Source organism: Phenylobacterium sp., assembly GCF_044358365.1.
Classification (GTDB): domain Bacteria; phylum Pseudomonadota; class Alphaproteobacteria; order Caulobacterales; family Caulobacteraceae; genus Phenylobacterium.
The window spans coordinates 1-40,633 of sequence record NZ_JBIKNZ010000028.1 but is presented as its reverse complement, the minus strand read 5'-3'; the positions used below and the strand labels follow the sequence as shown (position 1 = coordinate 40,633).

53 protein-coding genes and 3 tRNA genes are annotated in these 40,633 nt (G+C 64.6%); 48 read left to right on the top strand and 8 right to left on the bottom strand.

The genetic code is table 11. The features are described 5' to 3' along the window. Nucleotides 1-45 precede the first annotated feature (45 nt). Nucleotides 46-121 (bottom strand) — tRNA-Asn (locus tag ACIQ3B_RS09800). Nucleotides 122-379: 258 nt separating this feature from the next. On the opposite strand from ACIQ3B_RS09800, the gene ACIQ3B_RS09795 reads away from it, so the two are divergent. Beyond that, nucleotides 380-1,795: a Mur ligase family protein gene (locus ACIQ3B_RS09795; RefSeq protein WP_397402036.1), complete on the top strand. Its 1,416-nt coding sequence runs from the start codon at nt 380-382 to the stop codon at nt 1,793-1,795. Nucleotides 1,796-1,834: 39 nt separating this feature from the next. On the opposite strand, the gene ACIQ3B_RS09790 is transcribed toward ACIQ3B_RS09795, so the two are convergent. Next, nucleotides 1,835-3,184, bottom strand: a complete 1,350-nt coding sequence (locus ACIQ3B_RS09790; RefSeq protein WP_397402034.1) for an acyl-CoA dehydrogenase family protein — start codon at nt 3,182-3,184, stop codon at nt 1,835-1,837. Nucleotides 3,185-3,295: 111 nt separating this feature from the next. On the opposite strand from ACIQ3B_RS09790, the gene ACIQ3B_RS09785 reads away from it, so the two are divergent. Both ACIQ3B_RS09785 and ACIQ3B_RS09780 read left to right on the top strand, forming a co-directional pair. After that, nucleotides 3,296-4,291 carry a phosphotransferase family protein gene (locus tag ACIQ3B_RS09785; protein ID WP_397402032.1) on the top strand — a complete coding sequence of 332 codons (996 nt, stop codon included), beginning with the start codon at nt 3,296-3,298 and terminating at the stop codon, nt 4,289-4,291. Beyond that, on the top strand, nt 4,288-4,647 hold the full coding sequence (locus tag ACIQ3B_RS09780) for a DUF6285 domain-containing protein (protein WP_397402030.1): 360 nt from the start codon (nt 4,288-4,290) through the stop codon (nt 4,645-4,647). Before ACIQ3B_RS09785 ends, ACIQ3B_RS09780 begins: the two co-directional genes overlap by 4 nt. A 36-nt stretch (nt 4,648-4,683) precedes the next feature. Here ACIQ3B_RS09780 and ACIQ3B_RS09775 read toward each other — a convergent pair whose 3' ends face one another. Both ACIQ3B_RS09775 and rlmB read right to left on the bottom strand, forming a co-directional pair. Beyond that, nucleotides 4,684-5,397 carry a TerC family protein gene (locus ACIQ3B_RS09775; RefSeq protein ID WP_397402029.1) on the bottom strand — a complete coding sequence of 238 codons (714 nt, stop codon included), beginning with the start codon at nt 5,395-5,397 and terminating at the stop codon, nt 4,684-4,686. Between the two features lie 102 nt (nt 5,398-5,499). Next, entirely contained in the window at nt 5,500-6,297 is a 798-nt protein-coding gene (rlmB, locus tag ACIQ3B_RS09770; RefSeq protein WP_397402027.1) for a 23S rRNA (guanosine(2251)-2'-O)-methyltransferase RlmB, read from the bottom strand. 133 nt (nt 6,298-6,430) lie between these two features. Here rlmB and ACIQ3B_RS09765 point away from each other — a divergent pair. From ACIQ3B_RS09765 to ACIQ3B_RS09565, 41 genes are all read left to right on the top strand, one after another. Then, nucleotides 6,431-6,517, top strand: a tRNA-Tyr gene (locus ACIQ3B_RS09765). Nucleotides 6,518-6,570: 53 nt separating this feature from the next. Next, a tRNA-Gly gene (locus ACIQ3B_RS09760) sits at nt 6,571-6,644 on the top strand. Nucleotides 6,645-6,686: 42 nt separating this feature from the next. Continuing rightward, nucleotides 6,687-7,877, top strand: coding sequence for an elongation factor Tu (tuf, locus tag ACIQ3B_RS09755; protein WP_397402025.1), 1,191 nt, complete (start codon nt 6,687-6,689; stop codon nt 7,875-7,877). A gap of 163 nt (nt 7,878-8,040) precedes the next feature. Continuing rightward, nucleotides 8,041-8,871: a GIN domain-containing protein gene (locus ACIQ3B_RS09750; RefSeq protein ID WP_397402023.1), complete on the top strand. Its 831-nt coding sequence runs from the start codon at nt 8,041-8,043 to the stop codon at nt 8,869-8,871. A 312-nt stretch (nt 8,872-9,183) separates the two neighbouring features. Next, nucleotides 9,184-9,492: a 30S ribosomal protein S10 gene (rpsJ, locus tag ACIQ3B_RS09745; protein WP_397402021.1), complete on the top strand. Its 309-nt coding sequence runs from the start codon at nt 9,184-9,186 to the stop codon at nt 9,490-9,492. 13 nt (nt 9,493-9,505) lie between these two features. Beyond that, nucleotides 9,506-10,270 carry a 50S ribosomal protein L3 gene (gene rplC / locus ACIQ3B_RS09740; RefSeq protein ID WP_397402019.1) on the top strand — a complete coding sequence of 255 codons (765 nt, stop codon included), beginning with the start codon at nt 9,506-9,508 and terminating at the stop codon, nt 10,268-10,270. After that, nucleotides 10,270-10,908: a 50S ribosomal protein L4 gene (rplD, locus tag ACIQ3B_RS09735; RefSeq protein WP_397402017.1), complete on the top strand. Its 639-nt coding sequence runs from the start codon at nt 10,270-10,272 to the stop codon at nt 10,906-10,908. The genes rplC and rplD overlap by 1 nt, the downstream gene beginning before the upstream one ends. After that, nucleotides 10,908-11,210, top strand: a complete 303-nt coding sequence (locus ACIQ3B_RS09730) for a 50S ribosomal protein L23 (protein ID WP_397402015.1) — start codon at nt 10,908-10,910, stop codon at nt 11,208-11,210. Before rplD ends, ACIQ3B_RS09730 begins: the two co-directional genes overlap by 1 nt. 4 nt (nt 11,211-11,214) lie before the next feature. After that, nucleotides 11,215-12,051, top strand: coding sequence for a 50S ribosomal protein L2 (rplB, locus tag ACIQ3B_RS09725; protein ID WP_397402013.1), 837 nt, complete (start codon nt 11,215-11,217; stop codon nt 12,049-12,051). Nucleotides 12,052-12,054: 3 nt separating this feature from the next. Continuing rightward, a complete protein-coding gene (gene rpsS, locus ACIQ3B_RS09720) occupies nt 12,055-12,333 on the top strand; it encodes a 30S ribosomal protein S19 (RefSeq protein ID WP_397402011.1) in 279 nt (92 codons plus the stop codon). Between the two features lie 2 nt (nt 12,334-12,335). After that, a complete protein-coding gene (rplV, locus tag ACIQ3B_RS09715) occupies nt 12,336-12,716 on the top strand; it encodes a 50S ribosomal protein L22 (protein ID WP_397402009.1) in 381 nt (126 codons plus the stop codon). After that, entirely contained in the window at nt 12,716-13,471 is a 756-nt protein-coding gene (gene rpsC / locus ACIQ3B_RS09710; RefSeq protein ID WP_397402007.1) for a 30S ribosomal protein S3, read from the top strand. The genes rplV and rpsC overlap by 1 nt, the downstream gene beginning before the upstream one ends. Nucleotides 13,472-13,480: 9 nt before the next feature. Then, the gene (rplP, locus tag ACIQ3B_RS09705; RefSeq protein ID WP_397402005.1) at nt 13,481-13,912 is read left to right on the top strand and encodes a 50S ribosomal protein L16; all 432 of its coding nucleotides are present in this window, start codon (nt 13,481-13,483) and stop codon (nt 13,910-13,912) included. Further along, nucleotides 13,912-14,106 (top strand): 50S ribosomal protein L29, encoded by a 195-nt coding sequence (gene rpmC / locus ACIQ3B_RS09700; RefSeq protein ID WP_397402003.1) that lies wholly within the window; start codon nt 13,912-13,914, stop codon nt 14,104-14,106. Before rplP ends, rpmC begins: the two co-directional genes overlap by 1 nt. A gap of 13 nt (nt 14,107-14,119) precedes the next feature. Beyond that, on the top strand, nt 14,120-14,368 hold the full coding sequence (gene rpsQ / locus ACIQ3B_RS09695) for a 30S ribosomal protein S17 (protein WP_397402001.1): 249 nt from the start codon (nt 14,120-14,122) through the stop codon (nt 14,366-14,368). Nucleotides 14,369-14,380: 12 nt separating this feature from the next. Beyond that, nucleotides 14,381-14,749: a 50S ribosomal protein L14 gene (gene rplN, locus ACIQ3B_RS09690; protein WP_293353406.1), complete on the top strand. Its 369-nt coding sequence runs from the start codon at nt 14,381-14,383 to the stop codon at nt 14,747-14,749. After that, complete coding sequence (gene rplX, locus ACIQ3B_RS09685; protein WP_397401999.1) at nt 14,749-15,063, top strand: 50S ribosomal protein L24; 315 nt, start codon at nt 14,749-14,751, stop codon at nt 15,061-15,063. The genes rplN and rplX overlap by 1 nt, the downstream gene beginning before the upstream one ends. Continuing rightward, nucleotides 15,056-15,622, top strand: coding sequence for a 50S ribosomal protein L5 (gene rplE / locus ACIQ3B_RS09680; RefSeq protein WP_397401997.1), 567 nt, complete (start codon nt 15,056-15,058; stop codon nt 15,620-15,622). Before rplX ends, rplE begins: the two co-directional genes overlap by 8 nt. A 19-nt stretch (nt 15,623-15,641) precedes the next feature. Next, on the top strand, nt 15,642-15,947 hold the full coding sequence (gene rpsN, locus ACIQ3B_RS09675; RefSeq protein ID WP_397401995.1) for a 30S ribosomal protein S14: 306 nt from the start codon (nt 15,642-15,644) through the stop codon (nt 15,945-15,947). 12 nt (nt 15,948-15,959) lie between these two features. After that, on the top strand, nt 15,960-16,355 hold the full coding sequence (gene rpsH, locus ACIQ3B_RS09670; protein ID WP_397401993.1) for a 30S ribosomal protein S8: 396 nt from the start codon (nt 15,960-15,962) through the stop codon (nt 16,353-16,355). 1 nt (nt 16,356) lies between these two features. After that, nucleotides 16,357-16,890: a 50S ribosomal protein L6 gene (gene rplF, locus ACIQ3B_RS09665; RefSeq protein ID WP_397401991.1), complete on the top strand. Its 534-nt coding sequence runs from the start codon at nt 16,357-16,359 to the stop codon at nt 16,888-16,890. Between the two features lie 3 nt (nt 16,891-16,893). Continuing rightward, entirely contained in the window at nt 16,894-17,256 is a 363-nt protein-coding gene (gene rplR / locus ACIQ3B_RS09660) for a 50S ribosomal protein L18 (protein ID WP_397401989.1), read from the top strand. 10 nt (nt 17,257-17,266) lie between these two features. Further along, a complete protein-coding gene (gene rpsE, locus ACIQ3B_RS09655) occupies nt 17,267-17,851 on the top strand; it encodes a 30S ribosomal protein S5 (RefSeq protein WP_397401987.1) in 585 nt (194 codons plus the stop codon). Between the two features lie 4 nt (nt 17,852-17,855). After that, entirely contained in the window at nt 17,856-18,035 is a 180-nt protein-coding gene (gene rpmD / locus ACIQ3B_RS09650) for a 50S ribosomal protein L30 (protein WP_397401985.1), read from the top strand. A gap of 103 nt (nt 18,036-18,138) precedes the next feature. Beyond that, on the top strand, nt 18,139-18,627 hold the full coding sequence (gene rplO / locus ACIQ3B_RS09645; protein ID WP_397401983.1) for a 50S ribosomal protein L15: 489 nt from the start codon (nt 18,139-18,141) through the stop codon (nt 18,625-18,627). A 149-nt stretch (nt 18,628-18,776) separates the two neighbouring features. Beyond that, nucleotides 18,777-20,123 (top strand): preprotein translocase subunit SecY, encoded by a 1,347-nt coding sequence (gene secY / locus ACIQ3B_RS09640; protein ID WP_397401981.1) that lies wholly within the window; start codon nt 18,777-18,779, stop codon nt 20,121-20,123. 65 nt (nt 20,124-20,188) lie between these two features. Next, nucleotides 20,189-20,752 (top strand): adenylate kinase, encoded by a 564-nt coding sequence (locus tag ACIQ3B_RS09635; RefSeq protein ID WP_397401979.1) that lies wholly within the window; start codon nt 20,189-20,191, stop codon nt 20,750-20,752. 287 nt (nt 20,753-21,039) lie between these two features. Beyond that, the gene (gene rpsM / locus ACIQ3B_RS09630) at nt 21,040-21,408 is read left to right on the top strand and encodes a 30S ribosomal protein S13 (protein WP_397401977.1); all 369 of its coding nucleotides are present in this window, start codon (nt 21,040-21,042) and stop codon (nt 21,406-21,408) included. 15 nt (nt 21,409-21,423) lie between these two features. Further along, a complete protein-coding gene (gene rpsK, locus ACIQ3B_RS09625; protein ID WP_397401975.1) occupies nt 21,424-21,813 on the top strand; it encodes a 30S ribosomal protein S11 in 390 nt (129 codons plus the stop codon). A gap of 73 nt (nt 21,814-21,886) precedes the next feature. Then, nucleotides 21,887-22,903 (top strand): DNA-directed RNA polymerase subunit alpha, encoded by a 1,017-nt coding sequence (locus ACIQ3B_RS09620; protein ID WP_397401973.1) that lies wholly within the window; start codon nt 21,887-21,889, stop codon nt 22,901-22,903. Nucleotides 22,904-23,086: 183 nt separating this feature from the next. Next, nucleotides 23,087-23,506 carry a 50S ribosomal protein L17 gene (gene rplQ / locus ACIQ3B_RS09615; protein ID WP_397401971.1) on the top strand — a complete coding sequence of 140 codons (420 nt, stop codon included), beginning with the start codon at nt 23,087-23,089 and terminating at the stop codon, nt 23,504-23,506. 95 nt (nt 23,507-23,601) lie between these two features. Continuing rightward, nucleotides 23,602-24,819, top strand: coding sequence for an ectonucleotide pyrophosphatase/phosphodiesterase (locus tag ACIQ3B_RS09610; protein WP_397401969.1), 1,218 nt, complete (start codon nt 23,602-23,604; stop codon nt 24,817-24,819). 175 nt (nt 24,820-24,994) lie between these two features. Next, nucleotides 24,995-26,254, top strand: coding sequence for a TCR/Tet family MFS transporter (locus tag ACIQ3B_RS09605; RefSeq protein WP_397401967.1), 1,260 nt, complete (start codon nt 24,995-24,997; stop codon nt 26,252-26,254). A gap of 64 nt (nt 26,255-26,318) precedes the next feature. Continuing rightward, entirely contained in the window at nt 26,319-27,734 is a 1,416-nt protein-coding gene (locus ACIQ3B_RS09600) for a Do family serine endopeptidase (RefSeq protein WP_397401965.1), read from the top strand. A gap of 31 nt (nt 27,735-27,765) precedes the next feature. After that, on the top strand, nt 27,766-29,070 hold the full coding sequence (locus ACIQ3B_RS09595) for a replication-associated recombination protein A (protein WP_397401963.1): 1,305 nt from the start codon (nt 27,766-27,768) through the stop codon (nt 29,068-29,070). Between the two features lie 72 nt (nt 29,071-29,142). Then, nucleotides 29,143-29,601, top strand: a complete 459-nt coding sequence (locus tag ACIQ3B_RS09590) for a hypothetical protein (RefSeq protein ID WP_397401961.1) — start codon at nt 29,143-29,145, stop codon at nt 29,599-29,601. 8 nt (nt 29,602-29,609) lie between these two features. Next, complete coding sequence (locus tag ACIQ3B_RS09585) at nt 29,610-30,341, top strand: RluA family pseudouridine synthase (protein WP_397401959.1); 732 nt, start codon at nt 29,610-29,612, stop codon at nt 30,339-30,341. A 76-nt stretch (nt 30,342-30,417) separates the two neighbouring features. Beyond that, nucleotides 30,418-30,903 (top strand): CC0125/CC1285 family lipoprotein, encoded by a 486-nt coding sequence (locus ACIQ3B_RS09580; protein WP_397401957.1) that lies wholly within the window; start codon nt 30,418-30,420, stop codon nt 30,901-30,903. 45 nt (nt 30,904-30,948) lie between these two features. Continuing rightward, complete coding sequence (crcB, locus tag ACIQ3B_RS09575; RefSeq protein ID WP_397401955.1) at nt 30,949-31,332, top strand: fluoride efflux transporter CrcB; 384 nt, start codon at nt 30,949-30,951, stop codon at nt 31,330-31,332. After that, nucleotides 31,329-32,306 carry an RluA family pseudouridine synthase gene (locus ACIQ3B_RS09570; RefSeq protein ID WP_397401953.1) on the top strand — a complete coding sequence of 326 codons (978 nt, stop codon included), beginning with the start codon at nt 31,329-31,331 and terminating at the stop codon, nt 32,304-32,306. The genes crcB and ACIQ3B_RS09570 overlap by 4 nt, the downstream gene beginning before the upstream one ends. A gap of 99 nt (nt 32,307-32,405) precedes the next feature. After that, on the top strand, nt 32,406-33,140 hold the full coding sequence (locus ACIQ3B_RS09565; protein WP_397401951.1) for an ATP12 family chaperone protein: 735 nt from the start codon (nt 32,406-32,408) through the stop codon (nt 33,138-33,140). Here the strand turns inward: ACIQ3B_RS09565 and ACIQ3B_RS09560 are convergent. Then, nucleotides 33,113-33,436, bottom strand: coding sequence for a putative quinol monooxygenase (locus ACIQ3B_RS09560; protein WP_397401949.1), 324 nt, complete (start codon nt 33,434-33,436; stop codon nt 33,113-33,115). The genes ACIQ3B_RS09565 and ACIQ3B_RS09560 overlap by 28 nt on opposite strands. Nucleotides 33,437-33,522: 86 nt before the next feature. On the opposite strand from ACIQ3B_RS09560, the gene ACIQ3B_RS09555 reads away from it, so the two are divergent. Together ACIQ3B_RS09555 and ACIQ3B_RS09550 are read left to right on the top strand one after the other, a co-directional pair. Next, on the top strand, nt 33,523-35,055 hold the full coding sequence (locus tag ACIQ3B_RS09555) for an acyl-CoA carboxylase subunit beta (protein ID WP_397401947.1): 1,533 nt from the start codon (nt 33,523-33,525) through the stop codon (nt 35,053-35,055). A 107-nt stretch (nt 35,056-35,162) separates the two neighbouring features. Then, complete coding sequence (locus ACIQ3B_RS09550; RefSeq protein WP_397401945.1) at nt 35,163-35,678, top strand: hypothetical protein; 516 nt, start codon at nt 35,163-35,165, stop codon at nt 35,676-35,678. Here the strand turns inward: ACIQ3B_RS09550 and ACIQ3B_RS09545 are convergent. Together ACIQ3B_RS09545 and msrB are read right to left on the bottom strand one after the other, a co-directional pair. Then, nucleotides 35,675-36,511 carry a hypothetical protein gene (locus tag ACIQ3B_RS09545; RefSeq protein WP_397401943.1) on the bottom strand — a complete coding sequence of 279 codons (837 nt, stop codon included), beginning with the start codon at nt 36,509-36,511 and terminating at the stop codon, nt 35,675-35,677. The genes ACIQ3B_RS09550 and ACIQ3B_RS09545 overlap by 4 nt on opposite strands. A gap of 8 nt (nt 36,512-36,519) precedes the next feature. Beyond that, nucleotides 36,520-37,008, bottom strand: coding sequence for a peptide-methionine (R)-S-oxide reductase MsrB (gene msrB, locus ACIQ3B_RS09540; protein WP_397401941.1), 489 nt, complete (start codon nt 37,006-37,008; stop codon nt 36,520-36,522). 125 nt (nt 37,009-37,133) lie between these two features. On the opposite strand from msrB, the gene ACIQ3B_RS09535 reads away from it, so the two are divergent. Both ACIQ3B_RS09535 and ACIQ3B_RS09530 read left to right on the top strand, forming a co-directional pair. Beyond that, nucleotides 37,134-39,110 carry an acetyl-CoA carboxylase biotin carboxylase subunit gene (locus ACIQ3B_RS09535; protein WP_397401939.1) on the top strand — a complete coding sequence of 659 codons (1,977 nt, stop codon included), beginning with the start codon at nt 37,134-37,136 and terminating at the stop codon, nt 39,108-39,110. Nucleotides 39,111-39,131: 21 nt separating this feature from the next. Beyond that, nucleotides 39,132-39,527, top strand: coding sequence for a DUF805 domain-containing protein (locus ACIQ3B_RS09530; protein WP_397401937.1), 396 nt, complete (start codon nt 39,132-39,134; stop codon nt 39,525-39,527). A 37-nt stretch (nt 39,528-39,564) separates the two neighbouring features. On the opposite strand, the gene ACIQ3B_RS09525 is transcribed toward ACIQ3B_RS09530, so the two are convergent. Further along, entirely contained in the window at nt 39,565-40,152 is a 588-nt protein-coding gene (locus ACIQ3B_RS09525) for a hypothetical protein (protein WP_397401935.1), read from the bottom strand. Nucleotides 40,153-40,633 lie beyond the last annotated feature (481 nt).

Here is a 40,633-nt window from a genome sequence, read left to right as displayed (position 1 = left end):
GGCCCGGCCAGGACGGTGCATTCCACATGATCGGAATGGTCTCGATGGCTCCCGGAGCAGGACTCGAACCTGCGACAAGTCGGTTAACAGCCGACTGCTCTACCAGCTGAGCTATCCGGGATCAGGCCGTCGAGGGGCGGGGCTATACGCTGCCGCGCCGGAGCGCGCAAGCCGTCGCATGGCCTGTCTCCGCTCTCAAAAAAGAGCCCGACGCGAACGCCGGGCCAAAATCAAGTTGGTGATGATGGGGTGTCTTCACAGAAGACAACGGCAGACTCGGCTTTCATGATTAAGGGCAGGTTAACGCCAGCTGCCGGCTCTGGACGCGCGGGGCGGATCGGTCGATCAACAGCCCTGAGATCGCGAAGGAGCTGGCCGCATGCGCATCCATTTCACCGGCATAGCGGGCGCGGGCATGGCGGCAGCGGCGCTGATGATGCGCGAAGCCGGCCACATGGTCAGCGGCTCCGACGCCGACGTCTTCCCGCCCATGTCCACCTATGTGGAGGGGCTGGGCTTCCGAATCAGCTGGGCCTTCGATCCGGCCAATCTTGATGACGACCTGGACCTGCTGGTGCTGGGCGCCAGCGCCAAGCTGGGTGGCGAGGCCAATATCGAGGTCCAGGCAGCCCGGCGGCGTGGTATCCGCATCACTACCTTTCCGGAACTGGTGGGCGAGGCAACCGCAACCCGCCAGAACATTGTGGTGGCCGGATCCTTCGGCAAGTCGACGTGCTCAGCCCTGATGGCCCACATCCTGCGCGAGGCGGGGGTCGACGCGGGCTGGATGATCGGGGCGATCTCACCCTCACTGCCTGACACCGGCCACTGGGGCGCCGCCGCCGAGGTCGTGCTGGAGGGCGATGAATACATCGTCGGGCCCACCGACCGCCGATCCAAGTTCGTGCTCTACCATCCCCGCGACGTGCTGCTGACCAGCCTGGTCCACGACCACGTGAACGTGTTTCCCACCTTCGCCGAATACAAGGCGCCGTTTCGCGATCTGCTGCGTCTGATCCCGGCGGACGGCCTGCTGATGGCCCGGGCCAGCGACCCGATCCGCGCCGTCGCCGGCGAGGCGGCCTGCCGGATCGTCTGGTACGACACCGACCCCTGCGACGGCTGGCATGCGGAAGACATCCGCTTCGGCGATGTCTCGCGTTTCACCCTGGTGGGGCCCGGCGGACGGCGCGTGGCGCTGGCTACGAGCCTGCTGGGTGCCCACAACATCGAGAACATCGTCGGCGTCTGCGGCTATGTACTGGAGCGCGGGCTGGTGGGGGAGGAGGCCCTGACCCGCGCCGTGGCCAGCTTTGCCGGCATCCGCCGTCGTCTCGACCGGCTCACCACCCGCTCGGCCGTGCCGGTGATCGAAGGCTTCGGCTCATCCTACGAAAAGGCCCGCTCGGCCATTGAGGCCATGCTGCTGCACTATCCCGACCGGCCGCTGACGGTGGTGTTCGAGCCCCACACCTTCTCCTGGCGCTCGCGCGATGCGCTGCAGTGGTATGACACGGTGTTTGAAGGCGCCGCCCGCGTCCTGATCGTCCCGCCGCCCCACCACGGCGAGACCAGCCATAGCCAGTCGAGTTTCGGGGAGATCCTGGCGCGTGTAGCGGCCACGGGCATCACAGTAGAAGGCGTCGAAACGGCTGACGCCGCCACCGCCGCGCTCAGTCGGCTGAAGGGCGACGAAGTGGTGCTCCTGCTGTCCTCCGGGCCCCTGCTGGGCCTGCCCGACAGCCTGCCGCGCGTGTTCGACGCGAGGTATGGCGCGCGGGAAGCCGCCGCCTGATCCTCTTTACTCTCGCCGCCACGCGGGGGGAGGTGAGGTTCAGGGTCTGGGCGGGATCGGCTGGACGTATTCCTGTTTCGCCGCCTTTTCCGCGGCGTTGAGTTCCTTGAACTCTTCCCGCTTGGGACCGAGATAGCCGAACAGATAGGCGGCCACCTTGCGGATCTGGATCTCTTCCGAGCCCTCGGTGATCCGGTAGCGGCGGTGGTGGCGGTAGATGTGCTCGAAGGGCGTGTGGCGGGAATATCCCATGCCGCCATGCACCTGCATCGCCCGGTCCGAAGCCTCGCAGACCAGCCGGTTGCCCCAGTAGTTGCACATCGAAACCTTGTCGGAGATCGTGCGCTCGATCTCCTTGTGATCCATCTTGTCCATCTGCCAAGCGGTCTTGCGGATCAGCAGGCGCAGCATCTCGCACTGGGTCTGGAGTTCCACCAACGGCCACTGGATAGCCTGGTTGTCGGACAGGGGTTTGCCGAATGGCTTGCGCTTGCGCGCGTACTTGACCGCCTCATTGATGCAGAACTGCGCCGCGCCCAGCGACGAGGCGGCCTGGCGGATACGGTTCTGGTGGACGAAGCTCTGGCCCAGCCCCAGACCCCGGTCGATCTGGCCCCAGTAGCTGTCCTCCGGGATCCAGACGTTGGTGAAGCTGACCCGCGGATGGTCCGTGGGCATGTTGAACGTCCACATATACTCTTCGATCTTCACCCCGGGGGTGTCGGCCGGCACGATGAAGCAGGTGATGCCCGTGGCGTCGCCGTCCTTGCCGGACGTGCGGGCGAAGACCATCACGTGGGTGGCGACGTGCATGCCCGTCGTCCACATTTTTTCACCGTTGATCAGCCAGCCGGGCTTGCCGTCCTTTTCGTGCGGGACGCCGGTGGTTTCCATGAAGGTGGCGTCCGAGCCGTGGTTGGGCTCGGTCAGGCCAAAGCCCGTGCGCATCTTTCCGCCCAGCAGCTTGTCGGCGTCGCGCTCGTACTGGGCGTTGGTGGCGAACTCCTTGAACATCAGGATGAAGGGGTTGTTGCCGACGATCGAGTGTTCGGTCTGCAGGTCGTTGAACAGGCCCAGCCCCTTGGCGGCCAGATGCTCGCGGATCACCGCCATGGCCAGCTGGGTGCCGCCCTTGCCGCCCATCTCCGGGGGCCAGGCGTAGCGCAGGTGTCCGGCCTCGTCGGCCAGCTTGCGCGCCTTGGCCAGCAGCTCTTCCCAGTCCTTGCGGGGCAGGCCCTGGTTGTCCCAGTCGGTGCGGGCGTGCTCGCGGCGGTGGTCGAAGAACCGCTCGTTGTCGTCCTGCGCCTGAAGCGGCTTGATCTTGTCCTCGATGAACCGGTCCAGTACGGCCAGATAGTCCACGAGGTCCTTGGGCAGGTCGAAGTCCATGGCGTATTCCTCTTGCAGGGGCGGACTTGACGTTGGGGAGGCGTTTACAAGCCGACCATTCGCCCGCCAGATCAGATTGAGACTAGATCAAGCCAGAGGTTCCGTCGGGTCATGGAATTGGATGTTCGCGCGCAGCTGGCGCGCCTGGCTCAGCGGTTGGGCGGGGCGGGGGCCACGCTTACCGAAGCCCAGCGGCTTTCGGGCGGCGCCAGCATGGAAACCTGGGCCTTCGGGGTCGAGGGACGGGAGGGGCCGGAGCGCCTGATCCTGCGGCGTCGGAGTGCGCCGTTCGACGAGGAAACTGCGCGCTCTATCAGCCTTGCGACCGAGGCCGCCCTCATCCGCGCGACGGGCGCCAACGGCGCCGTCGTCCCCCAGGTCCGCCACCTCTGTGATGAGGCCGACGGGCTGGGCGAGGCCTATGTGATGGTGCGGGTCGACGGCGAAACCCTTGGCAAGCGGATCACCAGTGATGCGCGCTTCGACGCTATCCGCCCGGTGCTGGCGCGCCAGTGCGGCGCCGCGCTGGCGCCGATCCACGCCACGCCCCCGCCGCCGGGCCTGAAGCTCAAGACGGTCGACGCCGCCTTCGAACTGGACCGCTACGAGGAGGTCTATCGCGCCACCGGCGCCGAGCGGCCGATCCTGGAACTGGCTTTCCAGTACCTGCGCAAGCATCAGCCGGAGCCGGTGGAACCGGTTTTGCTGCACGGCGATTTCCGCAATGGCAACATCATGTTCGACCCCGAACGTGGCGTAGCGGCTGTCCTCGACTGGGAGTTGGCCCACATCGGTGATCCGGCCGAAGACATGGGCTGGATCTGCACCAACTCCTGGCGCTTCGGGCGGCCCGACCGCCCGGTGGGCGGCTTCGGCGACTATGCGGACCTGCTGGCTGGCTACGCGGCGGCGGGCGGTCGTCCCATAGACCTCAGTCGCGTCCGATTCTGGCAGATGCTGGGCTCGCTGCGCTGGGGCGTCATGTGCCTGACCATGTATCTGAGCTGGCGCGACGGCGCCGAGAAGTCGGTCGAGCGGCCAATGATAGGCCGCCGCGTCTCCGAAACCGAGGCCGATCTGGTCGTCCTGCTGGAGCAAGGTCTGTGATCACCCATCCCCGCACCGAGGAACTGGCCCAGTCGGTGGCGCTCTGGATCGAGCAGATCCGGCCCAGTCTTGACCCCCGCAACGCCTTCCTGGCCCGCGTCGCCGCCAACGCCATGGCCACGATTGGCCGCGAGATCACCCAGGGTCCCGCCGCCGAGGTCGAGGCTGTCCGGCTGATGGGTGAGGTGCTGGGCCGGACGGGCGCCCACGCCGAACTGAACACTGAGCTCTGCGCGCGGATACTATCAGGCGAACTGACCGTGGAAACGCCCGGCTTGCTGGCCGCCTTGACGGTGATGGCCCGTAACCAGATCGCCATAGACCAGCCCGGCTACAAGGCAGAGGGGTCGTTTTAGGCCCTATGGTCCGGGCGGACGCGGTACAGCGCTGGCTTAGGGCGCGGCCGGCGCGGCGGGCTTGATGTCCAGGAAGTCCGGCATCACCGCATTGTACTCAGCGGTGTAGCCAAGATCGTCGACCACCTGCTGATGTCCCTGCCACATCATGTGCAGCGCCACGTAGAGCACGATGATCAGGCCGACGAAGCCGATCCAGCGATAGCGATGCAGCAGGTTGGCGATCCAGCTCGCGGCTACGCCCATTAACGCGATTGACATCAGCAGGCCGAACACAAGGATCCCCGGGTGTTCGCGGGCGGCGCCGGCCACCGCCAACACGTTGTCCAGCGACATGGAAATGTCGGCGATGAGGATCTGGGTGAAGGCGGCGCGGAAGGACTTTGCGGGTTTGACCTGCGGAACCGTGGTGGGGTCGTCGTCCATCGCAGCGGCGGCGGCGACTTCGTCGGCAACGCCCTGCTCATGCAGCTCGCGCCACATCTTCCAGCAGACCCAGAGCAACAGCACCCCGCCCGCGAACAGGAGGCCTATAACCCCCAGCAGCTGGGTCGTTATCAGGGCAAAGCCGATCCGGATGATGACCGCTGCGGCCAGGCCCCAGATAATCGCCTTCTTGCGCTGGGCTTCGGGCAGGCCGCCGGCCGCCAGACCCACGGCGACGGCGTTGTCGCCGGCCAGAACGAGGTCGATCATCAGCACCTGGAAAAGGGCGGACAGGGCGGCGGGGCTCAGAAGATCTGCAAACATCAGCCCTTCAATGCGTCACGGCGCGAAAGGCTGCAACCGTGCAGGTGATCGCTAGGTGAAACAGGGGAGGGGCTGCGCGCCAGGGTTGGCTGTGTAAGGCCCCTAGCGCCGTAATCGCGACGCCTCATAGAGCGAGATCGCCGCGGCTGCCGAGACGTTCAGGCTCTCGAAGCCGCCAGGCATGCTGATCCTGGCCAGTTCGTCGCAGTGCTCGGCGACGAGCCGACGAATGCCATCGCCTTCCGAGCCAAGCACAAGCACGGTGGCTGCCCCGTCCAGCACTTCGTGCAAACCCCGCTCCGCGTCGCCATCAAGACCTACCGCGCGCCAGCCGCCCTGGGCCAGTTCCTCCAGCGCCCGCGACAGATTGACCACGCGTGCGACCCGCACCCGATCCACCGCGCCGGCGGCGGCCTTGGCCAGCGCGCCAGAGAGCTTGGGCGCGTTGCGATCCTGCAGCACCACCCCGGTCGCCCCGAACGCAGCGGCGGAGCGCAAGATGGCGCCGACGTTCTGGGGGTCGGTGACCTGATCCAGCATCAGGATCACTGCACCGGGACGAGCCTCAAACTCGGCAAGGTCTACGTCCTCTAGCGGGGCAGGGCGCAGGGCCACGCCCTGATGCACGGCGCCCTGTGGCAGCTTCTGGCCGACAGCGTGATTGTCCACGGTTTCCAGTGCAGCGATCTGGCCGAAGGCCGCCCGGATCTGTTTGGTGCGTTCGGGTGTGGCCAGCAGGTGCAGTGGTTCGCCGCGATGCGGGTTTGCAAGGGCCGCCTCCACAGCGTGCCAGCCCCAGATCCAGTCATCTGACGCGGCTGGCGGGCGCCCGCCCGGGCGGCCCTGCGGCCGGAATTTCCGGCCCTTTCGGGCGTCGTTGCGTTCGGAGTTCGAGGCCACTATAAGACGCGCTCCGATTTGGGACCCGCCGCAAGGGCGACCGCTTCTGGACTGTGAGACGGGCCGCTTTAAGCCCCTCGGGTCCTTTGGCGGAAGCCTTTTCTGAAAGGTCCCGGAACGGCTCGCGCGCGCTGGGGGAATGTCCCGAGTGGCAAAGGGGGGGGACTGTAAATCCCCTGCTGTAATGGCTTCGTAGGTTCGAGTCCTACTTCCCCCACCACGCGTACGAGCCTGAACTTGAGGAGATTTGGGCGGCGACGCCCAGCCTATCTGGCGGGTATAGCACAATGGTAGTGCAGCAGCCTTCCAAGCTGAATATGCGGGTTCGATTCCCGCTACCCGCTCCAACGTCTTTCACCGCTTGACCGCACAACGCCCGCAGGATCCCGATGGCCAAAGAGAAATTCGAACGTACCAAGCCGCATTGCAACATTGGAACGATTGGTCACGTTGACCATGGGAAGACGACGTTGACGGCGGCGATTACGATGACGCTGGCGAAGGCGGGTGGCGCGAAGGCGATGGCCTACGCGGACATTGATGCGGCGCCGGAGGAGAAGGCGCGCGGGATCACGATCAACACGGCGCACGTGGAGTATGAGACGGCGAACCGTCACTACGCGCACGTGGATTGCCCGGGGCACGCGGACTACGTGAAGAACATGATCACGGGTGCGGCGCAGATGGATGGCGCGATCCTGGTGGTTAGTGCGGCGGATGGTCCGATGCCGCAGACGCGGGAGCACATTCTGCTGGCGCGTCAGGTGGGCGTGCCGGCGCTGGTGGTTTACATGAACAAGGTGGACCTTGTTGATGACGAGGAGTTGCTGGAGCTGGTGGAGATGGAGGTGCGCGAGCTCCTCAGCTCCTATGAGTTCCCGGGAGACGACATTCCGATCACCAAGGGTTCGGCGAAGGTTGCGCTGGATGGTGGTGATCCGAAGATCGGTGAGGAGTCGATCCTGGCGCTGATGGCGTCGGTGGATGAGTACATTCCGCAGCCGGCGCGTCCGCTGGATCTGCCGTTCCTGATGCCGGTGGAAGATGTGTTCTCGATCTCGGGTCGCGGCACGGTGGTGACGGGTCGTATCGAGAAGGGGATTGTGAAGGTCGGTGAGGAAGTTGAGATCGTCGGTATCCGCGACGTTCAGAAGACGACCTGCACGGGCGTTGAGATGTTCCGCAAGCTGCTGGACCAGGGTCAGGCGGGTGACAACGTGGGTGTGCTGCTGCGCGGCACCAAGCGTGAGGACGTGGAGCGGGGCCAGGTGCTCTGCAAGCCGGGTTCGATCACGCCGCACACGGAGTTCATGGCGGAGGCCTACATCCTGACGAAGGAGGAGGGTGGCCGTCACACGCCGTTCTTCACCAACTATCGTCCGCAGTTCTATTTCCGCACGACGGACGTGACGGGGATCATCAAGCTGAAGGAAGGCGTGGAGATGGTCATGCCGGGGGACAACACGGAGCTCCTGGTGGAACTGATCACGCCGATCGCGATGGATCCGGGTCTGCGCTTCGCCATCCGTGAGGGAGGCCGTACGGTCGGCTCCGGCGTGGTGAGCAAGATCATCAAGTGATCGGGAGCGCCGCTGGGCGCTCCGGGTCATCCCCGCGCAGGCGGGGATCCAGACAAGGGCCGCCAGGGGAAACCCCGGCGGCCTTTTTCATGACCGCGAATTAAGCTGTGAATACGGGCGGCGCCGCATAGGTTCTCCGCACAACGGTCTTCAGGAGACATTGATGCGAATGCACGCCGGATATCTGGCTGTTGCCCTGGCGCTTGCGGGCGGCGCGGCCAATGCCGCGACACTGGAGATCAAGGACGCCGTGGCGCGGGTCACTGTGATCCCTGAGGCCCGTAGCGACATCAAGGTGGAGGTCACGCGCGCCAACGCTGCCACGCCGCTCACCATCCGCACCCTGGGCGACCGCACGATTCTTGACGGCAATCTGAACCGACGGATCGGGTCCTGCCGTGGACGCGGCGAAAACGTCGTTGTGAACCTCCGGGGCGGGCGTAACCTTGCCTGGAGCGAGATCACCCAGGTGGTCATCCGAACCCCCCGCGACGTGAAGTTGGAGGCTGGCGGCGCGGTGTTCGGCGTGGTCGGCCGGTCTGGCACGCTCAACCTAGACAATGCCGGCTGCGGGGACTGGACAATCGCCAACGTTGATGGCGCCGCACGGATCAATCAGGCGGGTTCCGGCGACAGCCGGATGGGCACAAGCGGGTCCCTTCGCGTGCGCGCCGCCGGCTCCGGCGATGTTGCGGCGGCGGCGGTGAAGGGCGGCCTCGACATTGACATCGCAGGCTCCGGATCCACCCTGGTGTCATCCATCAACGGCCCGCTCGAGATCAATGTGGCCGGCTCCGGCGATGTCATGATTGGAGGCGGTCGAGCCACTACCATGAACGTTTCCATCGCCGGTTCCGGGGATGTCGAGTTCCGGGGCGCTGCAGACAGCGTGCGCGCCCGCATAGCCGGCTCAGGCAGCGTGCACGTCAACGCGGTCAAGGGTGAGATCTCCCGCTCCATCATGGGCTCAGGCAAGGTTCGTGTCGGACAGTAGTGACGCAATCCACAGGGCGGGCCGGTCATCGCCGCTCTGCCCCTTGACGGAACCGAGTCGCGCCGGTAATACCGCGCCTCCTGTTGGACCGGCTGTGCCTTCCGTAGTGATTTGGAATGCAGACGCGGCCCGCAGAACGACCTGAGACAGTGCTCAACTGAGCGTTTTGGGACTGGCCCTCGCGGGTTCGCGTGGGCCTAATTCGTTTGTGCGGACTTTCGCGTACGGACTCTTCTTCGAGTTCGGGCTGGTCTTTGAAATGGTCGAGATCACGCGGGCGGGCCGCCGTCTGTAAGGAAATGTAAGAGCGATATGGATCGTCAGAACATCCGCATTCGGCTCAAGGCCTTCGATCACCGCGTGCTGGACCATTCCACACGCGAGATCGTGAACACGGCCAAGAGAACCGGCGCGGCCGTGCGTGGGCCGATCCCGCTGCCGACGCGTATTGAAAAATTCACCGTCAACCGTTCGCCGCACATCGATAAGAAGTCGCGCGAGCAGTTCGAGATCCGCACGCACAAGCGCGTGCTCGATATCGTCGACCCCACCCCGCAGACTGTGGACGCGCTCATGAAGCTCGACCTGTCCGCCGGCGTGGACGTCGAGATCAAGCTCTAAGGGGATTGATCTGATGCGAACCGGCGTACTTGCCAAGAAACTCGGTATGGCCCGCTTCTTCGATGAAGCCGGGACCCACGTACCGGTGACCGTCCTAAGCCTCGAGGGCTGTCAGGTCGTCTCCCAGCGCACCCAGGAACGGGACGGCTACGTCGCCCTCCAGTTGGGCGCGGGCTCCAAGAAGCCCAAGAACACCTCCAAGGCCATGCGCGGTCACTTCGCCAAGGGCGAAGTTGAGCCGAAGCACCGTCTGGTGGAGTTCCGGGTCTCCGAGGAAAACCTCATCGACGTCGGCGCGGAAATCACCGCCGACCATTTCGTCCCCGGCCAGAAGATCGACGTCACCGCAATGACGGTCGGCAAGGGTTTCGCTGGCGCCATGAAGCGCTGGAACTTCGGCGGGCTTCGCGCCACGCACGGTGTTTCGGTCTCTCACCGCTCGCACGGTTCCACCGGTCAGCGGCAGGATCCGGGTCGTACCTTCAAGGGCAAGAAGATGGCCGGCCACCTCGGCCAGGAAGTCGTCACCACCCTTAATGTCACCGTCTGGCGTGTTGATATCGAGCGCGGTCTGATCCTGGTGAAGGGCGCTGTGCCCGGCACTGAGGGGACCTATGTCAAGGTGCGCGACGCCATCAAATCCGCCCGCCATGCCGATGCGCCTCTTCCGGGCGCCTTCCGCAAGAGCGGCCAGCCTGCGGCGGTGGAAGCTGTAGCCGACACCGCGTCGGTCGCCGATGCGCCGGCTGAAGCGCCCGCAGCTGGGGATGAAGCGTAATGAAACTCGACGTCATCAAACTGGACGGCGGGAAGGGCGGCTCGATCGAGCTTCCTGACGATATCTTCGGCATCGAAGAGATCCGAGCCGATATCCTGCAGCGCTGCGTCACCTGGCAACTCGCCAAGCGTCGCGCTGGCACGCACAAGGTGCAGGTCCGCAACGAGGTCTCCCGCACCTCGAAGAAGATGTACAAGCAAAAGGGCACCGGCGGCGCCCGTCACGGCTCGCGCCGGGCGGCGCAGTTCGTCGGCGGCGCCCGGGCCCACGGCCCGGTTGTCCGCAGCCACGCCTTTGATCTGCCGAAGAAGGTCCGCGCCCTCGCGCTGCGCCATGCGCTGTCGTCCAAGGCTCGCGATGGTTCGCTGATCATCGTCGACAATGTGGCGCTGAAGGATCCCAAGACGGCCGCGCTTCGCGACCAACTGGGCAAGATCGGCATCACCCACGCCCTCGTCATCGCCGGCGTTGACGTCGATACCAACTTCAAGCTCGCCGCCCGGAACATTCCGAACGTCGACGTGCTGCCGAATGCTGGCCTGAACGTCTATGACGTGCTGCGCCGTCGCACCCTGGTCCTGACCACGGATGCGGTTCAGGCGATCCAGGCGCGCTTCCAGCCTGAGGAGGCCGCGTAATGGCCGTCGAACCCACCGTCCGTCACTACGACACCATTCTGGCGCCGATCATCACGGAAAAGGCCACTCTGCTTTCCGAGCAGAACAAGGTCGTGTTCCGCGTGGCCGGTGACGCCAGCAAGGACGAAATCGCCGCCGCAGTCGAAGCGCTGTTCAAGGTCAACGTCACGAAGGTCAACACGATCAACGTGAAGGGCAAGACCAAGCGTTTCCGTGGCATCATCGGCCGTCGCGCCGACGTCAAGAAAGCGATCGTGACGCTGGCTGAAGGCCAGTCGATCGACATTACGACGGGGCTCTGATCCGATGGCCTTGAAACACTTCAATCCGACGTCGCCGGGTCGCCGCCAGCTGGTGCTGGTGGACCGTTCCGAGCTACACAAGGGCGGCCCCGAAAAGTCGCTCGTGCAGGGCCTGACCAAGTCCGGCGGCCGTGGCGGCAACGGTCGCATCGCGGTCCGGTTCCGCGGCGGCGGCGCCAAGCGCCTCTATCGCGTCGTGGACTTCAAGCGTCGCAAGTTCGACGTGGCTGCGACCGTCGAGCGTCTCGAGTACGACCCGAACCGTTCCGCCTTCATCGCCTTGGTGAAGTATGACGACGGCGAGCTCAGCTACATTCTGGCCCCGCAACGCCTGAAGGTTGGCGATCAGGTGATCGCGGCCGAAAAGGCCGACGTGAAGCCAGGCAACGCGATGCCGCTGCGCGGCATGCCGATCGGCACCATCATCCACAATGTGGAGATGAAGCCGGGCAAGGGCGGGCAGATTGCACGCTCCGCCGGCGGCTATGCCCAACTCGTCGGACGTGACGCCGGCTACGCCCAGATCCGCCTGAACTCGGGCGAGCTGCGGATGGTCCAGGACAGCTGCATCGCTACTGTCGGCGCGGTTTCCAACCCTGACCACATGAACGAGAACCTCGGCAAGGCCGGCCGTTCGCGTCACATGGGTCGTCGGCCCCACGTTCGCGGCGTGGCCATGAACCCGATCGACCACCCGCATGGCGGCGGTGAAGGCCGCACCTCGGGCGGTCGCCACCCGGTTACCCCCTGGGGCAAGCCGACCAAGGGCCGCAAGACCCGCAAGAACAAGGCGACGGACAAGTTCATCATCCGCTCGCGTCACGCACGGAAGGCTCGCTAAGCCATGACCCGTTCAGTCTGGAAGGGTCCGTTTGTTGACGGATACCTGCTCAAGAAGGCCGAAACCGTCCAAAGCTCCGGCCGCAAGGATGTGATCAAGACCTGGTCGCGTCGTTCGACGATCATGCCCCAGTTCGTGGGCCTGACGTTTGGCGTTCACAACGGTCAGAAGCACGTTCCCGTGCTCGTCTCGGAAGACATGGTCGGCATGAAGCTCGGTGAGTTTGCGCCGACCCGCTTCTTCCCTGGCCACGCGGCCGACAAGAAGGCCAAGAGGAAGTAGAGATGAGCAAGCAAGCCAAGGCTCGCCGGTTTACGGCCGCCGAAGCGGTGGCAAAGGTGCGGACGATCCGCATCAGCCCCCGCAAGCTCAACCTCGTGGCCCAGTCGATCCGGGGTCTGAAGGTGCAACGCGCCCTCAACGAGCTCGAGTTCAGCCACAAGCGTATCGCGGGCGACGTCCGCAAGGCGCTGTACTCGGCGATCTCTAATGCCGAGAATAACCACAACCTCGATATCGACAGTCTCGTCGTCGCCGAGGCCTTCGTGGGCAAGAACCTCGTAATGAAGCGCTTCCATGCCCGCGCCCGCGGTCGTGCGTCGCGCGTCGAGAAACCGTTCAGCGAGATCACGATCGTGGTCCGCGAAGTGGGTGAGGCCGCCTAATGGGTCAGAAGATCAATCCCGTCGGGCTTCGCCTCGGCATCAACCGCACCTGGGACAGCCGCTGGTTCGCCGACGGTCCCGAGTATGGGCGCCTGCTTCACGAAGACATCAAGGTCCGCCGGCAGCTGAAGAAGCGGCTGTATCAGGCCGGGGTGTCGCGCATCATCATCGAGCGTCCGCACAAGAAGTGCCGCATCACCATCTATGCCGCGCGCCCTGGCGTGATCATCGGCAAGAAGGGTGCGGACATTGAGAAGCTGCGTTCGGACGTGGTCGCCATCACCGGCGGCGAAGTCCACCTGAACATCGTCGAGATCCGCAAGCCGGAAACCGACGCTCAGCTGATCGCCGAGAACATCGCCCAGCAGCTGGAGCGCCGGATCGCGTTCCGCCGCGCCATGAAGCGTTCGCTGCAGAGCGGCATGCGTCTGGGCGCCAAGGGCATGCGCATCGAGGTCTCGGGTCGTCTGGGCGGCGCGGAAATCGCCCGTTCGGAGTCATACCACGAGGGTCGCGTGCCGCGTCACACCCTGCGGGCCGACATCGACTACGGGATCACCGAGGCCAGGACGACCTACGGGATCATCGGTGTGAAGGTGTGGGTCTTCAAGGGCGAGGTGCTCGACCACGACCCGATGGCCCTTGACAAGCGTCTGGCCAGCGAAAGCGGTCCGGCTGGTGAAGGCGGTGGCCGTGAACGTGGCGATCGTCCTGACCGTCCGCGCCGCGACCGTCGCGAACCGGCGAACGCCTAAGGATCTGCGATGCTGTCTCCAAAGAAAACCAAGTACCGCAAGCAGTTCAAGGGCCGTATCCACGGCCTGGCTAAGGGCGGCTTTACGCTGAATTTCGGGTCCTACGGCCTGAAGACAGTGGAGCCCGAGCGCATCACGGCGCGTCAGATCGAAGCGGCTCGCCGCGCTATCACGCGTCAGATGAAGCGTCAGGGTCGGGTGTGGATCCGGATCTATCCGGACGTGCCCGTCACCGGGAAGCCGGCCGAAGTCCGGATGGGCAAGGGCAAGGGCGCCGTCGATTATTGGGCGGCCCGCGTTCACCCTGGCCGGATCATGTTCGAAATTGACGGCGTGCCGGATGATGTGGCCCGTGAAGCCCTGCGCCTCGGCGCGGCCAAGCTTCCCGTGCGCACCCGCATCGTGACCCGCATCGACGCCCCCACCGCGGAGCATGCGTGATGAAGATTGATGAAGTCCGGGGGCTCACCCCCGATCAACTGGCCGACCAACTCGTTTCCCTGAAGAAGGAGCAGTTCAACCTGCGCTTCCAGAAGGCGACCGGCCAGATCGAAAAGACCCACCGCGTGGACCAGGTGCGCAAGGATATCGCGCGCATCAAGACGGTCCTGCGCGGCAAGCAGGCTCAGGCCTGAGGAGCGACGACAGATGCCGAAACGAATTCTAGAGGGCGAAGTCGTCTCCGATAAGGGCGACAAGACGATTGTGGTGAAGGTCGAGCGGACCTTCCTGCATCCGGTGCTGAAGAAGACCGTCCGTCGGTCGAAGAAGTACCACGCCCATGACGAAGCCAATGCCTGCAAGGTCGGAGAAAAGGTTCGCATTGTTGAATGCGCACCGAAATCAAAGACGAAAACCTGGGAAGTGCTGCCTGTCGGCGGCGCGGCCCAAGCGTAAGGATCGACCCCTATGATCCAGATGCAAACTAACCTGGACGTCGCTGACAATTCTGGCGCCCGCCGGGTCATGTGCATCAAGGTGCTGGGCGGCGCAAAGCGCCGTTATGCCGGCGTCGGTGACAAGATCGTCGTCTCTGTAAAGGAGGCGATCCCGCGCGGCCGCGTGAAGAAGGGTGATGTGCTGCAAGCCATCGTCGTTCGGACCAGCTCGGCCATCAAGCGCAAGGATGGATCGGTCATCCGCTTCGACAAGAACGCGGCCGTGATCGTCAACAAGCAATCCGAGCCGATCGGCACGCGGATTTTTGGCCCGGTTCCCCGCGAACTGCGCGCCAAGAACCACATGAAGATTATCTCGCTCGCCCCTGAGGTGCTGTAATGGCAGCCAAGATCAAGAAGGGGGACCGCGTCGTGGTCCTCACGGGCAAGGATAAGGGCCGCCAGGGCGCTGTCCTGAAGATCCTGCCCAAGGATAACCGCGTCGTTGTGGAAGGCCTGAACATGGTTCAGCGTCACACCCGTCCTTCGCAGGCTGATCCGCAAGGGGGCATCAAGCACAAGGAAGCGTCGCTCCACCTGTCGAACGTGGCGATCGTCGATTCCAACGGCAAGGCCACCCGCGTCGGCTTCCGCGTGGACGGCGACAAGAAGGTCCGCGTCGCCAAGACGACCGGCGAGGTGATCCATGGCTGAGCAAGCTTATGAACCGCGGCTGAAGTCCGAGTATCGCCAGCGTATCCGCGCGGCGATGAAGGAGCAGTTCGGCTACACCAACGAGATGCAGATCCCCAAGCTGGACAAGATCGTCATCAACATGGGCGTGGGCGAGGCCGTCGCGGACTCAAAGAAGATCAACTCGGCGATGGGCGACCTGGCGAGGATCGCCGGACAGAAGCCGATCGCGACCAAGGCCCGTACGTCCATCGCCGGCTTCAAGCTGCGCGAAGGCATGACGGTGGGTTGCAAGGTCACGCTCCGCAAGGATCAGATGTACGAGTTCCTCGATCGCCTGATCACCATCGCTTTGCCACGCGTGAAGGACTTCCGGGGTTTGAAGCCCACGTCCTTTGATGGCCGCGGCAACTACGCCATGGGTCTGAAGGAGCACATCGTGTTCCCGGAGATCAACTACGACCAGATCGACCAGATCTGGGGCATGGACATCATCGTCACCACCACTGCGAAGACCGATGACGAAGCCCGCGCGCTTCTCAAGGAATTCCAGTTCCCGTTCGTTCAGCAGCAGCAATAGCGGCGGGAAGGAAAAGCACATGGCCAAGAAAAGCGCCGTCAACCGCAATGAGCGGGTCAAGGGTCTGGTCAAGCAATACGCTGCAAAGCGTGTGGCCTTGAAGAAGATCGCCAACGACGAGAACCTGCCGCTGGAGGAGCGTTTCGACGCCCGCCTCAAGCTGGCCGAGCTCCCGCGCAACTCGTCAAAGACGCGGATTCGCAACCGTTGCGAAGTCACCGGCCGCCCGCGCGGCTATTATCGCAAGCTTCGTATGAGCCGGATTTCGCTGCGTGACCTTGGGTCCGCGGGTCTGATCCCCGGCCTCGTCAAGTCGAGCTGGTAAGGGAGGTTCCAGATGGTCAATGATCCCATCGGCGATCTCATCGCCCGCATCAAGAACGCAGCCGCTCGCGGCCGCTCGAAAGTCCTTACACCGGCCTCGAAGATGCGCGCGCGCCTCCTCGATGTGCTGGCCGATGAGGGCTACATCCGCGGCTACCAACTGGTGCAGAAGCCAGGCGCGTTCCCGGAGTTCGAGGTTGAGCTGAAGTACTTCGATGGCGCGCCTGTCATCGTGGAAATCGCTCGTATCTCCAAGCCCGGTCGCCGCGTCTATTCGTCGATCAAGGATCTGAAGCCCGTCAAGAACGGGCTCGGGATCTCGATCCTGTCGACGCCGAAGGGCGTTATGTCGGACACGGCCGCGCGGGACGCGAACGTGGGCGGCGAAGTCCTCTGCCGGGTCTACTAAGATGTCGCGTATTGGAAAGAAGGCAGTCGCCGTCCCCGCCGGGGTCACGGTGACCATTGACGGGCAGACAGTTACCGTGAAGGGCGCCAGGGGGGAGCTTTCGTGGACGGTCGCCGAAGAAATCGAGGTCAGGCAGGAAGGCGGGGAACTCACCCTCTCCAAGCGCCAGGACACCACGCGCGCTCAGGCGATGTGGGGTCTCTCCCGTACCCTGGTGGCCAACATGGTCCACGGCGTCACCGAAGGGTTCGAGCGTACGCTTGAACTGGTTGGCGTCGGCTATCGTGCTGCGATGAAGGGCACTGCGCTCTCCATGCAGCTTGGCTTCAGCCACGACGTGGACATCCAGGCGCCGAACGGCGTCACGTTCGCCGTGCCGAAGCAGACTGAAGTCAAGATCTCGGGCATCGACAAGCAGGTCGTTGGCGAGATCGCCGCACAGATTCGCCGCATCCGTCCGCCGGAGCCCTACAAGGGCAAGGGCGTCCGCTATCAAGGCGAGACGGTGCGTCGCAAGGAAGGCAAGAAGAAGTAGGCTATGGCGCTCTCTCCTCGTGACTCCACACTCCGCCGCGCGTCGCGCGTTCGTAACCGCCTCAAGAAGGTGGCTAACGGGCGTCCGCGTCTGTCGATCTTCCGTTCGGCGAAGAACATCTATGCCCAGGTTATTGACGACGTTCAGGGTGTGACCCTGGCGGCGGCCTCGTCGCTGGAAGGCGGCAAGGCGGACAAGGCCAAGGGTTCCGACAAGGACGCCGCCGCGCGCGTCGGCGCTCTTGTGGCGCAACGTGCGATGGAAAAGGGCGTCAAGGACGTCGTTTTCGATCGTGGCGGCTATCTCTACCATGGCCGGGTCAAGGCCGTGGCCGACGCCGCGCGCGAAGCCGGCCTGAATTTCTAAGGAAAAGATCATGGCTCGCAGAGACGAACAGCGTGGCGGCGGTCGCAATCGCCAAGAAGAAGAGCGCGACAGCGACATCGTCGAGAAGCTGGTGCATATCAACCGTGTCGCCGCGACCGTCAAAGGTGGCCGTCGCTTCTCGTTCGCCGCCTTGATGGTGGTGGGCGATCAGAAGGGCCGCGTCGGTTACGGGCATGGCAAGGCTCGCGAAGTGCCGGAAGCTATCCGCAAGGCGACCGAAGAAGCCAAGAAGACGATGATCCGGGTTCCGCTCCGCGAAAGCCGGACCCTGCATCACGACGGCAACGGCCGTTGGGGCGCAGGCAAGGTAATGGTCCGTTCGGCGCCTCCGGGTACCGGCGTCATCGCCGGCGGTCCGATGCGCGCGGTTCTGGAAACCTTGGGCGTCCAGGACGTGGTCGGCAAGTCGGTCGGCTCGTCCAATCCCTACAATATGGTGCGCGCCACCTTTGAAGCCCTGAAGGCCCAATCCTCGCCTCGCCAGATTGCGGCGAAGCGCGGCAAGAAAGTCTCGGACGTTCTGGGTCGCCGCGCCGACGCCGCTGCGGCTCAGGCCGCGGATGTGGAAGGTTAGTAACATGGCCCAGATCACCGTTCGTCAGACCGGCAGCCCGATCCGCCGTACCAAGGACCAGCGCGCGACGCTGGCAGGGCTTGGCCTGAACAAGGTCGGTCGCGTCTCGACCCTGGAAGACACCCCGTCGGTTCGCGGCATGGTGGCCAAGGTCGCGCACCTGCTGGAGGTTGTGGAGGGCTAGCCTCCATGATCCGGGCCCGGCGGGGCCCATCGGCCTTTGAGGGCCAACTTCTTTCAAGCCGAGTCGGAAACGTTTCCGGCGCCAGATCTCCAAGGAGAGGCACATGACAAAACTGAACGATCTCGCCCCGCGCGAGGGCTCCACCAAAAACCGTATGCGCGTCGGCCGTGGCCCGGGTTCGGGCAAGGGCAAGACCGCCGGTCGTGGTGTGAAGGGCCAGAAGGCGCGCTCGGGCGTGTCCATCCATGGCTTCGAAGGCGGCCAGATGCCGCTGCACATGCGCATGCCCAAGCGCGGCTTCACCAATCGCAATCGTCTGGACTTCGCCGAGGTCAACCTGTGGCGGCTGGAGCAGGCGATCGCCGCTGGCAAACTCGACGGCAAGGCCCCCATCGACGCTGACGTCCTGGTGAAGGCCGGCGTCATTCGCCGCGTCAAAGACGGCGTAAAGCTGCTGGCCAAGGGCGAGTTGACTTCAAAGCTTACCCTGACGGTCTATTCTGCTACTGCGGCTGCTCGCGCTGCTGTAGAAAAGGCTGGCGGCACGCTTACCACCACCAAGGTGGAAGCTGTTGAAGAGGCCGCGGCCTAGGTAAAGTGGGGGCGGGCTCGCTATCGGGCCCGACGCACCTTATCTGATCGTCTCAAGAAGGCTTACGGTCCGCAGGATCGAAGCGTTGTGAGCGGCGAGGGCGGACATTCATCCCGTCCCGGCGCTTCAGATGCCAGGGGAATTGCTGAATGGCTTCGGCCGCAGAACAGCTCGCCGCAAACATGAATTTCGGGTCCTTCGCGAAGGCCACCGAGCTTCACAAGCGCATCTGGTTCACGCTGATGGCGATGGTCGTCTATCGCCTGGGCACCTACATCCCGATCCCGGGTATCGACCCGGTGGCCTTCCAGGCCGCGTTTTCGGGCCAGGCCAAGGGCATCCTTGGCATGTTCAACATGTTCTCCGGCGGCGCCGTGGAGCGCATGGCCATCTTCGCCCTGAACGTAATGCCCTACATATCGGCCTCGATCATCGTCCAGCTGATGGGCTCGGTCTATCCGCCGTGGGAAAAGCTACGCAAGGAGGGCGGGGAGGCTGGGCGGAAGACGCTTAACCAATACACCCGCTATCTTACCGTGGTGCTGGCCGTGATGCAGAGCTTCGGTATCGCCGTCAGCTTGTCGCAGAGCCCGGGCCTGGTGGAAAATCCCGGCCTGTTCTTCATCGTCGCAACGGTCGTGACGCTCACCGGCGGCACTATGTTCCTGATGTGGCTGGGCGAACAGATCACCAGCCGGGGTGTCGGCAACGGCATCTCGCTGATCATCTTCGCCGGTATCGTAGCGGTCCTGCCGCAGTATGTTTTTCAGTCCCTGGAACTGACCCGGACCGGCGCCATGAACGTGGGCGCTCTGTTCCTGATCGTTGTGCTGGTGGTCGTTGTGACGGTCGCTATCGTCTTCATGGAGCGCTCGCAGCGCCGTTTGCTGGTGCAGTATCCAAAGCGCCAGCAGGGCAACCGGATGGTGGGTGGCGATACCTCGTTCCTGCCGCTGAAGATCAACACCTCGGGCGTGATCCCGCCGATTTTCGCCTCGTCGCTCCTGTTGCTCCCGGCCACCGTCATGGGTTTTGCCGCGACGGCGGATCTGCCGGAATGGCTGCAGTGGATGCCAGGGATGGTCGGGCAGCTTCAACACGGCCAGCCGCTGTTCATGGTGCTGTACGGCGCGCTGATCGTCTTCTTCTGCTTCTTCTACACCTCCGTGGTGTTCAATCCCGATGATACGGCTGAGAATCTTCGCAAGTACGGCGGCTTCCTGCCTGGCATTCGTCCCGGCAAGCGCACGGCGGAGTATCTCGATTTTGTGCTGACGCGACTGACGGTGATTGGCGCAGCCTACATCACCCTGGTCTGCCTGTTGCCCGAAGCCATGATCGGTTTCATGAATATCCAGTTCTACATGGGCGGTACGTCTCTGCTGATCGTGGTCAGCGTAACGATGGACACCGTGGCACAGATCCAGTCGCACCTACTGGCGCACCAGTATGAGGGACTGATCAAGAAGTCGAAGTTGAGGGGCGGGCGCCGCTGAAGCCCAACTCTTGGGTGACGTTGCGGGACGGCGCCATCAAGAGCGTCGCGATGGGGAGCAAACCGATGAACCTGATTCTGTTCGGGCCGCCTGCAGCGGGGAAGGGCACCCAGGCCAAGCGTCTGGTCGAGCGCCGCAATATGGTTCAGCTGTCAACCGGCGACATGCTGCGCGCGGCCATCGCTTCGGGCTCTGAACTGGGCCAGCGGGTATCCGGCATCATGGAGCGCGGTGAACTGGTCTCCGACGCCATCGTGATTGAACTCATAGAGCAACGCCTGCCAGAGGCGGAGGCGGCCGGTGGCGCGATCTTCGACGGCTTTCCCCGTACGCTTCCTCAGGCGGAGGCGCTGGACCGGATGCTGGCTGGTCGTGGACGCAAGATCGACCTGGTGCTTCGGTTGAAAGTGGATGACGACGCATTGAAGGCCCGCATCGCCGGCCGCTTCGCCGAATCGGGCCGTCCCGACGACAATCCGGAAAGCTTCGTCGTGCGGCTCAACGCCTATAACCAACAGACCGCGCCGCTGCTGCCGTATTACAAGGCTCAGGGCAAGCTGGTTGAGTTGGACGGGATGGGCGCAATCGACAACGTCGCTGCTGCAATCGATGGCGCGCTGGACAGCTGATTCGAGCCGTTCTCTTCGGTGATTGCGATTCGCTTGAACTCATGCTTTCCTTTGGCACCTGCGGCGCACAGCGTCGGCAGGTCCTGCACACGCACGGGGCCCCATGGGTCCGCGGGTGGTGCATTTCGTTCACATTTGGCTGTTTCCGCCATTGACGGAGACGCGCCGATCCCTATAACGGAGCGCTTCCGCGAAAGAGCGCGAGGGACGTGTCGGCCTATGCCTTCGGGCTTCTGGGGTCGTCGCGCCGTTCGCGCTTCTCTTGCGTGATCAGGAGAACTACCCACGTGGCTCGTATTGCTGGCGTTAACATACCTACAAACAAGCGCGTTGTGATCGCGCTGCAGTATATTCATGGCATCGGTCAGGCGAAAGCCCGTGAGATCGTCGCCAAGGTCGGCATCGATGACGCGCGTCGCGTCAACCAACTGTCGGACCAGGAAGTCCTGCAAATCCGCGAGACCATTGACCGCGATTATATGGTCGAGGGCGACCTGCGTCGCGACACCTCGGTCAATATCAAGCGGCTGATGGATCTGGCCTGCTATCGCGGCCTGCGTCACCGTAAGGGCCTGCCGGTTCGCGGTCAGCGCACACACACCAACGCCCGCACCCGCAAGGGCCCCGCCAAGCCGATCGCCGGCAAGAAGAAGTAAGAGAGCGTATCTCCGATGGCCAAGGAACCGGCGCGCGTCAAACGTCGCGAGCGAAAGAACATTACGTCGGGCGTGGCGCATGTGAACGCCTCGTTCAACAACACGATGATCACCATCACCGACGCTCAGGGGAACGCGATCTCCTGGTCCAGCGCCGGCCTGATGGGTTTCAAGGGGTCGCGTAAGTCGACGCCCTATGCCGCCCAGATGGCGGCCGAGGACGCCGGTCGTAAGGCCGCCGAGCACGGTGTGCGCACGCTGGAAGTCAACGTCTCGGGCCCCGGCTCAGGTCGTGAATCCGCGCTGCGGGCTCTGCAATCGGTGGGCATGACGATCACTACTATCCGGGATGTGACCCCCATCCCGCACAACGGCTGCCGCCCGCCCAAGCGCCGGCGCGTCTAGTCGTCCGAACTACAATCCCTGACGCCGGTTCGCGGTAATGCGGCCGGCGATCCTGCGTTCTCGAGGGACACACGTGATCGAAAGAAACTGGAACGAGCTTATCCGTCCCGAGAAGCCGCAAATCGAGCTCGGCGCTGATGCTGCCCGCAAGGCGCGTCTGGTGGCCGAACCACTCGAGCGCGGGTTCGGCGTGACCCTGGGCAATAGCCTGCGGCGCGTGCTTCTCTCCTCGCTGCAAGGCGCGGCTGTGACCGCGGTGCAGATCGACGGCGTGGTCCACGAGTTCTCCTCGCTGGAAGGCGTGCGGGAAGACGTGGTCGACATCGTGCTCAACATCAAGCAACTGGCGCTGCGCATGCACGCCGAGGGTCCGAAGCGGATGACGCTGCGCGCCAACGGCCCGGGCGCCGTGACGGCCGGCCAGATTGATGCGCCGTCGGATATCGAGATCCTCAACCCCGACCACGTGCTGTGCACGCTGGACGAGGGCGCGCAGGTCCGCATGGAGTTTACGGTCCAGACCGGCAAGGGCTACGTCCCCGCCGAGATGAACCGCCCGGAGGACGCACCGATCGGTCTGATCGCCGTGGATGCACTCTATTCTCCGGTGCGCCGTGTGGCCTATCGCGTTGAGCCGACCCGTCAGGGACAGAGCCTCGACTATGACAAGCTGATCATGGATCTGGAAACCAACGGCGCGGTAAGCCCGGTGGACGCTGTGGCCTACGCTGCGCGTATCCTTCAGGATCAGCTTCAGATCTTCATCACCTTCGAAGAGCCGAAGAAGAAGGTCGAAGGCGAGGCCAAGCCGGAATTGCCGTTCAACCCGGCGCTGCTGAAGAAGGTGGACGAACTCGAGCTCTCCGTCCGTTCGGCCAACTGCCTGAAGAACGACAACATCGTCTACATCGGCGACCTGATCCAGAAGACCGAGGCGGAGATGCTCCGCACCCCGAACTTCGGACGCAAGTCACTGAACGAGATCAAGGAAGTTCTCGCCGGGATGGGGCTCCACCTCGGCATGGACGTGCCTAACTGGCCGCCCGAGAACATCGAAGAGCTGGCGAAGAAGTTCGAAGACCAGATGTAGGAAGCTTTCTCGCCGGTTCCGGGCCGCATCATGCGGCCTGGGTCTGTTGAAGCCGCAATAGCGGTGGAGGACCCCGGCGGTTCGTATTGACCCAGGCAGGAGCAGGCTGGGACTTGGTTAGGCAGGGCGTTTTCCGGAATATCGGGGGCGTCCCATGGGTCCAGGTGGCCCGGGAGATATGAGATGCGTCACGGTAAAGCCCACCGCAAACTGGGGCGTACATCCGCCCACCGCACGGCCATGTTCGCGAACATGTCGGCGAGCCTGATCAAGCACGAGCAGATCGTCACCACCCTGCCGAAAGCCAAGGAGCTTCGCCCCTTCGTCGAGAAGCTGATTACGCTCGGTAAGCGCGGTGATCTGCATGCACGCCGGCAGGCCATCAGCCAGGTGCGCGACGTGGAACAGGTGGGCAAGCTGTTCGCCGTTCTGGGTCCGCGCTACGCGGAGCGTAACGGCGGCTACATTCGGGTGCTGAAAGCCGGCTTCCGTCACGGCGACAACGCGGCCATGGCCGTGATCGAACTTGTCGACCGTGATCCGTCCGAAAAGGGCAAGGATAGCGGCCCGACCGCCGAGGCCGGCTTCGGTGGCGACGCGTAGATTTCAGACCCATCACTGATCTGACAAACCCCGGAAGCGTGCTTCCGGGGTTTTTGATTTGCACGCCTGTCATGGAGTGCGGCTAAACCTAACCTATGCTTCGCTTGGTTCAGTTTGGCTGGATGTTCCTGTTGCTCGCGGCCTGCGCCACGACGGCCTCCGTGGCGACGTCGCCGCGACCGGTGACGGTGCTGATCTCTATCGATGGATTCCGGGCCGACTATCTGGACCGGGGTGTGACGCCCGTGCTTTCCGGAATGGCGGCGGACGGCGCGCGAGGCTCAATGCGCCCGGCATTCCCCGTCAAGACGTTCCCCAACCACTACACCCTTGTCACCGGTCTCTATCCAGATCAGCACGGCGTGGTCGACAATAAGATGGAGGACCCCGCCATGCCGGGGGTCACCTTCCGGATGAGCAACGCCTCAGCGGTTCGTGACGGACGCTGGTGGGGTGGCGCTGAGCCGATCTGGGTTACCGCAGAGCGCGCGGGGATAAAGACCGGCACGATGTTCTGGCCCGGCTCCGAGGCGGAAATCAGGGGCGGCCGTCCATCCTATGTGATGCCGTTCAATCAGGCGATGCCGTCGACGGCCCGGGCGGATCAGGTTCTGGCCTGGCTGGACCTGCCGCGGGATCGGCGACCGGGGTTTGTCACGCTCTATTTCGACGTGGTCGATACGGCAGGTCACAACTTCGGGCTGGACGCGCCCGAGACCAACGCCGCTCTGGGCGAGGTCGACGCCGCGCTGGGGCGGTTCATGGCAGGCCTGAAGGCAAGGGGTCTGGCCGCGAACGTGATCGTGGTGGCGGATCACGGCATGACGGCGGTTTCCCCGGACCGCCGTGCCAATCTTGATGATCTGATCGACCGTTCAGCCTTTCGCGTACTGTCCGGCGGTGCGTTCGTGACGGTTGTGCCGGTTGCGGGACGAGAGGCAGAGGTGTCCCGCGCCATGGTGCGGCGCCATCCCCACGCGACCTGTTGGGCCAGCCGGGATATGCCGGCCAGATTCAGATATGGCCGGAACCCGCGCGTGGCGCCGATCGTCTGCCTGCCGGATGCCGGATGGACGTTGAGCACGCGGGACTTTCGCCCGGCCAGACCCGAGAAGGGCGCCCACGGTTTCGACCCCTCTGAACCCGACATGACGGCGATTTTCGTGGCCAAAGGTCCGGCGTTTCGTCGGGGTGTGAATCTGGGCCGGTTCGAGATTGTGGATGTCTATCCACTGTTGGCCCGGCTGGTCGGCGCGCCGGCGCAGCCCAACGAGGGCCGTCTTCGGCGCCTCGGCCCGGCGCTGGCGCCTTGATCTGATTTTGGGCACGCTCGGGTTATGACTGCGGATCCCGAGCTCGAAACCTTCATCGTCAGGTTCAATGTCGCAGACGCCGACGCCGCGCAGATCCGGGCGCTGGGCAGTCGGGTCGACTGACACGGTTGTGCCCATCCGGGATGTGTTTCAGAAGGGCCGCGGGGGAGACACCATGACGGACGATCCATCGGCCTCCACGGCTCGGAAACCTGGTCGCCAGGCGGGCTTCGGCTTCATCTTTGCCCTTGCCCTGATGAACTCCATCTCGTTCGGCATCATGATCCCGATCCTGCCCAATCTGGTGAAGGAGTTCACGGGTGGGGATACGGCGGCGGCTTCCGAGTGGGGTGTGCTGTTCGGCGTCACCTGGGGGCTGATGCAGTTTGTCTGCGGGCCGATCCTGGGTCTGATGTCCGATCGATGGGGACGCCGGCCGGTGCTGCTGATCTCATTGTTCGGTCTGGCGGTGGACTTCCTGTTCATGGCCTTCGCGCCGGGCCTATGGTGGTTGTTCCTGGGGCGGATTCTGAACGGCTTGACGGCCGCCAGCTTCTCGACCGCCAACGCTTACCTGGCCGATGTCACGGCGCCAGAGGATCGCGCCAAGACGTTCGGCTGGATGAGTTCGGCTTTCTCCTTCGGGTTCATCTTCGGTCCCGCTATTGGTGGGACGCTGGGTGAAATTGATCTGAGGGTTCCATTTCTGGCCGCTGCGGCGCTGACGTCCATCAACTGGCTCTACGGTTACTTCGTACTGCCCGAGAGCCTGCCGCCGGAGCGGCGCGCCACCACCTTCAACTGGGCCAAGGCCAACCCCCTGGGGTCGCTGAAGCTGCTCAGGTCAAAGCCCGGGCTCCTGGGGCTGGCGGGGGTGGGCTTCCTGTTCCAGTTTTCCCACACGGTCCTGCCGTCAATTTTCGTCCTCTATGCGGGCTATCGCTACGGGTGGACAACCTCGACCCTGGGCTACACGTTCCTGGCGACGGGCATTGCGGGCGTGATCGTGCAGAGCCTGCTGATCGCGCCCGTCGTCAGACGGATCGGAGAGCGCAACGCCGTGCTCCTCGGAGCCGCGGCGGGCGTGTTGGGCTTCATCTGGTACGGCTGGGCGCCCACCGGGACGATGTACCTGCTGGCCGTGCCGGTCTTTGCCTTCACAGGGTTCCTGATGCCCGGCCTCCAGGGCTTGATGACCCGCAGCGTGGCGCCCCACGAGCAGGGCCAACTTCAGGGCGCCAACCAGAGCCTCATGGGTATCGCCTCGATCCTGGGGCCGTTTCTGTTCGGCACGGTCTTCGCCTGGTCAATCCGGCATGAGGCTTTCGACATGCCTGGCCTGGCGATCTTCCTGTCAGCAGGGCTGCTGGTGCTGGCCTTCATGCTTGCGCTGGTGACCGCCCGGAGTGTGACGCCTGAGGCAAACCCGGGATAGCGCCGCCATCATTGCGCCCGAAAACCGGCAGACAAGGGCGCGGTTTGAAAACCCCGGAGACCCGATGCGACGTCTGCTCGCCCTGATCCCCGCCCTTACACTTGTGAGCGCCAGCATCGCGCCCGGATATGCAGCGGCTCAACCCGCATTCAGCCAGCCCAATCGCGCCCCGCCGCAGGACGCGATGCAGATGAAGTCGTCCTTCTCGCCGGTCGTGAAGCGGGCCGCGCCAGCCGTCGTGAACATTTCGGCCAAGCGAATGGTGCGCCAGCAGGTCGACCCGTTCTGGCAACTGTTCGGTCGTGGCGTACCGCAGTCCAGGGTGGCGCAGTCGCTGGGGTCCGGGGTGATCGTCCGGGCCGATGGCGTCATCGTCACCAACAATCACGTCGTCGCTGACGGACAGGAGATTACGGTCGCCTTGTCCGACCGTCGCGAGTTTCCGGCGCGCGTCCTGCTGGCCGATCCCCGCACCGACCTGGCGATCCTGAAGATCGACATTCCTGCCGGAGAGCGGCTGGAGGTGCTGGCGATGGACGATTCCGGCGACGCTCAGGTGGGCGACCTCGTGCTGGCCATTGGCGACCCGTTCGGTGTCGGCCAGACAGTGACCAACGGCATCATATCCGCACTTGACCGGAGCACCGACCCGAACGGGGAGGGCGGGCTGGCCTACATCCAGACCGACGCCGCCATCAATCCCGGCAACTCCGGCGGTGCGCTGGTGGACATGGACGGCGACCTTATCGGCGTGAACAGCTTCATCCTTTCGCGGTCGGGGTCTTCTTCGGGCGTGGGATTTGCGATCCCGGCCTCTGTGGTGCGTCGGGCGGTGGAGACTGCTGTAGGTGGCGGGCGCAGCGTGGTGCGGCCCTGGCTGGGTGCGCGGACACAGAGCGTAACGCCGGAAATCGCCCGTAGCCTGGGGCTGGCGCGTCCGCAGGGCGCGTTGATCGCCGATCTCTGGCCCGACGGCCCTGCGGCGCGGGCGGGTCTGCGACAGGGCGATGTGGTCCTGCAGGCCGATGGCAAGCCGGTTGCGGATACGGGCGCGCTCAGTTTTGCGATCCGTAACCATCGGCCCGGCGAAACACTCCTGCTGGTGGTCCACCGCGCGGGCGGGCAGGAGCAGACACTGTCGCTCCGGGCAGAACCGCCGCCAGCCACTCCGGCCCGTGACGAGCGAACGCTGTCTGGGCGCAATCCTTTTGACGGCGCCACCGTGGTGAACCTGTCCCCGGCCGTGGCCGATGAACTGGGTCTGGATACCTTCGCCGGGCAGGGGGTTCTGGTCTCGAAACTGGGGCGGGGTCTGGCCATGAATGCAGGTTTGAGACCCGGCGACATCGTGCGCCAGGTCAACGGACGGAAGATCGAAACCGTGCGTGATCTGGCTGTGGCGGCGGGCACGGCCGCCCCCGCCTGGCAGGTGACCATCGAGCGCAACGGTCAACAGATTACGGCGACGTTCCGCATCTGACGTCTCGGGGATCTGTGGTAGGTCCGGGACTATGGCCGATCTCTTTGAAGCGGCGGGCCTGACGCCGCAGCAACCCTCGCCCCTGGCCGACCGGCTGCGCCCGCAGCAGCTGGACGAGGTCGTGGGCCAGGACCATCTGCTCGGCGCGGACGGGCCAATCGGTCGCATGGCGCAGGCGCGGCGTCTGTCCTCGATGATCCTGTGGGGCCCGCCGGGCACCGGTAAGACCACGATCGCGCGGCTGCTGGCCAAGTCGGCTGGCTATGAGTTTCAGCAACTCTCGGCGGTGTTTTCGGGCGTGGCCGATCTGAAAAAAGCCTTCGAGGCCGCCAAGATGCGCCGCGCCGCCGGCCAGGCGACGCTGTTGTTCGTGGACGAGATCCACCGCTTCAACCGCGCCCAGCAGGATGGCTTCCTGCCGTTTGTGGAGGAGGGCACGGTCACTCTGGTGGGCGCCACCACAGAGAACCCTTCGTTCGAACTGAATGGCGCTCTTCTTTCGCGCTGCCAGGTCTATGTGCTCAAGCGGCTGGATGACGAGGCCCTGCATGCCCTGCTTGAGAAGGCCGAGGCTCATGAGGGTCGCGCCCTCGCGCTGGAACCTGATGCCCGTGCGGCGCTGGTGGCGCTGGCCGACGGCGACGGGCGTTATCTGCTGACCTTGGCCGAGACCCTTCTCAACATCGGTTCCGCCCTGCCGTTGTCGACCAAGGACCTGGGTCAGGTCCTGCAGAAGCGCAGCCCTGCCTACGACAAGGATCGGGAGGAGCACTACAACCTCATTTCGGCGCTCCACAAATCCATCCGGGGGTCTGATCCGGACGCGGCGCTCTACTGGCTGGCCCGCATGCTGGCCGGGGGCGAAGATCCGCTGTTTCTGGCGCGACGCCTGGTCCGCGCGGCGGCGGAAGATATTGGTGAGGCCGACCCGATGTCGCTGGTGCTCGCCAATGCGGCGAAGGACACCTACGACTTCCTCGGTTCTCCTGAGGGCGAGATCGCGCTGGCGCAGCTGGTCGTCCATCTTGCCTGCGCGCCCAAATCCAACGCAGTCTATGCGGCCTATGGTGCGGCGATGAAGGCGGCCAGGGAGACCGGCTCGCTCATGCCGCCGGCGCATATCCGCAATCCCACGACCCGGCTCATGCGGGATCTCGGCTACGGCAAGGGTTATGCCTATGATCACGATGCGCCGGAGGGGTTCTCGGGTCAGAACTACTTCCCGGACGGGATGGAGCGCCGCACCTTCTACAAGCCGAAAGGCGAGGGTTCCGAGGCCCGGATCAAGGAGCGGCTGGAGCGCTGGGCGGGGATGCGGGCCGACCGCAAGACTTGACCCCGGCGCGGGCGCCATTGTCGGATTGTCTGATCAGGACTAGCCTCTCCCTGGGTCAACTTCGGGGGAAGCATGGTGACGGATACCACCGACAATACCGCGACGGCTCGCACGCCCTGGCACCTCTGGCTGGTGGCGATTCTGGGCGTGCTCTGGAACGGATTCGGCGCCTACGACTATACGATGAGCAAGCTTCAGGGGGACGCCTATCTCAAGGCGTCGGGCATGACCGAGCCCCAGATCGTCTACTTCCACGCCATGCCGACCTGGGTGACAGTGTGCTGGGCCTTGGGCGTGTGGGGCGCCATTGTGGGTACGGTGCTGCTGTTCGCCCGGTCGCGCTGGGCCGCGCCGGTGTTCTGGGCCTCCCTGGCCGGCTTGGTCGGCAGCCTCCTCCACACTCACCTGCTCAGCAATGGGCGGGAGATCATGGGTCAGCAGGTGCTGATCCTGAACGGGGTGATCCTCGCTGGCTGCCTGTTCTTCATCTGGTACTCGGCACGGATGGCGAAGGCGGGCGTCCTCCGCTAAGTGAGGGTGTGAAACCCCTAAAACCGGTCCAGCTCAGCCGCGACGAGATCGCCTTCGTAAAGAGCCTCGTGCTCTACGAGGACGCCGAGATCCTGGCCCTTAATAAACCTTCGGGCCTGTCCAGCCAGGGCGGGCGAGGGCAGGTCCATACGCTGGACGAACTGCTGTGGGCCTTCGCCAGACCCGGGAAGGCGCGACCTCGCCTGATCCACCGCCTGGACCGTGACACCTCTGGTGTAATCCTGACCGCCAAGACAAAGCCAGCCGCAGGATTTCTCGGCAAGGCATTGATGTTGAGAAAATTTTCTAAAACTTACCTGGCCATCGTGACCCCCGGCCCACCTGATCCGGCAACGGGCGTGATCGACCTGCCGCTACGCCGGGATGAGCAAGGCAGGGAGGCTTACATGCGCGTCTGCACCGCGGATCATCCCGACGCCGAGACCGCCCGATCAGGTTACCGTACCCTGGCGAGCGCGAAAGGCGCCGCCCTCATGGAACTGGACCCGGAGACCGGCCGTATGCACCAGCTGCGGGTGCATCTGGCCGCCCTGGGCCGCCCGATCGCCGGCGACGTCCGTTATGGCGGCGCCCTGGTCGTCGACGGGGAGGCGGTTTCACGGCTCATGCTGCACGCCCGCGCGCTGTCGTTCCCTCATCCTGCCGGGGGAACCCGGCGGCTGGAGGCGAAGCCACCTTCCGATATGGCCGCGTTGATCGCCAAGCTCGGGCTCGAATGAGCGGCGCTGCCAAACTGTCTATCCGGGTGTATACAGGTTTGAACCGATAGCGGTTTCGCCAGCGGGAGGCTCGCCCATGAAACACCTTGTCATCGCTCTGCTGGCCGGCCTCGCCCTCAACGCCTGCGCCACGCCGCAAAAACTCTACCAGGCCGCCGCCGGCCCAAGATCTGTCGGCTACTCCGAATATCGCGTCGAGCCGGGACGCTACCGGATCACCTTTCGCGGTGGCCCCGGCGCAACCCCGCAGCGCGTGGCCGACCTTGCCCTGATCCGGGCCGCCGATCTGGCACTTGCCGAAGGTTACGACTGGTTCCGGGTGGCTGACCGGGTGACGGAGGAACAGCCGGATCGAGGCCCCCGCATCGGTCTTGGCGTGGGAAGCGGCAGCTACGGGCGCCGGAGCGGTGTCAGCCTGGGCGTGGGCACGAGCTTCGATCTGGGCGGCGGCCCTTCGGTGTCAACGACCATCGAGGTGCTGATGGGCCGGGGCGAGCGCCCGCGGGGCCAGGATGCCTACGACGCCCGCGCACTTCGTGAGACGCTCCGCGCTCTCATCTGATCGCCGAGTTGGCAAAGCCAGCCGTAGCGTCGCATAAGTCCTCGGATGAACACTCTTGTCCTGGTGGCGGTGGGCGGCGCAGCGGGTGCGGTGGCGCGGTACCTGATCGGTCTCCAGACCCTTCGGATGTTCGGCGCCGCCTGGCCCTATGGAACCTTGGCCGTCAACGTGCTCGGGGGTTTCCTGATGGGTGCGCTGGCCGGCCTGCTCGCGATCCGTGGCGGGCCTGATCAGGAGAAGCTGCGGCTGTTGCTGGGCGTCGGCGTACTGGGTGGCTTCACCACCTTCTCGGCCTATTCTCTTGACGTCGTCGCCATGATCGATCGGCGAGCCTGGCTACAGGCGGCGACGTATAGCCTGGGCTCGGTCGTTCTGTCCGTCGCGGCCCTGTTCGCCGGCCTGTGGCTCATCCGGCGGCTGTTCGCATGAGGGAGGTCCGCACCCTCTTCGTGGACGCGGGTGAGGATGGCGTGCGCCTTGATCGCTGGTTCAAACGCCGCTGGCCGCACCTGAACCACATCCAGCTGCAGAAGCTCACGCGCTCCGGCCAGATCCGCGTGGATGGCGCGCGCGCGAAACCAGACACCCGGCTGGCCGCCGGGGCGCAGATCCGCGTGCCGCCTCTGCCGGACGCGCCGCCAGCGCTTGAGAAGGGACAGATCGATCCTCGCGACGCCGCTTTCATCAGGTCACTGGTGATTTACGAGGATGATGAGGTTCTCGCGATCAACAAGCCCTCCGGGCTGGCGGTCCAGGGGGGGACCAAGACCACCCGGCATGTAGATGGCCTTCTCTCGGCCTGGGGGGAGGGTCTTGACCGGCCGCGGCTGGTGCACCGACTGGACCGCGACACGTCGGGCGTCCTGGTGATGGGCAAGGGCCCACAGGCCGCCGCCCAACTGGCCGGCGCATTCGCAAAACGCCGGGCGCAGAAGATCTACTGGGCGATTGTCACAGGCTTTCCCAAGCCGGGCGAGGGTACGATTGACCGTTCGCTCGCCAAGCAGGGCATGGGCGACCGCGAGATGATGGCGCCGGCGGACCTCAGCGATCCAAGGGCGGAGACCGCCGAGACCGAATACGTGACCCTGGCCCGCGCCGGACCGCGCGCCGCCTGGATGGCGCTGTGGCCCCATACCGGACGCACCCATCAGCTTCGGGCGCACATGCTTTTCCTGGGTCATCCGATCGTGGGCGACCCGAAGTACAACACGCTGGCGTCCCAGGCGCTTTCCGATGGGCTGAAGCTTCAGCTTCATGCGCGTCGTCTGGTGCTGCCGCATCCGTCACGGGGCACGCTGGCGCTTGAGGCGCCGATCAGCAGGGAGATGCGCGCCGGATTCGAGCGCTTCGGGTTCGACCAGAACAAGGCCGATCCCGAGCCGTTCCGGACGCGCCGCTGAAGGTACTGGAACACGCCTCGTAGGCCGGTGTTACTTGCAGTTGATGCGGTTAGTCCCCATTCCACGGCCTTGGGCGGGCATTCCGTCGGGAGTATGACGTTGGACTTGCGCAAAGGCTTCCACGAGCCGCAGGAAAAGCCCCGGCGGTTCTACAAGGCGGTGACGGTCGTTGAGGTCGACGGCGGTCACGGCATCCGGCTGGACGGACGCACCCTGAAGACTCCGCGTGCCGCCCCGCTGATCCTGCCCACCCGCGCTATGGCCGACCAGATCGCGGCAGAATGGGACGCTCAGACCGACGTCATCGAAATGGCGACCATGCACGCCACCCGCCTGGCCAATACCGCCATCGAGACCATCGGCGGATCGCGCGAGGGGGTGGCCGACCAGATCGCGGACTATGCGGCCTCTGATCTCGTCTGCTACTTCGCCGAAGCGCCTGCGACCCTGGTCGGGCGGCAGAGCGAGGCCTGGGAGCCCGTGCTCGCGCGGGCCGAAGCAGAAGAGGGCCTGCAGTTCGAGCGTTGCATCGGGATTGTCCATCGGCCCCAGCCGCCCCAGACCCTGACGCGTGTTCGCGAGATCGCGCTTTCGCTCGATGATTTCGCCCTGGCCGGCCTGGCCTTCGCCGTGCCGCTCTATGGCTCGGCGGTGCTGTCGATCGCGGTGCTGCGGGGCTGGTTGAGCGGTGGCAAGGCCTTCGACCTCTCCCGCGTCGACGAGGCCTTCCAGGAAGACCAGTGGGGCATTGACGCTGAAGCCGCCGAACGCGTTGCCCGGCTTCGGGTGGAGGCCAGCATGGTGGATCAGTGGTTCAGGGGGCTGGCGGCCTGACCCCGTGGCTCTACGGGCAGGCTCCGCACTCGCGTGCTCGCTTGCGCCAGCGCCTTTACCGCGGCCATGAATTCCCCCGACCCCGGCTCGGCGAAGTGGGCGTCCAGCGCCGCCCGATCCGCCCATTCCTCGTAGAAGAACAGCCGCATGGGGTCCTCGCAGTCCACGTGGACGCCGTGGGTCAGGCAGCCGGGCTTGGTACGCGAGCGCGCCACGTGGGCCAGGGCTGCCTCAAGCAGGGCTTCGAAGGTGTCGGTCCTGGCCGTCACCGAACCCGTCACGATCAGCATGGTCATCTACCTGGCTCACCCCGCGTGATCTTGCCTCGCCGAGCCGTCACGACTAGGGCTTCGCGTCAGTTACGTGAAGGGCGGGCGGCGACTTGAAGCACATTCTGGCAGAGCTTGAGACGCGTCGCGAACAAGCGCGCATGGGCGGCGGCGAAAAACGCATCGCCAGTCAGCACGCCAAGGGCAAGCTGACGGCGCGCGAGCGCATCGACCTGCTGCTGGATGAAGGCTCGTTCGAAGAGTTCGACATGTTCGTCGAGCACCGGATCAACGAGTTCGGCATGGCCGACAACCGGATCATGGGCGACGGCGTGGTTACCGGCTGGGGCCGGATCAATGGCCGGACGGTGTTTCTGTTCTCCAAGGACTTCACTGTGTTTGGCGGATCGCTCTCCAGCGCCCACGCCGAGAAGATCCTGAAGGTCCAGCGTCAGGCCATGAAGGTCGGCGCGCCGATCATCGGCCTGTTTGATGCGGGCGGCGCGCGCATCCAGGAAGGCGTGGCCGCGCTGGGCGGCTATGCCGACATCTTCCTCGAAAACACCCTGGCCTCGGGCGTTATCCCGCAGATCAGTGTGATCATGGGCCCGTGCGCAGGCGGCGACGTCTATTCGCCGGCCATCACCGACTTCATCTTCATGGTGAAGGACACGTCCTACATGTACGTGACCGGCCCGGATGTGGTGAAGACCGTCACCCACGAGGATGTCAGCCACGAGGATCTGGGTGGTTACCGCGTCCACGCGATGAAGTCCGGCGTCGCCGATGGCGCGTTCGAGAATGATCTGGAAGCTCTGACCCAGGTCCGTCGCCTGGTCGACTTCCTGCCGCTGTCCAACCGCGAGAAGCCGCCCGTCCGCGAAAGCTACGACGAGCCCGGTCGCGACGAGATGTCGCTCGACACCCTGGTGCCCGCCAATCCCAACAAGCCCTACGACATGAAGGAATTGATCCTGAAGGTCGTGGATGAGGCCGATTTCTTCGAGATCAGCCCGGACTTCGCCAAGAACATTGTGGTGGGGTTCGCCCGCATCGATGGCCAACCTGTAGGCATCGTCGCCAATCAGCCGCAGGTTCTGGCAGGTGTTCTGGACATAGATTCCAGCCGCAAGGCCGCGCGTTTCGTGCGGTTCTGCGACTGCTTCGACATACCGCTGATCACTTTGGTGGACGTTCCGGGATTCATGCCTGGCACCAAGCAGGAGCAGGGCGGCCTGATCCGCCATGGCGCCAAGCTGCTGTTCGCCTTCGCCGAGGCGACCGTGCCCAAGATCACCATCATTACCCGCAAGGCCTATGGCGGCGCCTATGACGTGATGAGCTCCAAGCACATCCGCGGTGACATCAACTATGCCTGGCCCAGCGCCGAGATTGCCGTGATGGGCGCCAAGGGGGCGGTCGAGATCATCTTCCGCTCCGAGATCGGCGACGCCGACGCCATTGCGGCCCGGACCGCCGAATACCAGGCCCAGTTCGCCAACCCCTTCGTGGCCGCCTCACGCGGCTACATCGACGATGTGATCATGCCCCACTCGACGCGCCGGCGGATTTCCAATGCGCTCAGGAACCTGAAGGGCAAGACGCTGTCGAATCCCTGGAAGAAGCACGACAACATACCTCTGTAGGCGCGGCCACGGCGGCCTGCATATGCTTTAGGTCAAAGCGGCCGAGACCATAACCTGCGAGATTGGTCGAAGCTCGAGGCGGTCGAGCGCCTGGACTCTGTGGGTTGATGACGACGCTGGCGCATGAGCTCCTGGTCTCAACCGGTCTCGTTGCGACGACGGTGATCACACACCTGCTGGGCCTGGACCTGTTGATGTCGCTGGTCGGGTTGCACCTCAAGCGCTTCACCACCGCCTGGCTGCATCTGGATCGGCTGCTTGTGCCATTGGGTATCGTGCTGGGTCTGTTTGTGCTGCACGGCGTCGAGATCTGGATCTACGCCTTCGCCTACCTGTTTCTTGGACTGCTGCCCACCGTCGAACAGGCGCTCTACTTCTCAGCCAATGCCTATTCCACCGTCGGCGAAGCGGGCCCCTTGCTGCCCGAAGGGTGGCGGGTCGTCGGGGTGCTTGAAGCGGTGAACGGGATGCTGCTGATAGGCTGGTCGACCGCCTTCCTGTTCAAGGTCCTCGACCACCTGCTGGGTTCCGACGGCCATGATCACCCGCTCCCGCGCGGCGCCATCGCGCGGACACGACGGAATCGCATTGTGCCAACAAGGGGCGAGGATAGCGCCGACTAGAGTGGCGGCGGCATCCGGGGCAGGCCCGGTCTGGGCGTCACCGCCTGGCCCTGAGCGAAGGCCGTGCAGCGAGGGCCGCTGAACGCGCTGACGCCGAAGACCTCCACGCAGGCGCCGAAGTCAGACGCATCGATGCGGCCCTTGTCCTGAAGCCAGGTGCACTGGGCGACGGCTCCGATCAGGTAGCTTGCGATGGGCGTCCCGGGATATCGCCGGTCCGGAATCTGTGACTGGTTCACCCGCGTGTCGGTGAAGGCGTTGCGGAATCCGATGGGCGTGAGCGTGATGGTGTGCGCGTACTCATGGGCGGTCGCGTTTACCGCGCAGGATCGTTCCACGAGGTCGGTCGAGCGGAACTGGTCCAGCAGAAGGCGGCCGAAGGTCATCTCCGCATATCGCCCAAAGCCCACGCCTTCGCCCGCGCTGGCATGGTAACGCATGGGGTCAGGTCCAGCCTGCCGCCCGACGATCTGGACCATGGCTGGGGCGTAGCGTGACCCGAAAGGCTCCAGCGCGACCTCGCGCGCGAGGTCGGCGACGGTAGCGTCCTGCTTGTCCGGTCTGGCGTAGATCACCGGATAGTGATCACCCAGCGACAGCAGGTTGCGGGTGAAGGCTGGAGATCGCAGCACGCCATAGCTTTCGGTCAGCAGGGTCTCGACCAGGGCGCGCTCGTCAGCCGATGCAGCGTCAATGATCGACTTGAACGGGCCTCGATCTGTCGCTGTGTCCTCGGCGATATTCTCGCGGGCAACCCAGACAACCATGATCACGACGGCGATCACACCCCACAGGCCGGAGGACCAGAGCGAAGTGCGCTGCAGCCCCTCCACGGTCGTACCTAGGCCGTTTGCAGTCCGGCATTGTCTCCGCGCCCAAGCGGATCGCGCAGGGTCCCGCCGTCGGGCACAAACTCCAGCGAGATCGAGTTGATGCAGTACCGGAGGCGGGTAGGCGGCGGGCCATCAGGAAACACGTGGCCCTGATGGCTGCCACAGCGGGCGCAGAGCGTTTCAATGCGGACCATCCCGTAAGACGTGTCGCGCACAGCGGTGACATGCGCTTCATCGATCGGCGCCCAGAACGAGGGCCAGCCGGTGCCGCTTTCAAACTTGGTTTTGTGCTGGAATAGCGGGAGTGCGCACAGACGGCAGCAGTAGATACCGGTATCCTTCTGATCGAGCAGGCCGCCGCAGAAGGGCGCCTCGGTGCCGTGATGCAGCAGAACCTCGGCTTCCTCACGCGTAAGGCCGGCTTCGAGGCGCTTGCGTTCCTCAGCGTCAGGCGGAGACAGAGAAAATCCGGACGGGGAGATTGCTGGTGTGCTCATGTTCGCCAATCTAGTGTTCCGCGACGCCCCGTGGAAGATGGGAGTCAGCGTCAAATGATTGTCGTCATTACTCTTGAGGTCTTCGCCGCCAGGGCTGCTGTGAAATTTGCTGCGTAAGGGGCAGAATGTTCTCGAAAATCCTCATCGCCAACCGGGGCGAGATCGCTGTCCGGATCATCAAGACCTGCCGCAGGATGGGGATCAAGACCGTCGTCGTTTATTCAGAGGCGGACGCGGACTCGATGGCGGTCGAAATGGCCGACGAGACCGTCTTCATTGGCCCGGCGCCTGCGTCGGAGAGCTATCTTGTCGCAGACAAGATCGTGGCCGCCGTTCGCGAGACCGGGGCTGAGGCGGTCCACCCGGGTTTTGGTTTCCTGTCGGAGAACGCCAGCTTCGCGCGACGGCTGGCGGCTGAGGGGATCACCTTTATCGGTCCGAACCCGCATGCCATCGAGGCTATGGGCGACAAGATTGAGTCCAAGAAGTTCGCCGTGAAAGCCGGGATCTCGGTGGTGCCAGGCCACGTGGGCGAGATCGATGACACGGCGCATGCCGTCCGTATCTCCGAGGAGATCGGCTATCCGGTGATGCTGAAAGCCTCCGCCGGCGGGGGCGGCAAGGGCATCCGGGTCGCCTGGAACCGCCAGGACGTGGAGGAAGGCTTCCCGGCTGTGCGCTCCGAGGCCAAGTCCAGCTTCGGCGACGATCGTATTTTCATTGAAAAATTCATCGAAAGCCCGCGCCACATCGAGATCCAGGTGCTGGGCGACAAGCACGGCAATGTGGTTCACCTGTTCGAACGCGAGTGCTCGATCCAGCGCCGGAACCAGAAGGTTATCGAGGAGGCGCCCAGCCCCTTGCTGGACGAAGCCACCCGCAAGGCCATGGGCGATCAGGCCGTGGCTCTGGCCCGGGCGGTGCAATACGACAGCGCCGGCACCGTGGAATTTGTCGCCGGCCAGGACCGCAGCTTTTTCTTCCTGGAGATGAACACCCGCCTGCAGGTGGAGCATCCGGTCACGGAGCTGATCACAGGCGTCGACCTGGTGGAGCAGATGATCCGGTCGGCCTACGGCGAGCGAATGTCGTTCGGCCAGCAGGATCTGAAGATCAATGGCTGGGCGATGGAGAGCCGGATCTACGCCGAGGACCCCTATCGCGGCTTCCTGCCCTCGATCGGACGGTTGGTTCGCTACTCGCCCCCTCAGGAAGGCGATGTGGGCGACGGCGTGATCGTACGCAACGACGCCGGCGTTCGCGAGGGCGACGAGATCTCGATGTTCTACGACCCGATGATCTCGAAGCTTTCGACCTGGGCCCCGACCCGCGAAGGCGCCATCGACGCCATGGGCCGCGCGCTGGAGGACTTCCACATCGAGGGCCTGGGCCAGAACATCCCGTTCCTGGCCGCCGTGATGGATCAGGCGCGGTTCCGGTCGGGCAAGCTCAGCACCAACTACATCAAGGACGAATTCCCCGAGGGGTTCCAGGGCCTGCCGCCCACGGACGCTCAGCGCGATCTGATGAGTGGGGTGGCGCTGGCCATGCAGCGGGCCTTGCTGGCCCGGGCCGCGCCGGACCAGACACGGAGCGCGTGGGTGGTCGTCGCCGGCGCCCTGCACCAGACGATGAGCGTGACCGCCGTCGACGGCGGGCTGACCATCCTGACGGGGGATCGCAAGCTCAGACTGGAGGATATCCAGTGGCGGCCGGGCCAGGCCGTGTTCCGCGCCAATCTGGACGGGCGCGACTTCACGGTGGCCGTAAAGCCTGCCGCCGAGGGTTTCGTTATCCGCCACCGCGCCACGACCCTTCGCGTGATGGTGCTGTCGCCCCGGTCCGCTGAGCTGCACCAGATGTTGCCGCCCAAGAAGGCCGCCGACACCTCGAAGATGGTGCTTTCGCCGATGCCGGGTCTGGTGGTCTCTATCGACGTCGCTCAGGGACAGTCCGTGAGGACCGGAGAGGTGGTGGCCGTTCTGGAGGCCATGAAGATGCAGAACATTCTGCGCGCCGAGCGCGATGGCGTGGTCAAGGTGGTCAGCGTCAAGTCCGGTGACAGCGTCGCGGCGGACGAAGTTCTGGTCGAGTTTGCCTGATACTGGAGCTCTGAAGCCCGCATGAGCGTCAGCGAACTCTTCCTCTCGGCTCAGGGCCGCGCCACGCGGACCCCCTCGGTGGTGGCGGCGGTCGTGCTGCTGGTGCTGGCGGCCCTGTTCGAGGCCCTGGTCGAGGATCCCCTGGCCAGAACGCTGACCGGGCTGATCGCCTATCCGGCGTTCTTCTATGGCGGCACGTGTGTGCTGGCCAAGCGCTTGCATGACCGGGGGCGGTCCGGCTGGTGGGCGGCGCTGATCCTGGTGTCCGTCGTAGCGGTATGGCCCCATCCGGCAGGCTTTCTGGATTTCGGGTTCTTCGTGGTGCTGGTCTGGGCGTTCGTCGAGCTGGCGGTGATGCCGGGCGAGCGAGGGGCAAACCGGTACGGCGCCAATCCGCAGGTGCTGACGGTGGCGTAGGGATGGGCGTAGCGGGAAGGGTCTGTGGCGGTTAGGCCTACCCCGAAGGGCGCGGGGGCGGTCGACCGGGGATGACCGGGGCGGCGCGGGCGGAGTTCAGCAGCTGTGAGCGGGCCGCAGGGGCCACAGCCGGGCGGGCCAGAACCGCCAGCGCCGGGCCCGGGCGGCGAGGTTCAGGTTCCGGCTTCGGGTCAGCCTGCGCCAGCAGGGCCTTCAGGGTCGGAAGCGTGGTTTCGCGGATGCGGGCCGGATACTGATCGCGGGCCTGTTCGGCCCTTGCCGAGACGATCCCGAGCGTCTTCAGGAACTGCGGCAGGCTGACGGGCTCGGCGTCACGATCACGCTCCCGTTCCGGCTCGGAGCGGCGGGGGATGCCCAGGCGTTCCTCGTAATCCGAGGACTCAAGGCGTTCGCGCTCAAGCGGTTCCAGAGCGGGGCGGGCCGGGCCACGCGGAGCCGAAACCCCGAATACCTTCAGCCGAATGCCCATCCGCACCGCGAAGAAGCAATGGCGGAACTCGGCGGTGAAGGCGAGGAAGCGGTCGAGGTTGTCGCCGGCAGTCTTCGCAATTTCCACCGCCGCCGTGCCCAGCTCAAAGGCCGACACCGTCATCGCCTCGATCATCCGAAGCGTGGTCGCATCATGAAGGGGCTGGGCGGCCTGCATGAGAACAAAGATAGAACAAATTGGCCTACTGTCAAGCCGCGTGTCGTCGACGCCGGAAGGATTTGTCCTCGAACCACACGAACCGCACGAACGGGGTGGCGTCTACGGCGGGGGCCGGGGAACGCCGGGCAACTGGGGAAGAGAACCGCAGAAGACGCAGAGGAACGCAGAAAGGGCCGTGACGCTCTGCGCGACACCGCAACGCTATCGGGTGCGCCGGGGATGACAACCCGTGCGCGCCGCGCCATTGTTACGATGCCTCTTGTCTGAATCCCCGCCCGATGCGTCGGAGAATGCGATCTGCTTCCCAATGGGGGTTAAGTAAAGTGTTGTCTAATTGGTTTCACGGTTGCCTCAGGTTCGTTGTTGGACTGACCTTGGTCTATGGTTGTCTACGGGGTCATGGCCTGGCTGGGGAGCCTTGATGGCCGTGCCGCAA

Coding starts and splice junctions, on each gene's coding strand:
- rplR (WP_397401989.1), top strand. CDS start 16,894: ATGGCGCTCTCTCCTCGTGACTCCACACTCCGCCGCGCGTCGCGCGTT.
- rplV (WP_397402009.1), top strand. CDS start 12,336: ATGAGCAAGCAAGCCAAGGCTCGCCGGTTTACGGCCGCCGAAGCGGTG.
- ACIQ3B_RS09590 (WP_397401961.1), top strand. CDS start 29,143: ATGGTGACGGATACCACCGACAATACCGCGACGGCTCGCACGCCCTGG.
- rpsE (WP_397401987.1), top strand. CDS start 17,267: ATGGCTCGCAGAGACGAACAGCGTGGCGGCGGTCGCAATCGCCAAGAA.
- ACIQ3B_RS09730 (WP_397402015.1), top strand. CDS start 10,908: ATGGCCGTCGAACCCACCGTCCGTCACTACGACACCATTCTGGCGCCG.
- rplO (WP_397401983.1), top strand. CDS start 18,139: ATGACAAAACTGAACGATCTCGCCCCGCGCGAGGGCTCCACCAAAAAC.
- rplP (WP_397402005.1), top strand. CDS start 13,481: ATGCTGTCTCCAAAGAAAACCAAGTACCGCAAGCAGTTCAAGGGCCGT.
- rplX (WP_397401999.1), top strand. CDS start 14,749: ATGGCAGCCAAGATCAAGAAGGGGGACCGCGTCGTGGTCCTCACGGGC.
- ACIQ3B_RS09580 (WP_397401957.1), top strand. CDS start 30,418: ATGAAACACCTTGTCATCGCTCTGCTGGCCGGCCTCGCCCTCAACGCC.
- ACIQ3B_RS09790 (WP_397402034.1), bottom strand. CDS start 3,184: ATGGACTTCGACCTGCCCAAGGACCTCGTGGACTATCTGGCCGTACTG.
- ACIQ3B_RS09750 (WP_397402023.1), top strand. CDS start 8,041: ATGCGAATGCACGCCGGATATCTGGCTGTTGCCCTGGCGCTTGCGGGC.
- ACIQ3B_RS09595 (WP_397401963.1), top strand. CDS start 27,766: ATGGCCGATCTCTTTGAAGCGGCGGGCCTGACGCCGCAGCAACCCTCG.
- rpsS (WP_397402011.1), top strand. CDS start 12,055: ATGACCCGTTCAGTCTGGAAGGGTCCGTTTGTTGACGGATACCTGCTC.
- rpsQ (WP_397402001.1), top strand. CDS start 14,120: ATGCCGAAACGAATTCTAGAGGGCGAAGTCGTCTCCGATAAGGGCGAC.
- ACIQ3B_RS09530 (WP_397401937.1), top strand. CDS start 39,132: ATGAGCGTCAGCGAACTCTTCCTCTCGGCTCAGGGCCGCGCCACGCGG.
- ACIQ3B_RS09600 (WP_397401965.1), top strand. CDS start 26,319: ATGCGACGTCTGCTCGCCCTGATCCCCGCCCTTACACTTGTGAGCGCC.
- msrB (WP_397401941.1), bottom strand. CDS start 37,008: ATGAGCACACCAGCAATCTCCCCGTCCGGATTTTCTCTGTCTCCGCCT.
- ACIQ3B_RS09560 (WP_397401949.1), bottom strand. CDS start 33,436: ATGACCATGCTGATCGTGACGGGTTCGGTGACGGCCAGGACCGACACC.
- ACIQ3B_RS09635 (WP_397401979.1), top strand. CDS start 20,189: ATGAACCTGATTCTGTTCGGGCCGCCTGCAGCGGGGAAGGGCACCCAG.
- rpmD (WP_397401985.1), top strand. CDS start 17,856: ATGGCCCAGATCACCGTTCGTCAGACCGGCAGCCCGATCCGCCGTACC.
- secY (WP_397401981.1), top strand. CDS start 18,777: ATGGCTTCGGCCGCAGAACAGCTCGCCGCAAACATGAATTTCGGGTCC.
- ACIQ3B_RS09785 (WP_397402032.1), top strand. CDS start 3,296: ATGGAATTGGATGTTCGCGCGCAGCTGGCGCGCCTGGCTCAGCGGTTG.
- rplQ (WP_397401971.1), top strand. CDS start 23,087: ATGCGTCACGGTAAAGCCCACCGCAAACTGGGGCGTACATCCGCCCAC.
- rplF (WP_397401991.1), top strand. CDS start 16,357: ATGTCGCGTATTGGAAAGAAGGCAGTCGCCGTCCCCGCCGGGGTCACG.
- ACIQ3B_RS09570 (WP_397401953.1), top strand. CDS start 31,329: ATGAGGGAGGTCCGCACCCTCTTCGTGGACGCGGGTGAGGATGGCGTG.
- rpsK (WP_397401975.1), top strand. CDS start 21,424: ATGGCCAAGGAACCGGCGCGCGTCAAACGTCGCGAGCGAAAGAACATT.
- ACIQ3B_RS09795 (WP_397402036.1), top strand. CDS start 380: ATGCGCATCCATTTCACCGGCATAGCGGGCGCGGGCATGGCGGCAGCG.
- rplD (WP_397402017.1), top strand. CDS start 10,270: ATGAAACTCGACGTCATCAAACTGGACGGCGGGAAGGGCGGCTCGATC.
- ACIQ3B_RS09525 (WP_397401935.1), bottom strand. CDS start 40,152: ATGATCGAGGCGATGACGGTGTCGGCCTTTGAGCTGGGCACGGCGGCG.
- rpsH (WP_397401993.1), top strand. CDS start 15,960: ATGGTCAATGATCCCATCGGCGATCTCATCGCCCGCATCAAGAACGCA.
- tuf (WP_397402025.1), top strand. CDS start 6,687: ATGGCCAAAGAGAAATTCGAACGTACCAAGCCGCATTGCAACATTGGA.
- rplC (WP_397402019.1), top strand. CDS start 9,506: ATGCGAACCGGCGTACTTGCCAAGAAACTCGGTATGGCCCGCTTCTTC.
- rplB (WP_397402013.1), top strand. CDS start 11,215: ATGGCCTTGAAACACTTCAATCCGACGTCGCCGGGTCGCCGCCAGCTG.
- ACIQ3B_RS09610 (WP_397401969.1), top strand. CDS start 23,602: ATGCTTCGCTTGGTTCAGTTTGGCTGGATGTTCCTGTTGCTCGCGGCC.
- ACIQ3B_RS09550 (WP_397401945.1), top strand. CDS start 35,163: ATGACGACGCTGGCGCATGAGCTCCTGGTCTCAACCGGTCTCGTTGCG.
- rplN (WP_293353406.1), top strand. CDS start 14,381: ATGATCCAGATGCAAACTAACCTGGACGTCGCTGACAATTCTGGCGCC.
- crcB (WP_397401955.1), top strand. CDS start 30,949: ATGAACACTCTTGTCCTGGTGGCGGTGGGCGGCGCAGCGGGTGCGGTG.
- rpsN (WP_397401995.1), top strand. CDS start 15,642: ATGGCCAAGAAAAGCGCCGTCAACCGCAATGAGCGGGTCAAGGGTCTG.
- rpsJ (WP_397402021.1), top strand. CDS start 9,184: ATGGATCGTCAGAACATCCGCATTCGGCTCAAGGCCTTCGATCACCGC.
- ACIQ3B_RS09605 (WP_397401967.1), top strand. CDS start 24,995: ATGACGGACGATCCATCGGCCTCCACGGCTCGGAAACCTGGTCGCCAG.
- rpmC (WP_397402003.1), top strand. CDS start 13,912: ATGAAGATTGATGAAGTCCGGGGGCTCACCCCCGATCAACTGGCCGAC.
- rpsC (WP_397402007.1), top strand. CDS start 12,716: ATGGGTCAGAAGATCAATCCCGTCGGGCTTCGCCTCGGCATCAACCGC.
- ACIQ3B_RS09535 (WP_397401939.1), top strand. CDS start 37,134: ATGTTCTCGAAAATCCTCATCGCCAACCGGGGCGAGATCGCTGTCCGG.
- rplE (WP_397401997.1), top strand. CDS start 15,056: ATGGCTGAGCAAGCTTATGAACCGCGGCTGAAGTCCGAGTATCGCCAG.
- ACIQ3B_RS09775 (WP_397402029.1), bottom strand. CDS start 5,397: ATGTTTGCAGATCTTCTGAGCCCCGCCGCCCTGTCCGCCCTTTTCCAG.